This window comes from Winogradskyella sp. HaHa_3_26 (assembly GCF_019278425.1).
Lineage (GTDB): Bacteria > Bacteroidota > Bacteroidia > Flavobacteriales > Flavobacteriaceae > Winogradskyella > Winogradskyella undariae.
This window is the reverse complement of sequence record NZ_CP058981.1, coordinates 3,497,573-3,555,243: the sequence shown is the minus strand read 5'-3', so window position 1 is coordinate 3,555,243 and position 57,671 is coordinate 3,497,573. Positions and strand designations below refer to the sequence as shown.

Genomic DNA, 57,671 nt, shown 5'->3' with positions numbered 1-57,671 from the left:
CAATGAACTTCAAATCTGGTGGCGTGAAAATTGGTGCTTGGGAACAAACTACGGCTGTAACAAAAGATGCTAAAGCATTAACCTTTAAAGGCAACTTTACTAAAGGAGAAACCGATATGAGTGCTTGGTTTACAACTGAGAAAGGTGAAGATTGGGGCGCTTTTTATATGAGAGTGACTCGAGTATCAAAAGAATTCTCTATGATAGACTAACCATTTTAGAAATTGTAATACTTATAAAGTATTACACATCGTTTTATAGCATAAAAAAAAGGGAAAGTTGACTTTCCCTTTTTTTTGTTATATATAACAAAAGCTTTATAATTTTTCAGTCGTTAACATACTTGGTGTAGCCACTGTTCTAAAGCCCATATGATCGGATCCAGAATCTACAGAAACACCCATTTTTGCTGAAATCCTATAACTTGAACAATAAGAAGCATTACATAAAAAAGACCCACCTTTCATCACATGTTCTACTTGATATGGATTATTAGGGTTAAAATGCGTATCCGCTCCTTTTGGGTTTACAATAGGTTTAGAAGTGTCTAATTCACTATAATATTTTACACTAAAGAAATCACTCGTTATTTCCCAAACATTTCCTGCCATATCATATAACCCAATACTATTTGGAGGATATGATTTTACAGGTGAAATAAATTCAAAACCGTCCTGAGAGTCATTACTTGTAGGAAATACACCTTGCCAAGTATTAGCATTAGCATCTAATTTCGCTGCATCATTTCCCCATGTAAATATGGTATTTGTGTTTTTTCCTTGAGCAGCAGACTCCCACTCTGCTTCAGTTGGTAAACGGCGATTCGCCCATTCACAATACGCTAAAGCATCTTGATAAGCTATATGGACTACAGGATAATCATCTTTACCTTCAATAGTAGATTCTGGACCATCAGGATGTTTCCAATCGGCTCCTGTTTTCCATGTCCACCATTGTCCGTAATTTTCCATGTTTACAACCGCATTGACATCTTTATTAAAAATTAAACTGCCTGGTTGCAGAATAGAATCGTGAGGCTTTGATGTGTTAGGAGGCAATTCTTTTTTCATTTCTTCCCAATCAATCGCGCGTTCTGCAATAGTCAAATAGTTTGTAGCGGCAACAAATGTTTTAAACTGCTTGTTGGTAACTTCAGTAACATCTATAAAAAAACCATCTACAGTAACCCAATGCGCGGGCTTTTCTCTTGGCATAGCATAATTGTCAGATTCTTTTGCGCCTTGTAAAAAGGTTTTTGTTTCCACCCAAACCATCCCATCAGGTGCTTCAATTTTAGAGATTTGTTCAGCTTCAACTTCAGGTTCACTGACTTGTTTCTGGTCTTGATTTTTACAGCTACTCACTGATAAAAATAGTAATACAACGAAAGCTAAATAAGCCCATTGTTTTGTTAAGTGTTGATGATACATGTTGTTTTAATATTTATTTAGAGTATTGTTTTTAACAGTGTTTAAATTAGTAGTTAATCTGTTATAGTATTCCTCTTGTAAATAAACTAATTTAAAGCCATACTATTACAAGTTTTTTATTAATGTTTAGGATAAAAAAACGCAATATTTAAAAAATATAACGGTTTTTCTACTATTAATCAATTTAGAATAATGAACTTTATAAAATAGAACAATGTTCTATACTTTAATTAATCATAATTTTTTGAGTTCTTTTTTGAGCTTCACTTTTTAATTCAACAATATAAACACCTGTTTTTAAAGCACTAACATTAAAAACGTTAGTCGTATTAGCCGTATTTAAAGCCTTCTGTAATACCAATCTACCTTGCATATCATAAATTACAGCTGTTGTATCCGCATTTAATAGACCTTCAACAACCACTGTTTTTGATGCTTGCTCTGTATAGATATTTATACCGTTAAACATATTATCATCTATCGATAATGCCATAGAAGAGAAATGAACATAGAAACGTCCCGTTCCATTTAATGTTGTAGATGGTGTAAATACATAATTATTAGTGTTTAATAATGTCCATGTATTGGTTACATTATCTTCTAAATAAATATTAACCGTTGAAGGAATAGTAGTAATTGTTGCATTTAAACCTATAGTTAATTGTGTAGCTGCATCACTAACAACACCTAGAGGCACAACCTCATCGTTAAAATCGTTATATGGTAAAGCTTGTATTGCTAACTCAATGCCTACATTGTTTTCTACAAGGTTAGTATAAATTCCATTAGCAGAACCTGCATAAGCACCTGCATCATAACCTGGATCTAAACCTCTAGTTTGATTCTCTACAAAGTAAATTCTTGTAGTATAAGTAGAAGAGTCATTAGCTAAAAATAATTCAGATAGCACATGATTAGGTGTTGATGATCTACCTGCAATAAAATCATCTGAACTGCCAATTGTTCGCATTTCTGGTGTAAAAGTTACAGTTCCACCACCTGTTTTACTTCTAACAAAGAAACCTTGACCTGGAGTTAATTTTTCTCCATTTAAATTATTCCATACTATCCAACCATCAGAAGCATCACCGTCATAACCATATATGGCTTGAAAAGCTCCTGTATCAAACTGAGATGAGTTCGCCGTAAAAAAAGTATTAAATTCTAAATAAGAAGGAAAAGGATTTCCTATTAAGTTCCATCTTTCGTAATTACCCGTACTTGTAGCACTCGCATCTGTAATAGCTATAGTTACATTCGCTTCGTGTGAAAATGGTTCTGCTTGAAATAAAATGGTACCATCAGCAACATCTCTTGCTGCTCTATACCCTTTTCCTGGCTCTAAAACAGTAGTGCCATTATTTGTAGTATCCCAATTTACGTATAAACCTGTTACATTATCAAAAGGGCCAAATGCTCTTTGGGTAGCATCACTAGGGTTAGCAAGAAGGCTAGATTCAATATCTCCAAAATTTTCAGATACAGGAGAAGAAATTAGGTCGTTAACTGGAGTTTTATGCACCCATCTATTATAACCAATTTCGCCAGTTTCAGTGCCATTAAAAATTAAACTACTAAAACTAGTAGCATTAGACTCGGCAAAAAGGTTATCATTTGTAGCGGCATTTCCATTTACCGTAAGAGATTTTCCAGGATCGACAGTTACTGCACCACCAGATAAAATGCTAAAATTGTTTACAGTAACGTCTGAATTAATAATTAAACTTCCTTGTATAAAAACATTATCAGTGGCTGTAGTAGGAGCAATATTTTCTAGCCAAGAGGTGTTATCCTCCCAATTAATCCCAGTATCTGTTGTTGACGTATATGCGGGAATTATAATAGAACCATCGGTGTCTTGTACAATTGTACCATTAGCAGGTTCTACACCGTCAATAAGCCAAGTGTCTAATATAGCTTGAGTCACCGTTGTAGCTGTTGTCCCTATTTTAAGCACTCCTGAGGTATAATTTTTTAAATTAATAACACCTGTCATTGTACCGATGCCAGAAAACTGCACTAGCGTTACTGTTGGGTCAAAATCTAAAGCTAATGATGTTTCTACTGAAAGATCATCCATACTGTCTTGATTAACGTTGAATAAGACTTCAGCTGTCCCATTTGTATCACTCACAATTGAGCCTTCAATAGTATTTTGGCCGTTTACAATTAATAATGCATTGCTATTACCAGTGAATTTGAAAGTTCCTGTAAAGCCTGTAAAATCAGAATTACTTCCTAAAACTATTATTCCTTTTAATCCAATAGTACCACTACCTGTTAGTATTCCTTGAAATTCTATAGGATTCGTATTGGACAAATTATTTAAATTTATGTCATTTGTTCCGAAGGTGACGGTCTTTCCAGCAGCAAAAGTAATTGTACCTGAGTCAGAATTTCTAATTCGCTTACCCGAATCGAAAATTACATCACAATCAAAAATCGTGGTTGCATTGTTAGCATTGTTACCAATAGCATTAGGGTTAGTACTTGAGGCAGTCGTACCTTCTATTGTTAAAGTACCATTAGAAATGGTTACTGCTGTACCGTCAATTATGATTTCACCAACATTAAAAGAACCAACACCTAAGTCAGCATTAGTTGTAATGGTTGCTATACCTGTTGCAGGTGCTAATGATGTAACAGGATCCATGACCCAGTTTTCAATATTAGCCCAAAGGCTATTTGTAGCTATTGTGCCTGAGTTTTCAGTAAAAGTTCCGTTTTGTGCATGTAATTGCAAACTACTAAAGCTAAAAAAAGCTAAAAGTATAAGGAATCGGAATTGTTTCTTCATAAGATAAGGAGATTTAGGTTAAGGGGTAAAAGTGGGTAAGGAATAAAATAGATTAAGGGGTTAAGGGGCTAAGGGGCTAAGGGGCTAAGGGGCTAAGGGGCTAAGGGGCTAAGGGGCTAAGTAATAAATGGTTAAAGCGGCAAAAATAAAGTAATTAGTAACAAATTTAAGGATATAAAATGATTTTATCTTCCTTAATTCGCTCAAAAGCATACTTTACTGTGTAAAAGTGGAGTAACTAAGTTTAAAATAACATACAAGTCATAACAAAAAACTATAAACGACTTGTGGTATCGGAGAGAATCTAACCTTTTAAGTCTTAATTATTACAATTATAAATCTTTTACAACTTTTAATCGTTATTACTATAGAGTCTGTATTCACGATTTTAAATTTACTAAAAAAAGGGGCTTAGAACAATATGAAACAAAGGGATTTCTTATTCTTAAAAAAAAATAATAGAGCATAAACTTTAATATATCTTAAACCCAAACAATAAGAACCATCGTTTAACTGATAATAATGAAATTATTGCTAAGAACTTGTATAAAAAAAGTACAGAAAGAAATATTATTTTAAAAAAAAGAATTAAATCATCCATCTTAAAATAGTTTTAAAATTAATCATGAGATAATTTTACTCTATTATCTTTTGCATAAAAACCCGTTATAATTATAAATTAGAACGGGTTTTACTTTTTAAATGACAAAAACTCCACTATTCCGGATACTCAATCCTTAAGTGGTAAATATTTGCTAACTTAGATTTCAGTACCTTTTTAATTGACTGAATCTCTTTAAAAGTGATATCTGCATTTAAAAACTGTCCACTTTCCATTTGCTTATTTATTATATTCTCAACAAACTCATTAAGCTTTGTCGTTGTAGGTTCTTTTAAACTTTTAGACGCTGCTTCTAAGCTATCACACATCATTAGTATTGCTGTTTCTTTACTAAAAGGTGTTGGACCAGGATACATAAAATCATTTATATCTACATTTTCATTTACCGCTTTCTCTTTCATGTAAAAATAATAGACAACACTAGTTCCATGATGCGTTCTAATAAAATCAATAACACGATCTGGTAAATTATATTTCTTAGCAATTTCAATACCATTTATAGTATGATCAATAATTATTTGCGCACTTTCTCTACTCGATAATTCATCGTGTGGATTAATTCCGTTACTCTGATTTTCTGTAAAATAAGTTGGATTATTCATTTTTCCAATATCATGGTAAAGTGCCCCTACTCTAATCAGCATGGCATTTGCACCAATTTCGTTTGCTGATGCTTCTGCCAAATTAGCTACATTAAGTGAATGGTGAAATGTACCAGGAGCTCTGTTAGATAATTCTTTTAATAATTTTGTATTGGTATCCGAAAGCTCTAAAAGTGACACATCGGACACTAATCCAAATATTTTTTCATATATATATATCAATGGTTGAACAAATAATGTTGCCAAACCGCATAATATAAACAACCCAAAAGTTTCTAGTTTAAGCCCTGTAAGTTGTCCTTCGTGAATTACAAAAAACGCGAAATAAGCAATAATATAAATAAATGTTATCTGTCCTACAGAAATAAATAAATTTGCTCTTTTATATAATTCAGACACAGTTAATATAGTTACCATACCAGCTATAATTTGAAGAAACATATACTCATAACTATTTGGTACTACAAATCCTAAAAGTAATACGGTAAGAACATGTGTAAACAAACCTAATCTTGCATCGAAAAACGCTTTTAAAAGCAGTGGTAAAATACACAAAGGAACCACATAAATAAATTGAGAATTCACATTAACTACTAACGAAGTAATTAAAATCATTAAAGCAATATTGAAAAAGATAAACGTGACTTTAGTATTATTTAAAAACACTTCCTTTCTATACTTACTTAAAAATAACAACAACATTAAAAGTGTTAATGCAACCAATAGTGTATATGCTATAAGTACCCAATTATAGTTTGCAGTATTCCAAACTTGAGACTCATATTCAGATTTTAAAGAGCTTAAAATATCATATTGAGCCTCTTCAATCACTTGCCCTTTTGAAATAATTAGCTGATCTTTTTCAACACGTCCTCTAGTTAAAGACAGCTTAGAGAGTTCTTCTTCTAATGCTTTTTTAGTTAAAATTTCATTAAGCTTAATATTGGGTTTTATAACATCAAAAAACACAGATATCATTCGTTTCTTAGCATTTATAGGAATCGAATTTCCCATATCTGCTTCTACGCGAAGTCTTAAATTACTAAGCTCAAATAAAGTTCCATATTGAACCTCTTTTTCAACCTTGTTAGCTGTCGCTAACTTTACAGCTCTGTCATCTTCATAATCATAATCAGAATCTAATATACCTTTGCTATAAAGGTTTTTAATTATCGATTGTCCTTTTTTATATAATTCTAAATTTTCAATATTAAAATCAGTAGAGTCTTTAAACACCTGATTAAACCTTGTCAGATATTCAGATAGCACTTCATCTTCAACCTCTTTATTTAATTCAAAATAAACAAGACTTCCGCTTTTAATTTCTATCTCCTCTTTTTCAATCTCTTTTTTAGATTTTTTAATCGCAAAATTAAAAGGAGAATATAGATTTTCCGATTGCCACGGTTTTCCTTTTTCAAAAGAATATCTAAATTTTCCTGTTTTAGGAAACAGGTACACAATAAACAATGTTGTTACAATAAACAACAAAACCTTATAGACCAGAGCATGGTTTTTATACCACTTATTATAGAATACATTCATATACAATCAAATGTAATAAATATTAAAATTTTAGAAGGCTAATATCAATAATACATTCTCAAATCTCTCAAAAAATGTTTAATTTCGCAACAAACAACAATCAAACATATTATATTTATGAACAAAGATGTCGTTATCGTTTCAGCAGTAAGAACTCCAATTGGAAGTTTTTTGGGAAGCTTATCTACAGTACCAGCAACAAAATTAGGAGCTGCTGCTATTAAAGGAGCTTTAGACAAAATTAACCTAAAACCAGAATTGGTTGATGAAGTTATTATGGGAAATGTTGTACAAGCCGGTAACGGACAAGCACCAGCTAGACAAGCTGCAATTTATGCTGGAATACCAAATTCAGTACCTTGTTCTACTGTAAATAAAGTATGTGCATCGGGAATGAAAGCCGTAATGCAAGCTGCACAGGCTATTCAATTAGGAGATGCAGAAATTGTTGTTGCCGGTGGTATGGAAAACATGAGTTTGATTCCGCATTATTACCATGCAAGATCAGCTACTAAATTTGGACCTGCTACATTAGAAGATGGTATGCAAAAAGATGGTTTAGTAGATGCTTATGATAACAATGCCATGGGTGTAAGTGCAGATGCTTGTGCTACTAAATATGAATTTTCTAGAGAAGATCAAGATGCTTTTGCTGTTCAATCTTATGAACGTTCTAAAGCCGCTTGGGAAGCTGGTAAATTTAAAGATGAAGTGATTGCAGTTGAAGTACCACAACGTCGTGGAGAACCTGTAATTGTGGATACAGATGAAGAATACACCAATGTAAAAATGGATAAAATTCCGGCTTTACGTCCTGCTTTTACTAAAGACGGAACAGTTACTGCCGCTAACGCATCTACAATTAATGATGGTGCTGCTGCATTAGTCATTATGATCAGAGAAAAAGCTGAAGAATTAGGATTAACACCTTTAGCAACAATAAAAGGATATGCCGATGCTGCACAAGAACCTAATTGGTTTACTACAGCACCTGCAAAGGCTTTACCTAAAGCATTAGCAAAAGCTAATCTGGATATAAACGCTATTGATTTCTTTGAATTTAACGAAGCATTTTCTATCGTAGGTTTAGCCAATATGAAAATTTTAGGATTGAATGATAATAACGTTAATGTAAACGGAGGAGCGGTTTCTTTGGGTCATCCCTTAGGTTGTTCTGGGGCTAGAATCTTAGTGACTTTAATTAACGTATTACATCAAAATAATGCAAAACTAGGAGCAGCTGCTATTTGTAATGGTGGTGGAGGTGCTTCTGCAATGATTTTAGAACGCGCTTAACAAACCCCTATGCAATACGGCATTTGCAATCTTGGAATTGTACCTATTAGAATTGAACCTAGCGATACCAGTGAAATGGTAACGCAGGCTTTGTATGGCGATTATTTTAAAGTGTTAGAACAACGCAAAAAATGGAGCCGTATTCGTTTTGCGTACGATAAATACGAAGGGTGGATTGATAATAAGCAATATTTAGAAATTGAAGAAGCTCATTATAATGATTTGTCTAAATCTGAAATTAACCTTTCTAAAGATTTAATCGAGTTTGTATCTGATGATACTGATAACCTCTACCCTATTCCTGTTGGATCTGAGTTAAACGGTATAGATATATTGAATCATCATTTCGACGGCATTGCTTTAACCTCTAAAAGTGCTAAAGAAAACATTGTAAAATCATCATTTTTATATTTGAATGCTCCTTATCTATGGGGAGGTAAAACACCTTTTGGTATTGACTGCTCTGGGTTTACCCAAATGGTTTATAAATTGAATGGTTACAAAATTCTAAGAGATGCTTCAGAACAAGCTAAACAAGGTGAAGCTTTAAGTTTTATTGAAGAAAGTGAGCCTGGAGATTTAGCCTTTTTTGATAATGCAGAAGGAGATATTACACATGTTGGCATTATAATGGAAGACAATTATATTATTCATGCACACGGAAAAGTAAGAATTGATCGTTTAGACCACAGTGGTATTTATAATATTGACAAAAATGCACATACACACAAACTAAGAGTTATTAAAAAGATTATTTAAAAATAATAGCTAAAAAACGCGACTATAATTGTCTTTACTTTAATTCTTTTTATTTACAATTTTCAACTTTAAATAACGTAATTACTACACTAAAAAATAACACTTTACCTCAAAAAAAGCACCTACTCTAACTTCAACGATATAGATAAGGTAACACTTTTGAATAAAACCTTACAACTTTAAACTTTTCCCTTACCTTTGCACGTTCTTTTTTTACAAATAAAAAACTGTAAATAAAGACTAAACAAGAATACTTATTATGAGATTACATAGAAATTTATGCTTTGCAGTGATTGACGGATTACACCTTATTTTTAATGAAGGTGAATATGCTGATAAAGTAATACAACAATTACTAAGACGCGATAAACGTTGGGGAAGCAGAGACAGAGGTTTTGTTGCAGAAACGGTTTACACTATCGTTCGCTACCAAAGATTATATGCAGAAATAGCTGATGTTAAAGGGCCATATGATAGAGATAACCTTTGGAGAATTTTTGCGGTTTGGGCAACACTAAAAGGAATAAAATTACCTGATTGGAAATACTTTGCAGATACACCTTCAAGAAAAATCAAAGGTCGTTTTGATGAATTATCTAAAACAAGAAAATTCAAAGAATCTATTCCGGATTGGATTGATGAATTAGGAGTTTCAGAATTAGGTGAAGCAGAATGGACAAAAGAAATTGCTAAACAAAACGAACAAGCAGAGGTGATTCTTAGAGTTAACACTTTAAAGACTAACAAGCAAGATTTACAATTAAAGTTAGAATCTGAGAGTATTGAAACTGATTTGTTACCAGATCATCCTTCAGCATTAAAACTTAAAGAGCGTGCTAACGTTTTTGTTACTGAAGCTTTTAAAGACGGATGGTTTGAAGTACAAGATGCTTCTTCTCAACTTGTTGCAGAATATTTAGACGTAAAACCAGGGATGAAGGTTGTAGATGTTTGTGCTGGTGCAGGTGGTAAAACTTTACACTTAGCCTCACTTATGGAAAACAAAGGGCAATTAATAGCAATGGATATTTACGAAAGTAAATTGAAAAAACTAAAAATTAGAGCTCGTAGAAATGGTGTTCATAATATTGAAATGAAGGTTATTGACTCTACTAAACCAATTAAAAAACTTCATGGCAAAGCTGATCGTTTGTTAATTGATGCGCCATGTTCTGGATTAGGTGTTTTAAGAAGAAACCCTGATGCTAAATGGAAATTACAACCCGAATTTATTGAAAATATCAAAAAAATACAACAAGAGGTTTTAGAACAATATTCTAAAATGGTAAAATCTGGTGGTAAAATGGTTTACGCAACATGTTCTGTTTTACCTTCTGAAAATCAGAAACAAGTTGATAAATTCTTAAAATCTGAAGCAGGACAAGATTTTACTTTTGTAAAAGACAAAAAAGTTTTAGCCTATAAGTCTGGATATGATGGATTTTACATGGCTTTGTTAGAAAGAAAATAACCAAATCATTTTTAAACAAAAATCTCGAATGAAAAACTTTTACTTACTAAGCATAACTTTACTAATCTCCTACATTGGGTTTGCTCAAATTCCATCTAACTATTATGATGATGCAGAAGGTTTAACAGGTTATGATCTAAAAACAGCATTGAAAACCATTGTTACTGATGGTCATTCTGATCAAGGATATGGATCATTATATTTTGGATATGAAACGACTCATGTAGATAATGTACAAGATGGTGGCTATGAAAATGACGGATCTGTTTTATTATTTTATACTGAAAATCCTAACGGAACTGACGCGTATGGATATCAACAAGGTTCTAATCAATGTGGTAATTACACACAAGAAGGCTCTTGTTACAATCGTGAGCATTTAGTACCGCAATCTGCTTTTGGAAGTGCTTCTCCAATGAAAAATGACATACATCACGTTATTCCTAGTGATGGCTATGCTAACGGAAAACGAGGAAATCTTCCTTTCGGAACAGTAGGATCTGCTGATTGGACCTCTTTAAACGGGTCGAAACAAGGATCTAGTAATGTTTCTGGATATTCAGGAACTGTTTTTGAACCTATAGACGAATTTAAAGGAGATATCGCTAGAGCAATACTTTATTTTGCCACACGTTACGAAGATAATATGGATAACTATGGTGGTTTTGCTATGTTTAATGGAACTGAAAACCAAGCACTTTCTGATTGGGCTATTACCATGTTATTAGATTGGCATTATAATGTAGATCCTGTAGATCAAGTAGAAATAGAACGAAATAATGCTGCTTATAATTACCAAGGTAATGCTAATCCGTTTGTAGATCATCCAGAATATGTTAACCTTATATGGAATCCAACGACAGATACAGAAGCTCCTACTAATCCATTAAATTTAGTCGCTTCTAACTCTACAGATTATAGTATTACTCTAACTTGGACAGCATCTACAGACAATATCGCTGTAACATCTTATGATGTTTATATTGATGGGACTTATAGTTTTAACTCCGCTAGTACAACTGCTACAGCATCAGGATTAACGCCTGATACTAATTACTGTTTTACTGTTAAAGCTAAAGATGCAGCAAATAATATATCTGGTTTTAGCAATGAAGATTGCGAAACTACAACTAATAATGGAAGTGTTAGTGGTGAAGATTGTTTAGCTGAAACTTTTGAAAACTTAGATACTTCAATTAGTTCTTATTCAAATATAGACTGGACAGGTGACAATGGAGGAAGTTGGAGTGCTACAGATGCCAGATCAGATCAACAAATTATTAATCCTTCTGCTGCAATTACTGTAAGAAATGGAGTTTTAACCCTTCCTTCAACTACAGGTGGAATTGGTTCTTTAACCGTAACAACTAAACGTGTATTTTCTGGATCTGATGGAACTTTTAATGTAAACGTTAATGGAAATTCAGTAGGAACTATTTCTTACACGGATACAGAACAAACGGTTACAATTTCAAATATTAATATTGAAGGTAATGTATCTGTAATTATTAACAATAATAGTGGTACTGGAAATAGAGTTGCTTTTGATGATTTATCATACACATGCTATTCTGCATTAGGTGTTGAACAAAACACCTTAGAAATAGTAAATCTGTACCCTAACCCGGTAAAAGATAACTTAACGGTAAATTTAAAATCTGAAGTTAATACCAATATTGAAATTTTTAATATTCTTGGAAAACGTGTTTTTAATAACATGATTACTAAGACGAGTACATTAAATGTTCAAAGTTTAAAAACAGGTATTTATATTGTGAAAATCACACAAGGCAATTCTACTATAACGAAGAAACTTGTAAAGAACTAAAAAAAGCAGATTTATAGATATAAAAAATGGTCGGAAGAAATTCTGACCATTTTTTATATCTATACTTTTCTATATGCATCTCACAAAAGAAACTAGTTAGCTTCTTTGGGTACTCTAAAAAGCAAAAGGATTCCGGCTATGAAGAAGACAACCAAAAACAAAATTGCATTTCTCATGCTTCCTGTAATCTGATCTATTGTTGCAAATATGACCATTCCGATAACGATTCCTATTTTTTCAGCAACATCATAAAAACTAAAATATGAAGTTGTATCTTCTGTTTCAGGTAAGAATTTAGAATATGTAGATCTTGCCAAAGACTGCACACCTCCCATTACTAAACCAACAAGTGAAGCTGCAAAATAAAACTCCATAGCACTTTTCATAAAATAGGCATAAAAACATAAGCCCATCCAAAAGAAATTAATAACAATTAATGTTTTTATATTTCCAAATCTAGCAGATGCTCTAGACGTTAAAAACGCACCTAAAATAGCAACAACTTGTATGATTAAAATACTTGATATTAGTCCAAATGTTTTAGCATCAGCACCACCCCAAGCAATCTCTTCTTCTCCAAAGTAAACTGCAACTAACATAATAGTTTGTACAGCCATACTAAACACAAAAAAGGCGACTAAATAACGTTTAAGTCGTAGATTCTGCTTCAACTGTAACCAAACTTGTCTTAATTCTTTAAGACCATTAAAAACAACATCTTTAGTTACTTTACCACCTTTAGAAATTCCTTTTGGTAAAATGTAAAATGTATATTGACTAAAAATAATCCACCATAAACCAACGGTTATAAAAGAAATACGCATGGCTTCAAATGAAGCACTATTTTTAGCTTCTTTTAAAGCTTCTGCAATTTCTTTTTCTGTTCCTGTTTCTAATAACGTTTTAGAAATACTAATATCAAAACCAAAAAAGTTAGGAAACATTACCATAGCTAAATTTAGTACCAGAAGTAAAACACTCCCCAAGTATCCCATGCTAAAACCTTTTGCACTAATGCTATCTTGTTGTTCTGGAAAAGCAATATCTGGCAAATATGAATTGTAAAAAACTAAACTTCCCCAATAGCCTATTAATCCCATAAAATAAAACAACAGACTGATATGAATACTATCTAAACTAAACCAATATAAACCTATACAACCAAGTGCACCGACATAGCAAAAGAATTTCATGAAAGTCTTTTTATTCCCAACATAATCGGCAATACCGGAAAGAATTGGAGAAAAAATAGCGACAATTAAAAACGTAAATGCTGTAACGTAAGTAATTAGTGCAGTACTTTTAAAAACCATTCCAAAAGCAGAAACATTCTTCTCTACTTGTGAAACAAATAAAGCCGAGTAAAATATTGGGAATATGGAAGAAGCAATTGTTAAGGTATAAACCGAATTTGCCCAATCGTAAAAAGCCCAAGCATTAAGAAGTTTTTTACTCCCTTTTTGAAGTTGATCCATAAGAATTATATCGTTAATTGTTTACTTGATAAAGTGAAACTTTATACTGAGTTTACATCACTTCATCAAAAAAAATCAAAAAAAAAAGCCACTCAAATTGAGCAGCTTCGAAAGTAATCAAATATTATTAAAATTTTAATTTATAGCTCTAAATGATGTTACACCAAATTTAGCAGCCTCTTCTTTTGCTTTTGGAGCTAAAGCTTTTAAATTTTCTATTCTAGAGTCATTACTAGGGTGTGTACTCAAAAATTCTGGAGTAGAAGAGTCGCCACTATTTGCTTTCATACGCACCCAAAGTTCTGCTGCTTCATCTGGGTTATAACCTGCAATAGCCATAAGATAAACTCCTATTTTATCTGCTTCTGTCTCATTACTTCTACTAAAAGGTAACATACCTCCAACATTAGAAGCGATACCAAAAGCTTGGTTATAAATACCTAAGTTTTTATCATCTGCCAAAGCCACATTACCAGCAAGAGATATACCTTGTTGAATATAAGCAGCACTCATTCTCTGTTGTCCATGATTAGCAAGTGCGTGGGCAACTTCATGCCCCATAATTGCTGCAACACCTGTTTCATTAGCTGCAATAGGTAAAATCCCTGTGTAAAAAGCTATTTTTCCTCCTGGCATACACCAAGCATTAACTTCATCTGATTCTATAAGTGAATATTCCCATTTATAATCTTCTAAATACCCTTCAAAACCATTCGCTGTTAAATAACGCTCGGCTGCAACTGCTATTCTTTGTCCTACTCGAGTAATCATCTCTGCATCTGATGTTCCTGTAATAACTTTATTTTCTGTAAGAACCTGGCTGTATTGTGCAAAAGCTGATGGAAACAATTCATCATTACCAACAAATGCCATTGTTTTTTTCCCTGTAAAAGGGTTTGTAGCGCATGAAACTGCCACAATGACTATCACAAAACTCAATATTATTTTATTTAGCTTCATATTTAATTCTTTTGTAAATATTATTATTTTCAACGATACTATTAGGACACAAAATTAGGCAATAAGTCACTATGATTTTACCTTTAATCCTTTAATATGTAACTGAGAAAAATTCTTATCGACTATAATATATTCAATATTGTCAATTTTTTGACTCTTATAATCTACTTTTTCATTATCTAAATATACTTCATAAATATCAAAAGGTAACCCATGAAGTTGAATTTTAAACGTCTCATAAGGTGTCACAAATTTGCCTTCCTTATATTGATTAATAATTAATTCATTTGATTTCCCTGTTAGATTAAAGTTTCTTAAGCTGTAACGCCCTTTAGTATAATCGAACCCATCATTTGCATCACTAAAAAGTTCACTTTCTTCTTTCCCTTTTTTATAATAAACATCTAGGGTAATTTCTGTAATTTCTTTCTCTCCAACGTATTGTTGAATAGGATATTTTGGAATTATAGCTCCTGCTTTAATATAAATAGGCATACTATCTATATCTGCATCAACCCACATTTCTTTTCCTCCTTTTACAACATTGTCTGTCCAGAAATCATACCATTGTCCTTTAGGAATATACATTCTACGTCCTTTAGCATTAGGCTCTAAAATAGGACAAGCTAAAATTTGTTCTCCAAAAATAAATTCGTCAGTTCTATAATGTGTTTGCACGTCTTCTTGATCGTATAAAACTAAAGACTTTAATAACGGTGTTCCGTGATCTACATAATTCCAAAATGCAGTATATAAATAAGGTAATAATTGATATCTAATTTCAATAAACTTTCTTACAATATCTGTAACATCTTCATCAAAAGCCCAAGGTTCTTGATCACCATGATCACCAGAAGAATGTACTCTAAAAAAGGGATGAAAAATACCTAATTGAATCCATCTTGTAAATAATTCTCCTTGTGGTTGTTCTGCAAACCCTCCAATATCACTACCTGCAAATGAGAAACCAGACATTGCCATACGTTGTGCTTGGATATTTGCAATCCATAGATGCTCCCAAGTTGCTACGTTATCTCCTGTCCATGTTGAAGTATAACGTTGTGTACCAGAATAGGCAGAACGCGTAATAACGAATGGACGTTTTGGAAATGAGTATTTTTTTAAACCTTGATACGTTGCTCTGGCCATCTGCATCCCATAAATATTATGAGCTTTTCTATGGCTACAAGGGTTTCCGTCGTAATCGTGACGTACATCATTAGGGAATGTTTTATTAGGAACTTCCATTACGGCTGGCTCATTCATATCATTCCAAACCCCTTTAACTCCTATATCTTCAATTAATTCTTGAAACAGTCCTGACCACCAATCTCTAACTTCAGGATTTGTAAAATCAGGAAAATAACATTCTCCTGGCCATACTTTACCTTTCATATAATCGCCATCGGCACGTTTACAGAAATAATCTTTCTCTAAAGCTTCATTAAAAACAGAATACTCTTTGTCTATTTTAATTCCTGGATCAATAATAGCAACGGTTTTAAATCCATCATCTAATAATTCTTTAACCATTCGTTTTGGATCCGGGAAATATTCTTTGTTCCAAGTGAAACATCTAAAACCTTCCATATAATCGATGTCTAAATAAATAGCATCACAAGGAATTTTAAGTTTTCTAAAGGTTGATGTAATTTCTTTTACTTTACTTTCAGGGTAATAACTCCATTTACATTGGTGAAATCCTAATGCCCAAAGTGGTGGTAAATGATGTGGTTTTCCGGTTAAATCTGTATAACTTTCTACGACGTCATTCATTTTAGGTCCATAGAAAAAGTAATAATTCATCTCCCCTCCTTGTGCCCAAAAGCTTGTTACATTTCTACGTTCGTGTGCAAAATCGAAAGACGATTCAAAAGTATTATCAAAAAATATTCCGTAAGCTTTTCCTTTGTGCAAACCTGTGTAAAAAGGAATGGCCTTATAAATAGGATCTGTATCTTTTCCGAAGGCATAAGAATCTGAAACCCAATTGCTATAACGCTTTCCTTTTAAATTAAGATGATTTGGCTTATCTCCTAGCCCGTAATAACTTTCTCCATCATTAGAGACTTTACTCATTTTTACAACATTCCCTCCATGCTCGTAACTTTCTTCCCAATGGAATCCACTTTCATCTTGACTTATTAAAACACCATCAACAGCATCGTAAATAGAAGTACGCATATCGTCTTTAGAAATTTCGCACCTTAATTTTGATGTTGTAACGACATAGCACGTTTCTTTCTCTTCAATTTCTAGTTTATTATAACCAATACTTGCATATTTAGTGATAGCATATGAAAAGTCATTATTAAAATTACCGACTGTTGTATACCTAAATCTTAGCAAACTATCTCTTACAACAGTTAATTCTAAAATAACATCATTATTTGCAGTGAAGTATAACTTATCAACGTCTTTTTTAAAGTCTATGATTTTTGAAGGAAATAGGTTTCCTTTATTTTCTAATTCTGTATTTATAATCATAAGTCAATTTTTTAAGCAAAAATTACTAACAAAAAAACGGAAAAAAACCAACATTAAAAAGGGTTCTGTTTGGTTATTAAATATTATTATCAACTATAACGTTTTCGAATTAATTATTGATAAAAAATCAATACTTATATTATTAATAACAAATACGCAATCAATAATTTATACCTAAAAAAGGTATAAATAGATACTTACAAAAACTTAATTGTTATACTTTCTATTTTTTAATTTCCAGAAAAAAGGGAATTATTTATTCCTTTTAATGAAATCCAAATTTTGTAACTACTAATGTAATACAACCAACTACCATTAACACATATAATAATCTCAATTTTAAGTTATGGCATAAAAGCAGTCCACAAATTGACAATAACGCCATAAAACCTGTTTCTAATCTTGTACATAATACACCTAAAATCATCATAACAAAAAGTAAGTGAGTCCAAGTATTTTTAGGTTTAACAAGTATGAATAAAGCTACCAAAAATTCAACAAAAATAGTTACCCAAGCAAATACCAAACTAACACTAGCTTGATGTGGAATAATAGTCTTCAATTCTATTTTTTTATATAAATTTGGATTTGTATTATTTAAGTCTAAAAAACTTTGATAATTACTTTTTATCAACTCGAATTTTTCAGGAAAAAATCTAAAAAAAACGCGGAATAAACCTCCTTTATTCATCATATCGTAATAAAAATCTCCATTAATAAACTGACTTGACATCAATTTCTGAACAACAGAGGTTATTACTACTACAACTAATAGCATTTGGATATTTTTTTGTAAAATTTCAGTACGTTTATGGTAAAAGTAAAGCAATACCGAAAGTACCATGTATAAAAGCATAAAATGGTGATTAGCAACACCAAAATACAAATTACATAAATCAACAATAAGGATCATAAAAAGCATAATCCAAATAATAGGATATTTGGTTTTATTACCGAAAAAAAACCAACTTAATAAACCAATAATAAGCAAAGGAATTTTCCAAATACGGAATTCTTCGGCCATGATTATAATATAAACACCAACAAGTAATAGCAACAACTGTAATGCCAACGCAATGTTGTTTTTTAGCCTTTCTTCTATCGTCATCCAATATTTCACAATTCAGAGTTTTTTAAGTAAATTTCATCTATTAAAACTCTTGTATATGTGTTATCTACCCTGCTAATAGCGGGCTTCCATATCTGTATATGAACACTATCTTTATCTCTTGTTTTTAAAACTAATATTGCTGCTTTTTTTAGGTTCGTTTTATTAGGCATTAATTTTAAGCGATCAAATATGCTTTTCATTTCACCTTTCTTACCAATTAAAGAATCTACAGACATTCCTGGTATATATATTTGATTGTATTGATAATGAATACCTGTATACATACCGTATCCTCCACCTTTCCATGCATTTAGATTTTGAGTATTAACAAAAAAGAAGTGAATAGCAATAACCAAAACAGCAAGGCTTGGAATGCTATATTTTAAAATATACTCTTTTGTTTTTTCAGTCATAAATTATGATTAAACTACAATATTAACATTATTTAGATGCTCTACTGGCTAAAATAATAAGACCTTTAAGATTAGGAAACCTTAAAAGCCTTTTTATTTATTACAGTAAAACCCTCTTAGATTGAGAAACTAACAGGGCTATGGTTTTATTATTTAGAATACTTAAATACCACCATTCCTAAAGGAGGAATAGTTATCTCTATAGATTGATCTCTATAATTCCAAGAAATAGCTTTTGTTGTTTTTAATTTATTTTTATACTGACCTGTACCAAAGTATTTCTCAAGATCGCTATTAAAAACTTCTTTCAACTTACCTTTTCTTGGTACTCCTAATTTATAGTTTTCTTTAGGATTTGGCGTCATATTACAAGCTATAATTAAATCTTCTGCTTTATCATTTCCTTTTCTTATATAAGTGAAAACTGAATTTTTAGAATCGCCATAATCAATCCACTCAAAGCCGTCTATTGAAAATTGCTTTTCATATAATGCAGGTTGTTTCTTGTATAATGTATTTAAATCTTTTATTAATTGTTGTACCCCCTGATGAGGACTAAATTCTAATAAGTGCCAATCGAGACTATTTTGAAAATCCCATTCGTTACTTTGTCCAAATTCTGAGCCTTGAAACAATAAATTAGTTCCTGGATGTGTAAACATATAACTGTATAAAAGTCTCAAGTTTCCAAAGCGTTGCCACTCATCTCCTGGCATTCTTCCTAAAATAGATTTTTTACCATAAACCACTTCATCATGACTTAACGGCAACATAAAATTCTCTGTAAACGCATACGTCATAGAGAATGTTAAATCATTTTGATGATATTCTCTGTAAATCGGTTCTTTTGCAAAATACTGAAGCGTATCGTGCATCCAGCCCATCATCCATTTCATTCCAAAACCTAAACCTCCCATAAACGTTGGTTTAGATACCATAGGAAATGCGGTAGATTCTTCTGCTATAGTTTGTACATCTGGAAAAGAAGCATAGACAGCTTCATTCATTTCTCTTAAAAATGACATGGCTTCTAAATTTTCGTTTCCACCATATATATTTGGTTCCCATTCGCCATCTTCTCTACTGTAATCTAAAAACAGCATAGAGGCAACAGCATCGACTCTTAAGCCATCGGCATGGTATTGATCTAACCAAAATAAAGCATTACTGATAAGAAAAGACTTTACCTCATTACGTCCGTAATTAAATATTAAACTTTTCCAATCCTGGTGATAGCCTTTTCTTTTATCTGGATGTTCGTAAAGTGCAGAACCATCAAAGAATCCTAGACCATGAGCATCTTCTGGAAAATGAGAAGGTACCCAATCTAAAATAATTCCGATATCGTTTTGATGTAATTTATCGACTAAAAGTTTAAATTCTTCAGGATAACCAAATCGAGAAGTTGGTGCAAAATACCCTGTAACTTGATAGCCCCAAGATGGATCGTATGGAAACTCCATAATAGGCATTAATTCTACATGTGTAAAATTCATTTCTTTTACATAGTTGACCAATTCATCTGCCAATTCTACATAAGAGAGAAATCGATTCTCTTCAATTTGCTTTTTCCAAGAGCCTAAATGAACTTCATATACAGAATATGGTGCATCTAAAGCGTTATGCTTAGTTCTCTTTTTTAACCATGTTTTATCTTTCCATTTATAATCATCTTCCCAAACAATAGATCCTGTGCTAGGATTATGTTCGCAGCGTCTTGCATAAGGATCTGCTTTTTCGGTAACAATACCATTATTATTGCTATGGATTTTGTATTTATAGATACTTCCTTTATTGACATTAGGAATAAAACCTTCCCAAATTCCACTAGAATCCCAGCGGACGTTTAAAAGGTATTCTCCATCCTTCCAAAAATTGAAATCTCCTACCACAGAAACCTGATTAGCACTAGGTGCCCAAACAGCAAAATAAGTGCCTTCTACGCCATCTACAGTTGTTAAATGTGATCCAAAATTCTCATATAAACGATAATGTTTACCGGATTTAAAAAGGTTGATATCAAAATCTGTAAAACGACTGTGTGCGATTACTTTTCCCATAAATTAAAGTACAAAACCTTTAGGAATAACAACTCCTTTTTTAATGACTACAATACCTTCTTTTATGACATAAGTATCTGTTTCTGTATCTTCAAGATGTGCTCCACCATTAATTCTTACATCATCACCAATACGCACATTTTTATCTATAATTGTATTTTTAATATAACAACGCTCCCCTATTCCTATTAAAATTTCGGTATGATTTTTATTAATTCCAGCTAAAGATTCATAATCATCATTCCCCATCATATACGTATTAATTATGGTAGAATCTTGACCAATACGCGAGCGAATACCAATTACTGATTTTTCAATTTTAGCTGCACCTATAATACAACCTTCTGCAATAACAGCTCTATCTAAACTTGTTCCTGATATTTTAGATGTAGGAAGTATACGAGCATTAGTATAAACACGTTGTTTAGAGTCATAGAGATTAAACTGAGGCATGGCATCTGTTAAACCAATATTAGCTTCAAAAAACGAATCTATATTTCCGATATCTGTCCAGTATCCTTCAAACGGATAACTTACTGTTTTATATTTTTCTATAGATTGTGGAATGATTTCTTTACCAAAATCCACAGTACTTTCATCTGCCATAAGCTCAATAAGCAACTCTCTATTAAACACATAAATCCCCATAGAACCTAAGTATTCACGACCTTGACTTTTCATTTCTTCTCCAACATCAGATTTCCAATCGACTAATAAATCTGAAGAAGGTTTTTCTATAAATGAAGTAATTAAATTGTCTTCATTAGATTTTAAAATTCCAAAAGAAGTTGCATCTTTTGCATTTACAGGATAAGTTGCTACAGAAATATCAGCATTACTTTCAATATGTTTTTCAATAATATCATTGTAATCCATTTGATACAGTTGATCACCAGAAAGTATTAGAGCATACTCAAAATCATGTTGTAAAAAATGATCCATGCTTTGTCTAACAGCATCTGCTGTACCTTGAAACCACTTATCACTTTTTATCGTTTGCTCAGCTGCAAGTACATCTACAAATGCCGAACTAAAAAAACTAAAGTTATATGTGTTTTTAATATGCCTATTTAGAGAGGCAGAATTAAACTGCGTTAAGACATACATACGTTTCATCCCTGAGTTAATACAATTAGAAATAGGAATATCTACCAACCTGTATTTACCCGCAATTGGTACTGCTGGTTTAGATCTTTTTTCAGTTAATGGGTAAAGCCGAGATCCCTGACCTCCTCCTAAGATAATTGATAATACTCTGTTGTTAATCATATTGTTTATTAGTTTATTGAGTTGTATAAGTTTATGTAGGCATTAGCTGAGGCTTTCCATGAGTGATCTAAACTCATGATGAATTTTCTATTGGAGTTAAATTGGGTTTTATTCTTATAAAAATCTAATGCGCGATTAATCGCATTATTAATATCGGTAATTGTAACTTCGTTATGACATATTCCGAAACCATTATTATTTATATCTACAACGGTATCTTTAAGTCCGCCAATACTTCTCACTACAGGAACTGTTCCATATCTCAAGCAATACATTTGATTTAGTCCACAAGGTTCTACGCGAGATGGCATAATTAAAAAATCTGCACCAGCATAAATAATATGAGACAGTTTTTCGTCATAACCAATGTAAACATTGTAATTTCCTTTGTATTCATTTTTAAGAGCATTAAGCTGCTCTTCTGTTTCTTTAAGACCAGAACCAAGAAGTAAAATATTTGCTTCCTTATCTTGCAATATGCTTCGAAATACTTCAGGTAATAACTCCGCTCCTTTTTCTCCTACCAAACGACCTATAAATGCTACTAAAGGTTTATTTTCATCTAAATTAAAGGTATCGCAAAGCCATCTTTTATTTCCATGCTTACCTGAAGCTACTGAGGCTTGATTATAATTATCTATAATAAAAGCATCGGTTTCAGTATTCCAAACATCTGTATCAATTCCGTTTAAAATCCCAAAAGACTTAGCACTTTCATTCGCTAACAAATGCTCTAATCCGTTAGCATTTTTTTTCAATTCTTCCATATAACTTGGAGAAACTGTAGTTACTCTCCAAGCACATTTTATAGCTGCCGCTAGTGGATTTATACTATTATCCCAATCTAATAATCCTATATTTTTCATATTGAATTCTGGAATTTTATATAAATGTTCATAAGACATCCAACCTTGGTATTGTGCATTGTGAATGGTTGTTATAACAGGTATTTTATTTAATAATTGGTATTTAAAGGATTCTTGAGCCATAAAAGGAATTAATCCTGTATGGTGATCGTGACAATGAAGAATATCTGGTTTATTTTCTAAAGTTAAAATCCAATCTAATGCCGCAATTTGAAACGCTAAGAATCTATCGATATCGTTTTCGGAATACACATAGTCTTTATAGAGTAAATCCTCTACATGCACAAAAAACACATCAAAATCTAAACTATCATCTGCTATTTTTAAGATACTGTAAGGATACTTTACATTCCCCAGATCAATTTCATCATTAAAAACAGTTATAAATTTATGAGCCTTTGTAAAGTTATTATTATAAAATGGCATTATTACAGCACTGTCTTCACCAACTTCATTTTGGTACTTAGGCAAAGCCCCTACAACATCTGCTAAACCTCCAATTTTAGCAATAGGATAACATTCTGCACTTAAATGGAATATCTTCATTTATACAAACAATTTTGTCTATAAATTTAACATTTTTTTTTCATAAAAAGTCAAGCTTTTAGTAAATAAATTAAGAGACTATCGTAATTATCAAAAGACTATTACGACTTAAATAGCAAACTGTATAAATAAACTTATAAAATGAAAAAATACTTCATAATTGCCTTAATTACATTATTTTTTAGTTGCAATAGTTCTGCTCAGAAAAGCAATCAAAAAGAAAACGAAAAAGTAACTTTTAATGTTACCAAAACAGAAGCTGAGTGGAAAGCTCAACTGACCAAGGAGCAATATTTTATATTAAGAGAAGCTGGTACTGAACGTCCTTACTCTAGTCCTTTTAATAATAACCACAAAAAAGGTGTTTATCATTGTGCTGCTTGTAATGTCCCTTTATTTAAAAGCGAACATAAATTTGAATCTGGTTCTGGTTGGCCAAGTTTTGATCGCGTTATAGAAGGTAATGTTGCTTTTGGTACAGATACCAAAATTGGATATACTAGAGATGAAGAACATTGTGCTAATTGTGGCGGACATTTAGGACACGTTTTTAATGATGGACCAAAAGAAACGACAGGAAAGCGCCACTGTATTAATGGTGATGCACTAACCTTTGTAGCTGCCAAGGAATAATTTGCTATAAAAAAGCTTTCCCAGAAGCATTTAGAACTACGCTTCTATCCTTTTTAATTAAAAACATTCTAAATATTAAATTATACTAATTTAGTATAATTTAAACACTCTAGATTGTGGGGTTATGTTTTTGGAATTTCTTACTTTTGTAATTAGAAAAATTCAATAATTCAATAAATAAAACTTACCCATGAGTAAATACGATATTATAGTATTAGGAAGTGGTCCTGGTGGCTACGTAACAGCAATTAGAGCATCACAATTAGGATTTAAAACTGCAGTTGTAGAAAAAGAAAGTCTTGGTGGTGTGTGTTTAAATTGGGGTTGTATCCCTACAAAAGCTCTTTTAAAATCTGCTCAAGTATTTGAATATTTAAAACATGCTGGAGATTACGGATTAAAAGTTAAAGATGCAGAACATGATTTTGATGCTATTGTAAAGCGTAGTCGTGGAGTTGCTGAAGGCATGAGTGGCGGTGTTAAATTCTTAATGAAAAAGAATAAAATAGACGTTATTGAAGGTTATGGAACTCTTAAACCAGGGAAAAAAGTTGAAGTTGACGGAAAAGAATATTCTGCTGACCATATTATTATCGCTACAGGTGCACGCTCTCGTGAACTTCCTAGCTTACCACAAGATGGTAAAAAAGTAATTGGTTACAGACAAGCCATGACTTTAGAAAAACAACCTAAGAAAATGATTGTTGTTGGTTCTGGAGCTATTGGTGTTGAATTTGCATATTTCTACAATTCAATAGGAACTGAAGTAACTATTGTTGAGTATTTAGATAAAATTGTACCTGTTGAAGATGATGACGTTTCTAAACAATTAGAGCGTAGCTTTAAAAAAGCAGGAATTAACATTATGACTTCTGCAGAAGTAACTTCGGTTGATACTTCTGGATCTGGTGTTAAAGCAACTATAAAAACTAAAAAAGGAGAAGAAGTACTAGAAGCTGATATTGTATTATCTGCTGTTGGTATTAAATCTAATATTGAAAACATCGGTTTAGAAGATGTTGGTATCGCTGTTGATAGAGATAAAATCTTAGTTAACGATTTCTACCAAACAAATATGCCTGGTTATTACGCTATTGGAGATGTAACTCCTGGTCAAGCTTTAGCACACGTTGCTTCTGCTGAAGGGATTCTTTGTGTAGAAAAAATTGCTGGACAACATGTTGAAGCTTTAGACTACGGAAATATTCCTGGTTGTACGTATTGTTCCCCAGAGATTGCTAGTGTTGGTATAACAGAAGCACAAGCTAAGGAACAAGGCTTAGATGTTAAGATTGGTAAATTCCCTTTCTCTGCATCAGGAAAAGCTAGTGCAGGTGGTAACAAAGAAGGTTTTGTAAAAGTAATCTTTGATGCTAAATATGGCGAATGGTTAGGATGCCATATGATTGGTGCTGGTGTTACAGATATGATTGCTGAAGCTGTTTTAGGTCGTAAATTAGAAACAACAGGACACGAAGTATTAAAAACAGTTCACCCTCACCCTACTATGAGTGAAGCGGTAATGGAAGCTGTTGCTGCTGCTTATGATGAAGTAATTCACCTATAAGCTAGAAGCTAGAAGCTAGAAGCTAGAAGCTAGAAGCTAGAAGCTAGAAGCTAGAAAAATAAAAAAGTTCCAGAATTATATTCTGGAACTTTTTTTATGCAATTAAATGAATTGGATATAATTTAAAACATAAATCCAAGACCTAATTGTAATACTTCATTTTTACCATCTACATTTTCGAAAAGCGTATCGTCTTTAAAAACACTTGATAATCCCATAGTATAACGGGCACTAACAAAAAAACCTCCATCAAACTTATAAGATGTTCCAAATGCTAAACTTGTATCAAAATCCTTCACATAAGAATCGTCTTCATTGATTTCAAAATCACCACCATCAGAGTTAGGTTCAGAATCAAATTCTTCATGAATCTTAAATCCAAATTGTGGTCCTGCTTCTACACTTAAACCTTTAATTAAATAAACTTTAAGCAACAAAGGAACCTGAATATAGTCTAACTGATATTCTATATCTTCACTGGTATTAAAAAATCGATCTTCGGCTTGTACAACATTGAAACCTTGACCTGAGTAAAACACTTCTGGTTGAAATGAAATTCTTTCCGACAATGGAATTTCAGCAACTAATCCTGCATTAAAACTTGTTCTTGAATCTACATCTTCAAAATCATCTCCTGTAATTTTAGAGAAGTTAACACCTCCCTTTGCTCCTAATTGCACAGCTTTAGAATCTGATTGCGAATACGAATAACTAGATGATAATGTGAATATAAATACGGTTGCAAATACAATTAAATTTCTCATAATTATTATTGATTTATTTTGGTTAATACCACAAAACTAAAGAGCTAAACACCAATAAAACAAGGCTTAACAGCAGTTTAACAACTTTCGTTTTTTAGTCAAAAAACAATCGGAAATCAATTACAATAGGTTAAACTCTATGAAGAAAAAGGTTAACTCATTTGTAAAAAAAGACAAGAATTTATAATTTATATCCTAATCCTAAAAACAATACGTTGGGTGAAATTTCTTCAAAACCGATGGTGTATTTCATATGAAGATCTAATTTTGAAGTTAAATTATACGCAAAAGCTAAATCTGCTCTAATTTTTAATTTCGTATAAAAAAAATTAAGAAAATAATTTATACTAGGACCAACAAGAATATTAAAATCCTCATCAAAATTATATTTGAGATAAATAGGAGCATTTAAAAACTTAAAATCTCCAAGACCTATAAAAAGTAATTCGGTTTGTAAATTAAAACCATTTTCAATTTCAAAATCAACAAAGCAGCCTGCATAATATCCGAGTTCTACTTCTTGGTTAGATCCAAAAGAACCTTCTTCAACATTAAAAAAAGTTAAATTACCCCCTCCTTTAATTCCAAATTCTGATTGCGCTTTCAAACCATTAAAACAACCTAGGGTTATTAAAATTAAGACTGTAAAAATAAAGCGCTTCATATATAAAAATTTAAATATTCTTAATAAATCACATACACCAAAAGATTAAAATCAGCTTAAAAAGCTCTCAATAGCCAATTCATAGCTTTGCAAACCAAAACCTAAAATGACTCCTTTTGCATTAGGTGATATGTAAGATTGGTGTCTAAATTCTTCTCTAGAGAACGTATTAGAAATATGAACTTCTACAACAGGTGTTGTCACTCCTTTAACAGTATCTCCGATACCTATAGATGTATGCGTATAGGCAGCTGCATTTAAAATAATACCATCATAAGTAAAACCTACTTCTTGAATTTTATCAATAAGCTCTCCTTCTATATTAGATTGAAAATATGCTAAGTCTATATTGGGATATTTTTTAACTACAGAATCAAAAAACTCCGTAAAAGTCATACTTCCATAAATATTAGTTTCTCTTTTACCTAACAAGTTAAGGTTTGGTCCATTTATAATGATTAGCTTTTTCATCTATATATTATATATATTTAATTGTAATATGTTTTTTTGTTATAAAACATATAATTTGAAGCGGAACTTTTAACATGTGAGCTTCATAAAGTAAAGATATTAAAATATACGCATAAAAAAACCGAAGCTGATTGCTTCGGTTTTAATTTATTATGTAATTATTTCTTTTAGTTAAAGAAATATCCTACTGATACTTGAAATACATTGTTTTGAACACTATAGTCATCATCAGCATCTTTAGCTATATTTGCTAAACCTAAGTTATAACGAACAGCGAAGTTTAAACCATTATCCATTTTGTAACCAGCACCAAAGTTTAATCCAAAATCAATTGAGTTAAAATCATCTTTAACATCTACACCATCTTCTGATTCAGTGTAACTTACTTCTCCGTCAAAAGATTCTGTATAATCAGAATCAGCTTTAGCAGAAACTAAGAAACCTATTTGAGGTCCTGCTTCAATACTAAAACCTTCAGCTACATAATATTTAGCCATAACAGGAACACTAATGTAAGATAATTTTACTTCATACTCTGAAGCATAAGCATATCCAGAAAAAGATTCAGAATACTCATTACTAGCACCTTGCATAGAATATAATAATTCTGGCTGTACAGAAAATTTCTCAGAAAAAGAAATTTCAGCGACACCACCAACATGAAAAGATGTTAAACCATCAGTATCTTCAACATCACCAACAAATGTAGCAAAGTTAACACCTGCTTTAGCACCAAAAGTAACTTCTTGTGCATTTACGTTTGAAAATCCAAGAACTGCAACTGCAGCTGTAAATAATAATTTTTTCATAATTTTAAATTTATTTTTGATTAAATTGATGGTCAAAAATAGCCTTTGAAAATTGTAAAAAAAACCTTTAAATGTTAAATTTTAACGCATTTTATCGATGATTCTAGCTGGTTAATCTAAAAACACACTAACTAATTGATTTGTAAATAATTAATGAAAATCTACTTTTTTCAATAGACAAAAAAAAATAATAGACCTTATATTAAGTTTATTTTTTTATTAAATGAATAGACTAAAGGATTTTAATTTTGAAAAAAAATGTAGCTATTATAAAATTTAATAAACTACAAATTGTTATTTTTAACTATGAAATGGGAACAAGCAATCATAGACTACAAACATTATTTACAAATTGAACGTGGTTTATCTAAAAACTCTATTGAAAATTACAGCTATGACATTAAAAAATTGATTTCATATCTTGAAAGTCATGATATAAAAGAATCTCCTATCACAATAGATACAAATGTTGTTAAGGAATTTATTTATTCTGTTTCAAAAGATATCAATCCTAGGTCTCAAGCGCGCTTAATTTCTGGACTTCGTAATTTTTTCGATTATCTTATTTTTGAAAATTATAGAACCTCAAATCCATTAGACTTAATAGAAACCCCTAGAATAGGAAGAAAATTACCCGATACATTATCTGTAAAAGAAATAGATACTTTAATTTCTAGTATAGACTTAAGCACTCCCCAAGGCGAACGTAACCGAGCCATTATAGAAACCTTATATAGTTGTGGATTAAGAGTTAGTGAATTGACAAACCTTAAACTTTCAGATTTATTTTTTGATGAAGGTTTTATAAAAGTGACCGGTAAAGGAGACAAACAACGCTTTGTACCCATAAGTGATTTAACTAAAAAATTTATTAGCATTTATGTAAAAGAAATTCGGCCTCATGAACCAGTTATTGAGGAATATAGAGATGTTTTATTTTTAAATAGAAGAGGAAAACAACTTACAAGGGCTATGATTTTTACCATTATTAAAACACTTGTAAAAGAAACAGGCTTAAATAAAACCGTATCGCCTCACACTTTTAGACATTCATTTGCAACCCATTTATTAGAAAATGGAGCTGATCTTAGAGCGATACAAATGATGCTTGGTCATGAGAGTATAACAACTACAGAAATTTATATGCATGTAGATCGTTCTCATTTAAGTGAGGTTTTAAATAAATTTCATCCTAGAAAATAAAGTGTTAAGTTGATTGTTTTATATTAAATAATCAATAAAAAATAAGTTATACTTAGAATTATGAACTATTTTTATGAGATAAAGGTTTAATTGTCAGCACACATGTGACAAAATCAAAATATTATGCTCTAAATAATAAAGAAAAAGACCATGAAATTCCCCAATCTCAACCTAATAAAACAGATCCATAATCTTTATAGTAATAAGTATTCTTCAAATTCTCATAAAGACAAAAAGTATAAAATTGCAATAGAGCTATCTAATATAGGACTATGGGAATGGAATATAAACACAAATAAAGTATTCTACTCTAAAGAATCTATACAAATCATTGGTTATTCTGAAAGCGATATAAAAAACACCTCAAAGTTCTGGGATGATAAAGTACACGCAGACGATAAAGATGAATATTTTAAAGATTTTAATAGGTTTTTAGAAGGTTATATTGATTTCTATGAAAACGAATACCGAATTCGCTGTAAAGATGGGAGTTACAAGTGGATATTAAATAAAGCTAAGGTTGTAGAAAAAGACAAAAACAATAAATCTACATGTATAATTGGTACACATACAGATATTACAAGTTCTAAAGTTAGCGAAGAACTTTTAGAAAAGAATCTTCAATTAATTACTTGTCAAAATAAAAGACTTTATAGTTTTACACATATTGTTTCTCACAACTTAAAAACTCATATTGGTAATTTTAAAAATATTTTAGAGTTTTATGATGAAGCTGAGTCTGAAAATGAAAAAGAAGAATTAATAGGACATCTACAAACTATTTCAAAGTCTTTAACCACTACTATTGTCGATCTAGATGATATTGTAAGTATAAAATCTAAGAGTGACTCTCAAGATCTTAATGAGCACATTAATCTTTATGATTTTACTAATAAAATAATAGAAAGCCTAAAAATAGATATAGAGAACAAAGAAATCACCGTACATAATGCGATAAAAAAAGGAGATACTCTTTTTACAAACAAACCTTATTTAGAAAGTATATTTTATAATTTAATTTCTAATGGTATAAAATATTCTGACCCTAAAAAGGATAGTCAAATAATTATTGAAGCCATACACATAAACAATACCATTAAAATTTTAATTTCAGATAATGGTATTGGTATTGATATGGATAAATATAAAAATCACATTTTTGAAATGTACAAGACGTTTCACGGTACTAAAAGAGCAGACTCTAGAGGTGTTGGTTTATATATTACAAAAACACAAGTTGAAGCCATACACGGAGAAATACAAGTAGAAAGCACTTTAAATCATGGTACTTCTTTCTCCATAACGCTTAAAAAATAAAAAAGCACTCTAATTTAGAGTGCTTTTTACTTTATATTAAAATACTATTTACTTCGCAATATTAACAGCTCTAGTTTCTCTAATCACTGTTACTTTTACTTGTCCTGGATATGTCATATCTGTTTGTATTTTCTGAGAAATCTCAAACGATAAACTAGCTGCCTTTTCATCTGTAACTTTTTCACTTTCTACAATAACACGTAATTCTCTACCTGCTTGTATAGCATAAGCTTTCTTTACTCCTGTAAATCCAAAGGCTACATCTTCTAAATCTTTAAGACGTTGTATATAAGAATCTAATACTTGACGTCTTGCTCCTGGTCTTGCTCCTGAAATAGCATCACAAACCTGAATTATTGGCGCTAGTAATGTTGTCATCTCAATCTCGTCGTGGTGAGCCCCAATAGCATTACATACTTCTGGTTTCTCTCCATGTTTCTCAGCCCATTGCATACCTAAAATGGCGTGTGGCGTTTCAACATCTGTTTCTGATGACGGTACTTTACCTATATCATGTAATAAACCTGCACGTTTAGCTAATTTAGGATTTAACCCTAACTCAGCAGCCATAACACCACAAAGCTTAGCAACTTCACGCGAGTGTTGTAACAAGTTTTGTCCGTAAGAAGAACGATATTTCATACGACCTACCATTTTTATTAATTCAGGATGTAAACCATGAATTCCTAAATCGATAACCGTACGCTTACCTACTTCTATAATTTCTTGTTCAATCTGCTTTTCTGTCTTTCTTACAATTTCTTCAATTCTAGCAGGGTGTATTCTTCCGTCCGTAACTAACTTGTGTAATGATAAACGTGCAATTTCACGTCTTACAGAATCGAAACAAGATAAGATAATTGCTTCTGGTGTATCATCTACAATAATCTCTACACCTGTTGCAGCTTCAATTGCTCTAATGTTTCTACCTTCTCTACCAATAATACGACCTTTAACGTCATCAGATTCAATATTAAATACAGACACACAGTTATCAACTGCTTCTTCTGTACCAATACGTTGAATGGTATTGATAATAATCTTTTTAGCTTCTTGCTGTGCTGTTAATTTAGCTTCTTCAACATGATTTTGAATGAAAGCCATGGCATCTGTCTTAGCTTCCTCTTTTAAAGACTCTACTAATTGTGCTTTTGCTTCTTCAGCAGACAATGAAGAAATCACTTCTAATTGTTTGATTTGATTTTGATGAGATTTATCAATTTCTTCTTGTTTCTTATCAAGAAACTCTAATCTAAAATCGTAATCTTTAATCTTACTTTCTAAAGATTGATTAGATTTTTTAGATTTATTTAATTCACTAGAAAGCTGAGATTCTTTGTCTCTTATGCGTTTCTCTGCTTCAGACATTTTTTTATCTCTAGAAAAAATCACCTTTTCGTGCTCTGATTTTAACTCAATAAATTTCTCTTTAGCTTGTAATATTTTTTCTTTTTTTATTGATTCCCCCTCTGATTTAGCTTCTTTCAAAATTGATTTAGACTCAATTTCTGCACTAGCAATTAATTTTGAAGCTTTCCCTTTTTCTAAAGCTTTAGCTATAAAGAACCCTATTATTATTCCTCCTATTATTCCTCCAACAATAAATATTATTGCGTAATTATCCATCTTTCTTATTTAGTTTTAGTGTATAAAAAAGCCTACATCAGTTTTGGTTTTGTATAAACTCCTTAAAACAAGTTTAGGGCTAACAAGCTGATCAAAAATCTGTCTAAGATACCGAAACGAGTTCAGTACTAACAGCACGATTTTACAACTTAAACTCACCCTTTTTAAAGAATTGATCGTTGAGTTTATCAAAAATGTAACTAATGTAGGCAGTAACCTTATTTTATTTTAAAGAACGTACGAGTTAAAGATGTTGATTTAAAAGTTCATTTAAAGCTTCTAACTTTTCCTGTACTTCTTCATTTACATACTCTTTATCTATAGACTTTTGCTCTACTTGAGAAGCAAATTGTAAGGCACACATTGCCAAAACATCTTGCTTATCTCTTACAGAGTAATTCTGCTCAAATTGCCCAATCATCGCCTCTATATTTTTTGAAGCTTTGCGTAAACCTTCTTCTTGCCCAGGGTTTATCGTTAACGGATAAACTCTATTAGCTATAGAAAGTTTAATTTTTAATTGTTCAGGCATTATAATTTAAATTTACAACTTTATTCAGAGAGTTGACCAATACAATGGTCAATATCTCTAATCAGTGCATTTATTTTGAGTTTTGTTTCTCGTTTATTTTCGTCACTACCAAGCATTGAATTTGCAATTTTGAGTGTGTCATGTTTTTCTACCCAAGCAGAAATCTCTTCTTGTTGTTCTAAAAGTTTTTGCTGTTGCTCTTTTAATTGACTTTCGAGTTTCTCATTAGTCTGTTTTAAAATCGCTTGCTTATCTAAAATCTTACTGATTTTATGTTCTAATGCATCAACAATGTCTTCTATTTTACTCATTAAAGTAATTCAATACTATCGAAACAAAGTTAACATACCTAATCAACAATCACAATTGTTTTACAATTATTTTTTATTAAAGCAGATAAGTTTAAAATTCTATAATAATAAAATTGGATTTTATTTAACTTATATCCTTCTATAATATACAAGGATACTAATAGTTATAAATGTATACGCTTATAAAAAACAACTAAATAGAAAAAACAATATTCGTATTTTTAATTTTTATTTGGTATTATTAGAGGTTCAATATAATTTATAAAATGCTAAAATTATACCGTTTTAGTGTTTGCAAAATGTAAACAAAGTAATATTTTCGCTGTCAGAGCTAATCCTATGAAACAATTTTTAATCCTCTTTTTATTAACTAGTTCATTATATGGACAATCGGAATATCCTCAAGATTATTTTCGCGCTCCTTTAGATATTCCTATTGTACTTTCAGGTACTTTTGGCGAATTACGTTCTACACATTTTCATGCTGGATTAGATATTAAAACACAACAACGAGAAGGTTTAAAAGTCTATGCGGCGGCACTAGGTTACATAAGTAGAATTAAAATCTCTCATTTTGGCTACGGAAAAGCCATCTACATTACACATCCTAATGGCTATACAACTGTTTATGGGCATCTTCAAAAATTTTCTAAACGATTAGAAGATTATATTAAACAATGTCAATATGATAAAGAGAGTTATGAAGTTGAAGTTTTTCCTCATTCTGAAGAACTTTTAATAGAGCCTGATGAAGTTATTGCATATTCAGGAAATACGGGTGGTTCTGGAGGTCCTCACTTACATTTCGAAATTAGAGACAACTTAGAACGTACAATGAATCCATTACTCTTTGGTATAGAAGTAGAAGATTCTACAGCACCCTACGTCACTGCGGTATTTGCCTATCCTAAAGACGAAAACGCAATTATTAATGGAAAAAATGAAAGAGTGCCCTTACGCTTAATTCCACAGAAAACAGGTGATTATGCTGTTGAAAAGATTAAAGCTTACGGAAATATTGGATTTGGTGTTACCTCTAACGACAAACAAGATTTAGCACCGAATAATAACGGTGTAAGTAATATTCAAACTTTTTTTAATGGAAATAAAAGTTTAGAAATAGATTTTAAACGTATTAGCTTCGATGAAAGTAAACATATTAAACGTCTTGTCGATTATGAATACTACGTTCGTAAACGCTCTAAAATTCAGAAACTTTTTATTGAAAAAAATAATCCTCTAAGTATTTATAAAGACGCTTACGATAAGGGCTACGTTAAAATTGAAGACAGTACAGCTTCAGTTTATAAGATGAGAATTAGAGATTATAACGGAAATGAATCTTGGGTTGTAATCCCTGTAGATGGAGAATTTGAAACTATAAAAAAAGATTCGACCACCATAGATCGCTCTAAACAATCACTGGTTTATAGCAATAAAATGTCGACATTAACTTCAGGTAATTATACAGTAAACTTTTATGAAAACACATTGTATGATGACACTTATGTAGATTTTAAGGTGAGTTCTGACACTATTTTTTTAGGAAATGATAACGTTGCGATGCAAAAGAATTTCTATATTAATTACGACTTAAGTAATTATAAAAAAGAACATCAAGACAAACTTTATATCGCCAGATTTTATGGTAATTATAAAAAGCCTTACTATGTATCTACCTCACGCAAAGGAGATGTCTTAACCGCAAAAACTAAAGCATTAGGCACCTATGCTTTATCAATGGATACTGTACCTCCAACCATAACACCCACCAATTTTACAGATAAAAAATGGATAAGTAACTATCGTTACCTTAAACTTAAGATTGATGATGAGTTAACAGGTATAAGTAAATACAGAGCTACAGTAAATGGAAAGTGGATTTTAATGGAATATGATTATAAAAAAAATACGCTTATACACGATTTTAGTGATAATATCGTTAAAGATACTAAGAACGAATTAAAAATAATTGTCACTGATAATGTTGGAAATAGTTCTACATTTGAAGCAACATTTTTTAGAAAGTAGAAATTTAGACCTTAGACTGTTACATTTTAAACGCTAAATTATAGAATCATTATGATTGTTAATCTATATTCTAAACCGCTATTCAACCTAACTAAGATTAAAAACAAAATATTTGAAACGCTTAATTTTCACCGTCCTCTTAGGCTTATTTTTTAGTCTACTTTCGTTTTCACAAAATGCAATTATTAGAGGTGTCATTTTAGATGAAGGCAACACTCCTATTGAAGGAGTTAATATAAAAACCAACACTGGAGAAGGCACAGCAACCAATAGCAACGGTTTTTACGAGCTTAGAATTCCTTACGGCATTGAAGTTACCGTTATTTTCACTCACGTTTCACATAAATTAGTTGAGCAAAAATTCAATTTAAAAAACGGACAAGAAATTGAATACAACCCTGTGATGCTTATTGAAGTTGAACAAATTGCTACCGTTGTTATTAATACAAATACAAGACAATCTGTAGATGGTGTTACTTCTATTTCACCACAAATGATAAGAACCATCAAAGGTGCGCAGCCTGGTGTAGAAAATATTCTTAAAACCTTACCTGGAGTAAATATTTCTAATGAATTAAGTACACAATATTCTGTACGTGGTGGTAATTTTGACGAAAACTTAGTTTATGTAAATGATATAGAAATTTATAGACCTTTTTTAATTCGTTCTGGAAATCAAGAAGGATTAAGTTTTGTAAATACCGATTTGGTTCAAGATGTAGATTTCTCTGCTGGTGGTTTTCAAGCTAAATATGGTGATAAATTATCTTCTGTATTAGATATTACGTATCGTAATCCTGTTGATTTTGGAATAAGAGCAGATTTAAGTTTACTTGGTGGAAGTATTGCTGCTGAAGGTGTTTCTAAAGACGGAAAATTCTCTGGTATTGCAGGTGTACGTTATAGAGACAATAGTTTATTATTAAATAGTTTAGAAACAGAAGGTAATGTAGAACCTATTTTTGCAGATGCACAAACATTTTTAACCTATCGTTTTTCGAGTAAGTTTCATTTAAATTTCCTTGGAAATATTTCTTCAAATAAATACAACTTTCAACCCGAAAATAGACAAACTAACTTCGGAACTATTGATGATCCTGTTGCGTTATTAGTATTTTACGATGGACAAGAAAAAGATCAATACCAAACCTATTTTGGGGCATTTAAAGCTAATTACTTTGTAAATGACGATTTAACGCTTAAACTTATTGCCTCTGCTTACCATACTACAGAACAAGAATATTTTGACATTTTAGCAGAATATCGTTTAGGTGAAGTAAACACAAGTATTGGTGATGAAAATTTAGGTGAAGTTGAATTTAGCGAAGGTATTGGATCTCAACTTACACATGCCCGAAATGATTTAGATGCTTTTATAGTTAACGCTGAACATAAAGGAGATTATAAAATTGATGACGAAAGTACATTAGAATGGTCTGCAAAATACACACACGAAGATATTAGAGACCGTTTAGTTGAATATGAAATTATTGATTCTGCTGGTTTTTCAATTAGACCACCTTCAATAAGTCAGCCTAACGATCAACCTTACAATTCTTTTTCTGGCCCTTTAACTGCTTATGAAGATATTAGAGCGACTAACCGAATTCAAATTAATAGATTTCAAGCTTTTATACAATATAGTAAAAAAACAGATTGGAACGGTCATGAAATTTTTTATAATGCTGGTGTAAGATCTCATAGTTGGGTTGTAAGCGGTGATGATATTGAAACAAGTGATACACAAACCGTAATTAGCCCAAGAGGACAATTTGCTATTAAACCCAATTGGGATAAAGATATGCTTTTTAGAGTAGCTGCTGGTCTCTACTACCAACCTCCATTTTACAGAGAATTAAGAGATTCTTCAGCAACGGTCCAACCTAATGTAAAAGCTCAAAAATCATTTCATGTTGTTTTAGGAAACGAGTATAGTTTTGAAATTTGGGACAGACCATTCAAGTTAGTAACTGAAGCTTATTACAAAGGAATGACAGATGTTAATCCTTACACGTTAGAAAACGTTAGAATTCGTTATAGTGCAGATAATAATGCTGTTGCTTATGCTTATGGCTTAGATTTAAGAATTAATGGAGAGTTTGTTCCTGGTACAGAGTCTTGGTTTAGTTTTGGATATTTAAAGACTGAAGAAAACATTGATGATCGTGGTTATATTGCTAGACCAACGGATCAACGTTTAAAATTTGGTGCTTTATTTCAAGATTACGTCCCTAACATGCCAGACCTTAAAATGTATTTAAATTTAGTATATAATACAGGTGTTCCTGGAGGTTCTCCAAGCTATGCAGATCCATACAATTACCAGATAAGATTACGTGATTATAGACGTGCGGATTTAGGAATTTCTTACGAATTAGTGAATCCTGAAAAAACTTATAATTCTAAATGGAAAGCCGCTTTTAAGGAACTCTCAATTGGTTTTGAAATCTATAATATGTTTAATAACCAAAACTCAATTACAAATACTTGGGTTAGAGACGTTTACAGTAAACAACAATATGCAATTCCTAATTACTTAACACCACGTGTTTTTAATATAAGAATGTCTGCAAGGTTTTAAGAATTAACTAAAGCTTTTAAAACACCAACTACATAATCTAATTCTTCTTTAGTATTATATATACTGAATGAAAAACGAATAGAAGGTTTTGCTAATTCATCATTAGGTAAAATAGCTTTTAATACATGAGACTGTTGACTGCTTCCACTTTGGCAAGCACTACCTCTAGAACTCGCAATCCCTTTTAAATCGAGTTGAAACTGTAACATTGATGCTTTTCCAGGAGCCATTGGTAAACGAACGCTTACTAATGTGTATGTGCTTTCTTCAGACTTTGAACAACCGTTAAAACTTACATTAGGAATATTATTTTGAAGTTCCGTGATAAAATAGTTCTTCAAATCTAAAACATAAGCATGTTCTTCTTCAAGATTTGCGTAAGCTATTTTTAAAGCCGCATCCATCCCAGCAATATTATGAAGAGACTCCGTCCCTGCTCTATGGCCTCGTTCTTGCTCTCCACCAAAAATCAATGGTTTTAATCCAGACTCTTTTCGTACAAAACAAAACCCAACACCTTTAGGTCCATGAAATTTATGTGCACTTGCGGCTGTAAAATCTATAGGTATTTCCTTTAAATCTATTTTATAATGTCCGACAGATTGTACAGTATCAGAATGAAATAAGGCTCCATAAGATTTTACAATCTTAGCTATGCTTTTCAAATTTAACACATTACCAATCTCATTGTTAACATGCATTAAAGTCACTAATTTTTTTCCATCAGAATGACCTAAAACAGATTCAAGATCTTCTTCATCTATACTTCCATCAGCTTTCAGTTTTACATAAGTGACTTTTACACCATATTCTTTCTGCAATTGATCTAAAGTATGTAAAACAGCATGATGTTCAATCTGAGATGTAATAATTTCTGTAACACCTAGATCTCTAACGGCACTTCTTAAAGCTAAATTATCGGATTCTGTTCCGCCAGCAGTAAAAACAATTTCTGATGCCGACACATTAAAATAGCTTGCTATATTTTTTCTACATTGTTCTAAAAGTGCTTTAGACGCACGACCAAAACTATGACTAGAAGATGCATTTCCATAAGTTTCATTTAACACTTGCGTCATACGCGTTACAACTTCGGGTCTTAAAGCTGTAGTGGCTGCGTTATCTAAATAGATTGAATTCATGTTATTTATAGTATTTTTATGGTCATACTTCTTCTAAGCTCAGTACAGTAGTGCAATTGATTAGTCATCATTTCTTTGAATGATACAATTTTGTAGATGATCAATTCATCCTACAAAAATATTGTAAATAAAATTATTTAGATAATGCAACGTTATAATTTTACAAATCCTTTATTTTTGCTAAAAATAGAATCTATGATACGTCGTTTTTTTATACTCTTATGTTTTGCTTTTTTAACTACTTGTGATGATGGTGACATTTTAACTGTAGATTTAGAATTTGATGAAGAATTAGCACAATGTACTAATTTTGAAGACTATCACCTTGTATATGATACACGAGAAGATCCTAACGAAGCGCTTATTTTAATTTTTGAAAAAGGAGATGATACCAATGACGCATTATTTACACATGCAACAACTGAAGGTTCTCCCACAGAATTAACAATCGACGCTAGTACAACTCGTTTTATTTATAGAACATACAATAGAGAATTAACTTCTAGTGACATTTGTGCTGTTGTACCACCTTCAGATTTAACAATAAGAGAAGATTATGAAGCAGGCTCTGGTGATGTATATGTAACTTCTACAATTGTAGATGATGATAATGATGGTGTTCCTAGTATTTATGAATATGGTCCTGGAGGTATAGATAACCCTCAAGATACAGATGAGGATGATATACCAGATTATTTAGATATTGATGATGATGGTGATAATGTTTTAACTGAAAATGAACTAGACGAATTGGATGAAGACGGAGATGGAGATCCTTTAACTAACCCTTTAAATACTGATGCAAATCATCCGACGAATAGTGATGATCTTCCTAATTACCTAGATGATGATGATGATGGAGACCTAATTCCTACCCGTTTAGAAGATGCGAATGGAGAGAATGGCCCTGGAGATGACAGAATTGCTGTGAATGATGTTTTAGTAGAATTATATCTAAATGCTGCCGAAAATACCTCTTACGTTTTTGATGATTATAATGCTTTTGAAAATTCTTACACCAGAACTGTTGAAACAGTATTTGTAATTAATAATACAGATTTAACAATCTTTAGAACTACCGAAATTACACTTGGTACACTAACAACAATTATAGAAGACTTTGATCCTGATGATTATGATTACGATTTCTAAGATTAAGGCGCTACATTTTGAAGTATACTAACTTCTGTTGCTCCTAAACCGTAGGTTTTATAATCGGCATCGTAAAATCTTACATTATTATAACGACTAAAAAGTGTTTCTAATTCTTGGCGTAGCACACCTTCGCCAACACCGTGTATAAAAACTACTTTTGGGATACGCTTACGCATGGCAAATTCTAATTGACCTCTTGCTGTATCTAGTTGTAGATTAAGCATTTCATAATTAGACATTCTTTTTGAAGATTTGGTTAAATGATGAATATGTAGATCTACTTCAAATTTAGGTGCATTTCTTTCTTTAGGTTTTATTGTTGGAGCAGATTTTCGTTTTAAAGATTCTTTTTCTTTTTTTACGGCTTCAAAATCCGTATTATAAACAGCACTTTCAAGCGAATTACCTGAAGACATTAACATAAGTTCACGAGCTTCAAATTGTAAATCAAAGCCATCAATATCTTCAACTGTAATTATATCTCCAGAAATCTTTGTTATTATTCCTGAAATATCATCGTCAATTGTTTCAACCTTATCACTTATTTTAAATTTCATCTTCTTTTTCTGTTTTTACAAATGATTCTTCTGATTCTTCATGTTTGCTCGGAATATTTCTAGAGGTTCTATAAACACCGACCATTAATAATGCAATACCTCCTATTAATAAGTACGTATTTTGTTCTTGCTGTGCTTGAGCATAAAATGCAATCATTCCTCCAACTAGAATACACATAAAATTTAAGCTTCTCGAAATATCCATAATTCATTAATTAAAACAGGTCGTAAAAGTACAATTTAGAAAAATATTTCTCGCAATTATAAAAGTAATAAATCAAATTGTTAATTTAGCGCCATGTTAATACTCGCAAAAGGACTTGAAGAATATATGTTACCATGCATGTGGAAACAAACGTTTAATGTTGATTGTATGGGATGTGGCATGCAAAGGGCTATTAACTTCATTTTTAAAGGAGAATTTGTTGCTGCTTTTTTTATGTATCCTGCAATTTACACACTTATTGCAATGTTTGCCTTTTTACTATTGCATCTAAAATTTCAATTTAAAAATGGTCATCGCATTATTTTAGGCTTTTTTATATTAAATATTAGTATTATTGTGGTAAGCTTTATTATTAAAACTTTTTTAATCAACTAAAAATCAATTTATATAATGGAAAAACAACAAATACCAAATGGAACTTTAGTCCTAATTATGGGAATTTTATCAATCGTCGGCTGTTGCTGTTATGGTCTTCCTGGATTAATTTTCGGAATCGTAGCAATAGTATTAGCTGGTAAAGCCACTAAAACTTATATGCTAGCACCTGAAACTTATTCTGGTTTTGGAAATGTAAAAGCGGGTAAAATAATGGGGATTATCGGTGTAGTATTAAGTATTGCAATGGTTTTATTTTACGTTTGGATATACACAACAATTGGATTAGAAGCAATGCAAGACCCTCAATTAATGGAGCTTAAAATGCAAGAATTATTAGGACAATAGTAGTTTCCTAATTCTTAATAAATATAAAAGCGATTTTCAATTAAGAAAATCGCTTTTTTTTGCTCTTATTTCAAATGCTTATTAAGCTTCAAATTCTTTTAAAGTCTTTGTAATAATAGATACACAATCTAATAACTGTGCTTCTGTCATTACTAAAGGTGGTGCAAAACGAATAATGTTTCCATGCGTTGGTTTTGCTAATAAGCCGTTATCTCTTAATTTTAGACAAATATTCCAAGCAGTTTCGCTGTCTTCGTCATCATTTATTAAAATAGCATTTAATAATCCTTTTCCTCTTACAGAATTAACAATAGGACTAGTTTCTATAAACTTAGAAATTTCACTTCTAAATAATTGCCCTAATTTTTCTGCATTGTTTGCTAAATCTTCATTTTTAACAACTTCTAAAGCCGCAATAGCTACAGCTGCTGCAATAGGATTTCCACCAAAGGTACTTCCATGATTTCCTGGTCCAATAACATTCATAATAGCATCATCAGCTAAAACTGCAGATACAGGATAAGCACCACCACTTAAGGCTTTACCTAAAATTAAAACATCTGGTTTTACGTTTTCATGATCTACTGCTAACATTTTTCCTGTTCTTGCAATACCGGTTTGTACTTCATCTGCAATAAATAAAACATTATATTTTTCACACAATGCTTTGGCTTTAGATAAGTAACCTTCAGTAGGTACATAAACACCAGCTTCACCTTGAATTGGCTCTACTAAGAAACCTGCAACATTAGCATTGCTTTTCAATGTGTCTTCTAAAGCTTCAAGATTATCATATGCAATCTTAATAAAACCATTAGTATAAGGTCCAAAGTTTTTACGCGCTACAGGATCGTTACTAAAAGAGATAATCGTTGTTGTTCTTCCGTGAAAGTTATTCTCACATACAATGATTTCAGCTTCATTTTCTGCAATTCCTTTAACTTCGTAAGCCCATTTTCTACAGATTTTTAAAGCTGTTTCTACAGCTTCAGCTCCCGTATTCATTGGTAAAAGTTTATCAAAATTAAATGTTTCAGAAGCATATTTCTCATACTTCCCTAACATGTCATTATAAAAAGCTCTTGACGTTAACGTTAGCGTTTGCGCCTGTTCTGTCATTGCTTTTACAATTTCAGGATGACAATGCCCTTGGTTTACGGCAGAATAAGCAGAAAGAAAATCGTAATATTTCTTACCTTCTACATCCCAAACAAACACACCTTCTCCCCTGTTTAATACTACAGGTAACGGATGGTAATTGTGCGCACCATACTTGTTTTCTAAATCTATCGCTTGTTGCGAATTTAATTGGTCTAAAACAGCCATTTTAAAAAGTTTAAAAGTTAATATCCAAAAAAAATGGATACCTAAAATAACCATTCCTTATCTACCTTTATCCTTTCGAAGTATCCGAAAATTCAGCGTGGGAAAGAAATCATCCCTGAATGTTGCAAATTACAAAAAATAATAGAAATTTATTGCTAGCGCCTACATCAATTAACGTTATGCTATTTGTAAAATTGCAACTATCTTTGCACCCTAATTTATATAAGAAATGCCAAAAAGAGAACGTAACAAATTTGTAAGACGCGGAGAAATCATAGAAATCCTAATTGAAGGTTATGCCTATGGAGGAAAAGGTATTGGTCGTATCCGTAACGAGCATGGCGAATTTGTAGTCTTTGTTCCTAATACTTTACCTGGTCAATTAGTAAAAGCTCAGATTAAAAAAACGAGCAAAAAGTATGCAGAAGGTAAACTTTTTGAAGTTTTAAAAGCATCTGAAGATGAAATTGACATGCCTTACCAAAGTATTCCTGGCGCACCTTATATCAATTTACCTATTGAAAAACAACACGAATACAAGAAGCAAAGTACTTTAGAGTTATTTAAACGTATTGGTAAAGTTGCTGATATTGAAGATAAGTTTGATGAATTTGTTACGTCTCCAAATACCTTTCATTATAGAAATAAAATGGAATATGGCTTTTCTGCTATTGGTTATGATCACGAATTAAAAACGGATGTAGATGAATTTACGCTAGGGTTTAAAAAACGTGGTACTTGGTGGTGTGGAGATAATTTAAATAAAGAATCTGGTTTATTTGATGCCGAATTTGAAAACCTAGTTAAAGATATTAGAACCTATTGTATTGAAACAGGTCTAGATCCTTGGCATGCTCCTAAAAGAGAAGGTTTCTTTAGATATTTTGTAGTTAGAAAATCTTACAAAACCAATCAACTTTTATTTAACTTGGTAACAACATCTTACGACTTACCTAAGTTCGATTTAGATAAATTTGCAAATTACCTCGTAGAATTACTTGGTGATCGTGTTGCTGGTTTATTACATACTATTAATGATGAAACAGGAGATAGAACAATCGCTACAACAGGAAGTATTTCTCTTATCTATGGTGATGATAAGATTGTTGAAGAATTATTAGGTCTTAACTTTGAAATTAGCATGAAAAGCTTTTTTCAAACCAACCCAAAATGTGCTGAAAAACTTTACACTAAAGTTGTTGATTATGCTTTAGAAAATAAAGAAGCTATTGATAATACTGTTGTTTTAGATTTATTTTGTGGTACAGGGACTATTGGTCAAATCATTGCTAATAAATCTGAAAACACTAAAATTGTTGGTGTAGATATTGTAGCTGCTGCAATTGAAGACGCTAAAGAGAATGCTAAACGTAATAATATTGAAGGTTTAAAATTCTTTGCTGCTGATGTTGGTAAATTCTTAACTGAACACCCAGAATACACCAATAAAATAAGAACTATTATTTTAGATCCTGCTAGAGCTGGTATTGCGCCTAAAACCCTAAAAAAAATAATAAACCTAAATGCAGAACGTTTGGTTTATGTATCTTGTAATCCTGCTACGCAAGCTAGAGACACAGAACTATTAATGGAATCTGGCTATATCATCAAAAAAATGAGCTTAGTAGATCAGTTTCCACATACAGCGCATATAGAAACAGTTGTGCTATTTGAAAAACAATAAATGAAAAACGTAAAATTCTTAATTCTTTTAATAGCCATTGCTCTTATCAACTGTGAGCGCGATGATATTTGTGCTTCTACAACGCAAACTACGCCTCGGCTAATTGTTGAGTTCTATGATGCTACAGATACAGATGAATTACTAAACGTATCTAGAATTACCGTTTATGGTGAAGGTTTAGTAACCGATGATGACGGTAATATTATTGAACCATTAGAAGAGTCAGATGCTACACTACTCTTTAATGAAAATGCAAATACCATAGAATTACCACTTATTATAGGTGCAGAAGGAGTCGAAGCCACGATAACCACACGCTATGTGCTAGAAAAAGACACCGATTTAAGAATTGAAGATGAAGATGATACAACCAACTCAAATATAGACATCATAGAAATCACCTATAACACAGAGTTTGTTTATGTTTCTAGAGCCTGTGGTTATAAAAGTAATTTTAATAGTTTAGGTGTTTCAAGAGAGACAGAGACAAACGGTGATAATTGGATTTCTAATATTGAGATTGAAGAAACAACACAACAAAGTATAGAAGATGAAAACACAACACATGTACGTATCTATCATTAGAAGCGTAATCTTAATGCTGTTGTTTTCTACAATAGCTTTTGCCCAACAAGAAAAGACTAAAACTATTAAAGATACCGTAGTTTTTAAACAAAAGTATGGACTTAGAATTGGTGCAGATATAAGTAAATTCGCACTTACTTTTTTTGATGATGATTATTCTGGATTTGAAATCATGGGAGATTACCGCCTTACTAAACGTATTTATATCGCAGGAGAAATTGGAAATGAAGAACGAACACTTGAAACCGATTATATAAATAACACCACAACGGGTAGTTATTTTAAAGCCGGAATTGATATGAATTTCTATCAAAACTGGTTAGACATGGAAAACATGATTTATACAGGTTTTCGTATCGGAGCAGCAACGTTTAGCCAAAAGTTAAATAATTATACAGTTTACGATGTTTACAACCAGTATTGGGATAACCAATATTCCGTTGAAGAAGGTCAAGAATTCAATGGACTAACTGCGTTTTGGGTAGAAATGCAAATAGGATTAAAAGCCGAATTATTTAATAATTTCTACGCAGGACTTAATGTACAATTAAAAGTACTTGTATCTGACAAAGAAATTGATAATTACGAAAATCTATATATCCCTGGTTATAATAGAACTTACGATAGTAGCCGTTTTGGTGGTGGTTTTGGTTTTAATCTCTCTTATTTAGTCCCAATTTTTAAGAAAGATAAAATTATAATTCAAGATAAAGAAGTTGAGGAATAAAAGGTCTTAAAACTTAACCTTTTCAACTTTTAAAAACACGCTATTTCTCTCTTTTTTATTAAAATATTAGTTGATTTTAATCTAATAAATACGTACATTCCTTTATCAAATTCCCCTTTATGGATAAAGAAGATATTGCCAATTTAATAGAATTAAAACACTTAGAATTAATTAGTTGGCTAGAGCAACAGCCTGACGAATCTTGGACACATGGCCCAGACGGAAAATGGACAACAGGACAACAAACATTACATCTACTTCAAAGTATAGTTCCACTAAACAACGCTTTAAGTTTACCTAAGTTTTTACTCCGATTAAAATATGGAAGAGCAAATAGACCTGTTAGGTCTTATGACGCTATTGTAAAACGTTCTCAAGAGCGCTTAAAAAACACTAAAGGTAAAACTTTTAAAGGATCTAGAAACATGAAAGTTCCTACACTTCAAGACAAGCAATACCTCTTAAACAGATTGCAAACTGAAGAAAAGAAACTACAGTATAAAACGAGACGTATCAGTGACGAAAATCTAGATACTGTTGTATTACCACATCCTTTAATGGGAAAAATGCCCGTTCGAGAAATTATTATGTGGACAGCACATCATGTTGAACATCATACAGAAATATTAAAGGCTAATTATTAAGAAATTGACCTAAAAAATAAACCTGACATTAATATGTCAGGTTTAAATCAATTTTGAAAACTATAATTCCTAATAAATTGAATTACTTTAAATACACCAATACATTATCTTCTATCCTTTTCTGGATATCTGAAAGATCAGCTTTTACAAAAGTATCTCCTGTAATATTTTCATAAAGTTCAATATAACGCTCGCTAACCGATGTAATATATTCGTCACTCATAAAAGGAACCGTTTGTCCTTCTAAACCTTGAAAATCGTTAGAAATTAACCATTGTCTTACAAATTCTTTAGACAATTGCTTTTGAGCTTCTCCTTTATCTTGACGTTCTTGGTAACCTTCAGTATAGAAATAACGTGAAGAATCTGGGGTATGAATTTCATCAATTAATACAATTTTACCCTCTTTTGTTTTACCAAATTCATATTTAGTATCCACTAAAATTAATCCACGGTTAGCAGCAATTTCTGTTCCTCGTTGAAATAATTTTCTTGTGTAATCTTCTAAAACAATATAATCATCTTCAGAAACAATACCACGTTTTAAAATATCTTCTCTAGAAATATCTTCGTCATGGTCCCCCATTTCTGCTTTTGTAGCCGGTGTAATTATTGCTTCAGGAAATTTATCATTTTCCTTCATTCCTTCTGGCATAGCAATACCACAAAGTATACGCTTTCCTGCTTTATACTCTCTAGCTGCATGTCCAGACATGTAACCACGTATCACCATTTCAACCTTAAACGGTTCACATAAATGACCTATAGCAACATTAGGATCTGGAGTAGCTACCAACCAATTTGGCACTATATCTTCTGTTTCCTTCATCATTTTAGTTGCAATCTGATTTAAGATTTGCCCTTTATACGGAATCCCTTTAGGCATCACCACATCAAAAGCACTTAAACGATCTGTAGCGACCATTACTAATTGCTTATCGTCTATATTGTAAACTTCTCTTACTTTTCCTTTATAAACGCTTTTCTGATTTGGAAAATTGAAATTGGTATCTATTATGGTGTTCATCTAGTCTTCATTTAATTATGTACTACAAATGTAATTTCTTTACTTATTCCACACAATAAACTGCATAAAAAAAGGAGAAATAAAATTTCTCCCTCTTTAATTTAAATAATCTTATGATTATTTATTTAAACCTAATATTATAAGTTGCTCCAATACCTACAGATTGTATATCTATATCGTTCTCTGCAAAGGTGTTTTGGTAATATGCATAAATATTCCAATCACGATTATGGTAACCAATTTGTGGGTTAACATAAAGACCACCTTCGTTCTCATCTACACCTGTTAAAAAACCATAACCTACATCAGAACCTATAAATAGGCCACTAGGTGTAAAATAATAACGTATAAACCCTGCTACTGGAATAATACCAAAATCATCATTTCCATCTTTCCCAAAATAATTGGTATAACCTGAAGCCAAACCAATACCTAAGTTAGGATTAAACAAGTATTGTCCTCTCAAATCCAAACCTAAAGCAAAAGATGACGCATCACCTGCATCATTTACTGGTACTCCAGCTGTTAAACCTGCTTTAAGCCATGAGTTGTCTGAATTAAAATCTATTTCATCATCCTGAGCAAATAATGGGCTTAATCCTAATGATAATCCTATAATCAAAAATACTTTTTTCATCTTTCCTTTTTTATAAATTTTTAATGTAACAGCAAATTTATATAAGATTACACTTAAGAATTTATATAATTTCTCTTTTAAATTATATAATTAAAAGACAAAATACTTAAAGATATAACTAATAAACACTTAAATGTTATTCTATATTTTCAATACTTTTATAAGCCGCAATCACTTTCTTCACAAGCTTGTGACGAATGACATCTTTATCATCTAAATAAATAATGCCAATCCCTTCTATATTTTGCAATACTAAAAGTGCTTCCTTTAACCCCGATACGCTACGACGCGGTAAATCGACTTGTCCAGGATCTCCCGTTAATAAAAATTTAGCATTTTTTCCCATTCTAGTTAAAAACATTTTCATCTGAGCATGCGTTGTATTTTGACCTTCATCTAAGATTACAAAAGCATTATCTAATGTTCGTCCACGCATAAAAGCTAATGGTGCAATTTGAATGACTCCTTTTTCTATATAACTTTCTAATTTCTCATGAGGAATCATATCGCGTAATGCATCATACAAAGGCTGCATATATGGATCTAATTTCTCCTTTAAATCACCGGGAAGAAATCCTAAATTCTCACCTGCCTCAACAGCAGGACGTGTTAATATTATACGTTTAACTTCTTTATTTTTCAAAGCTTGTACCGCCAAAGCAACACCAACATAGGTCTTACCTGTACCTGCCGGCCCGATAGCAAAAACCATATCGTTTTTAGACATGCTATCAACTAACTTTCTTTGATTAGCCGTTTGTGCCTTAATTAACTTGCCACCAACACCATGAACTAAAATCTCACCGCTTTTTGCTGTTGATTCATAATCGTTTTTACTTTGGCTGGTTAAAACACGCTCTATAACATTCTCATCAATCTTGTTATACTTCCCAAAATGTTGCATAAGCATGGTCATTCTACGATCAAATTCTTCAAGAAGATCTTCATCACCGTATGCTTTCAATGTATTGCCTCTAGCAACAATTTTAAGCTTGGGATAATATTTTTTTAAAAGTTCAATATTAGCATTTTGGGCTCCGAAAAATTCTTTAGGAGATATTTCTTCGAGTTCTAGGATAAGTTCATTCAAAAGCGAGCTTTATTTAGTGCGTTAATATATTTTCTTTTCTTAATTTTGTAATTCTATTGTACACACACAAATTTAACAATTTTACAATCATAATTCTCAAAAAAATATCAACAATAAATCTATGGCAATAATCACTTTAACGACTGATTTTGGACAAAAAGATCACTCTACTGGTGCCATAAAAGGCGCTATTTATAGTGAGCTTGATCAGATTAACATTGTAGATATTTCGCATTCTATATCTCCTTTTAATACTTGTGAAGCCGCTTATATTATACAAAATGCTTATAGCTCTTTTCCAAAAGGAACTATTCATTTAATAGGAATAGATTCTGAGTTAAGTCCTGAAAACAAACACATTGCTGTATTTTTAGATGATCATTACTTTATATGTGCTAATAATGGTATAATGAGTATGATTTGCTCAGATATTACGCCAGATAAGATTGTTGAGATTAATATTCATGACAGAGTAGAAACAAGTTTTCCTGTTTTAGATATTTTTGTAAAGGTGGCATGCCACATAGCTAGAGGTGGAACTTTAGAAGTCATAGGAAAAGTTATTAACACAATTAAGCCAATTAAAAACTTAAATCCTTTCGTTAATGACGAACAAAATCAAATTATTGGAAATGTAATTTATATTGACAATTATGGTAATGTAGTAACCAATATTAAACGTAAGCTATTTGAAAATATTCAGAAAGGAAGAGCTTATGAAGTTTCTGCTCGTAACCATAAGTTTAAAACAATATTAAATAAGTACAGTGATATTTTAAATCATGATAGTGAAGATTCTATACGTAATGCTGAAGGCAAGGCAATGGCGGTATTTAACTCTTCTCAATATCTAGAAATTGCAGTCTATAAAAGTAATAATAGCACTGTTGGTAGTGCAACCACTTTAATGGGCTTAAAAACTAAGGATACTGTAACCGTTAACTTTTTAAATAAATAAATAAGCTTTGTTAGTAAGAATTGTAAAAATGAGTTTTGAACCTTCTAAAATTGAAGAATTCTTAGCTAATTTTGAAACAGTAAAAGAAAAAATTAGAAATTTTGAAGGTTGTAACTTTCTAGAGCTATATCGAGATAAAAACGATACCAATATTTTTTTTACATATAGCTATTGGAACTCTGATGATGACTTAAATACTTATAGGCATTCTGATTTATTTAAAGGCGTTTGGAGCAAAATAAAACCAATGTTTAATGCAAAACCAGAAGCTTGGAGTGTAGATAAAATTGCATCACTCAAATAGCCTATCACAGAACTTAATTAAAAATATAATTGAGTCTAAATACAATAATTAAGATCGAATACTAATTTATGTTAGCAATACTAAAAAAAGAAATAAATACCTTCTTCGCTTCACCTATTGGCTATTTGGTTATTGGGGTGTTTTTATTACTCAACGGCTTATTTTTATGGGTTTTTAAAGGAGAATTCAACATTTTAGATAATGGACAAGCCAGTTTAGGTTCTTTCTTTTTACTGGCACCTTGGATTCTTATTTTTTTAGTACCAGCAGTTACAATGCGTAGCTTTAGTGATGAAAAAAAACAAGGTACTTTAGAGTTATTAGTAACCAAACCTATTTCTCATTTTCAGATTGTTTTAGGTAAATATTTTGGTGCTTTCACTCTAATAATAATGGCTTTAATTCCTACGTTTTTATATGTCTATACAATTTCATTATTAGGAAATCCTGAAGGAAATTTAGATATGGGAAGTACTATCGGTTCTTACTTTGGACTTTTATTTTTAGTTGGAGCATACACTGCAATTGGTGTATTTGCTTCGACACTTTCAGATAATCAGATTGTTGCATTTATTATTGCCGTTTTTATATGTTTCTTCTTTTATTTTGGGTTTGAAGGTCTTTCTAATTACAATATTTTAAACGACTTTGTTTATATGGAAAATATCGGTATGTCTGCGCACTACAACAGTATGAGTCGCGGTGTTATTGATACTAGAGATTTAATCTATTTTATAAGTATTTCAATCGCATTTTTATTATTCACAAAACTTAGAATTCAAAAACAATAAAATGATCATCACACCCCTATTAGTCACATTTTTAATCGTCGTTTTTATACTGCTTTTTTTATTCTTAAACACAGTAGATAATCGTAAATGGTTAACTGCACTTATTAGTTTAGTGCTTACACCTTTTGCTTTTTATTTTATGTTTTACCCTCTTCTAAACATCGTAAGTAATTATCACCATCAAAAATATTTTAATAGTGAAGCTTGGATAGAAAATCCAAACTTACGCTACGAAATGATTGATTATACTATTGAATCTGATACGTTAGTTGGTATTTCAAAAGAGAAAATAAAAACATTATTAGGTCCTGAAGAATGGCTGACTTGGGATGATGCAAAAAAAGCACACGATACTAATAAATGGAATTATGGATTAGGCATAGAACCAGGAGCTTTTACAGAACATAGAGAATGTGTAGAAATCATTTTTGAAAATAATAAGCTTATTTCTTTAAAACCTTATCGTGAAGCCATAACTTTTGAAAAGACTGAAGATGAAAAAGAATAAATCTATACTATATATCGTTGCTATTCTTATTGGACTCATCATTGTAAATGCAATATCTAGCTCAATATATCAACGGTTTGACTTAACGAAAGACCATCGCTATACACTTTCTGATAATTCTAAATCTTTAATTACCGATTTAGATTCCCCTTTAGTTATAGATGTCTTTTTGGAAGGCGATTTTTCATCTGAATTTAGATTACTTCAAACTGAAGTACGTCAGATAATAGAAGAATTTCAACTTGAAACTGATCAAATTTTCATCAATTATATCAACCCTATTGAAGATGAAACAACACGAGAACGCAATATAGAAGAGTTAACAAAATCCGGATTAGAACCTTATATCAATACAGATAATAGTACAGGAAAAGTAACACAAGATATTATATTTCCATGGGCATTTGCTAGTTACAAAGGAGCAACAGTAAAAATTCCTTTATTAAAAAGAAGCATTACTCAAGGTTTACAAGAACAAATTAATAATTCTGTTCAAGCTTTAGAATATGCTTTTGCAGACGGATTTAACAAACTTGTAAATGCTAAATCTAAGAAAATAGCCATTTTAAAAGGAAATGGTGAGTTAGAAGATATTTACATGGCTGATTTTCTAACAACCGTAAAACCTTATTACAATTTAGCTCCATTTACTTTAGATAGTGTTGCCAGTAATCCGCAAGGCACTTTAGATAAATTACAAGATTACGACTTAATTATCGCTGCCAAACCTAGCATCCCTTTTTCTGAAAATGAAAAACTAGTCTTAGACCAATACACAATGAATGGTGGTAAAAGTTTATGGTTAACAGAAGCTGTTGCCATGGATAAAGATAGTCTTTACAATGCTGCAGGACGCGGTGTTTCTATTATGAAAGATTTACTCCTCAATGATTTTTTCTTTCAATATGGTATAAGAGTTAACCCTACATTAGTAAAAGACCTCTATTCTGCTCCAATTATGTTATCTATTGGCGAAGGCAGTCAAGCACAAATGCAACCTTTACAATGGCAATATTCGCCATTAGCAGCATCTAACCCTAACCATTCTATTACTAAGAATTTAAATTTAGTGAAATTTGATTTTGCAAGTCCAATTGATACTTTAAAGAATAGTATTAAAAAATCGATCTTATTACAAAGTTCACCAAAATCTAAATTAGAAGGCGCACCAACCACAATTTCATTAGACGCCGTAACACAATCGCCAGACGAAGAAAGCTATAACCAAGGTTCTCAAAATTTAGCGGTACTCTTAGAAGGTGAGTTTTCTTCTGTTTACGACCAACGTGTTTTACCTTTTAAAGTAAAGAATTTTAAGTCTAAAAGTACAGCAACTAAAATGGTTGTTATTTCTGATGGAGATGTTATAAAAAATGAAGTTTTAAGAAATAAACCTCAACAATTGGGTTTTGATCAACTGACAGGAAAATCATTTGGTAACAAAGAGTTTTTACTAAATACAGTCAATTACCTTTTAGACGATTCTGGACTTATAAACATAAGATCTAAAGAAATTAATATCGCTTTTTTAGATGCCGATAAAATAAAAGAGAGGAAATCAAAATGGCAATTTATTAATATTGCTTTGCCACTCATACTTTTAGCGTTGTTTGGTTTCATCTTCAACTATTTAAGAAAACGCAAATACACCTCTTAAAACTTTATAATTAATTCTATATAAAACAACATTTATTCAATTAATTTGTTAATAAGTTTGTTTTATAAAACCCTTCTATTAAGATATATTTGTAAGAAGAATTAAAAGTATTAAACACATATATTCAGTATGAAATTTATTGTTTCAAGTACCTATTTATTAAAACAGCTTCAAGTATTAGGAGGTGTTATTAATAACAGCAATACATTACCTATTTTAGATAATTTCTTATTTGAACTAAGCCAATCTAAATTAACCATTTCGGCTAGTGATTTAGAAACTACAATGTCTGCAACAATTGATGTTGAAAGTGACTCTGAAGGTAGCATTGCTTTACCTGCAAGATTACTTTTAGATACCTTAAAGACATTCCCAGAGCAACCATTAACCTTTGTTATTGAAGAAAATAATACGGTTGAAATTAGCTCTAATCATGGTAAATATGCTTTAGCGTATGCTGATGGTGCAGAATTTCCTAATGCGGTTTCTATTGAAGATGCAAGTACTACAACTATAAAAGGAGATATTTTAGCAACGGCTATTAGCAAAACTATTTTTGCTGCTGGTAACGATGATTTAAGACCTGTAATGAGTGGAGTGTTTTTTCAATTCTCTCAAGACAGCTTAACATTTGTTGCTACTGATGCTCACAAATTAGTTAAATATACAAGAGCAGATGTTACTGCAACTGAATCTGCAGAATTCATTATGCCTAAAAAACCTTTAAATCTATTAAAAGGTATTTTATCTGGTAGTGATGATGATGTTTTAGTTGAATACAATGACTCTAACGCAAAATTTACTTTTGAAAACTCTATATTAATTTGTCGTTTAATAGATGGTAAATATCCAAACTATGAAGCGGTAATCCCTAAAGAAAATCCAAATAAATTAGTAATTGACAGAACACAATTTTTAAATTCAGTAAAGCGTGTAAGTATTTTCTCTAACAAAACAACACACCAAATTCGTTTAAAAATTGCTGGTGCTGAATTAAATATTTCTGCAGAAGATATCGATTACTCAAACAAAGCAGAAGAGCGTTTAACTTGTGATTACCAAGGTGACGACATGCAAATTGGTTTTAACTCTCGTTTCTTAACTGAGATGATTAATAACCTTAATGCAGATAATGTACAATTAGAGATGAGCTTACCAAACAGAGCCGGAATCTTAACACCTATTGATGGTTTAGATGAAGGAGAACACGTTACAATGCTTGTGATGCCAGTTATGCTAAACAGCTAACAAATTCCTTAAAAAAAAGGAATCTCTTTAATAATATTTTAAACACTCATTTTATATGAGTGTTTTTTTTTGCTATAAACTGAAACGAGAATTAAAAAATATAATAATTATATAAATTAAAAAAGGCCCACTAAATAGCGAGCCTTTTTACTTCCATTATGTAAATTCCTAACTAACAAAAATAAAAGACAATGGATAATATGGTAATTCGCCTTTACTGGCTTTTATAGCGTTCACTATTGGCATAATAAATGCCAAAATTGCAACAAGTATTAAAGTTATAATCCCTAACCCAAATAGAAAGATTAAAGGGATACTGATTATAGAGTAAATGAAAATACTAATCTGAAAATTTAAAATAGATTTCCCATGCACATCCATACCTTCTACTTGTTCTTTTTGTGTTGCCCAAAGAATTAATGGTGCAATAAAACCTCCAAATACAGTTGCATAAGTTAGTAGTTGAGATAAGTGTGTTAAAACTAATAATTGATTGTCTGTTCGTTTTAAGGTGTGATAATTTGATTCCATGATTGATGATTTTACAACTATAAGACGCACATATATTTATTATGTTACAGAATACTTTAAGAATAATCTAAAATATTAAAATATTAATTTAACATTAGCTTATTAGTTTAACATCAAAGACATACATATATAACACTTAGATAAAATAATTATACCGCCTTACATTATAACTTGCGACAAAAGTTATAATAGATATGAATAAGAATTTTAGCCGAAGAAATTTTATAAAAAATGCAGCCTTAGCAACTGGAGGAATTTTATTAGTTCCAAATTTCATTAGCTGTAGTAGTGATGATGATTTTACCAGTGGAGATATAGATTTCACAGGGTATACAAATCAAAACTTCAATGAAGGTGTCGCTAGTTTCGATCCCACACAATCACAAGTAATTATTTGGACACGTTATACGACCAATTTACCGTCTATCACATTGATTTGGCAAATTGCTACAGATGCAGATTTTACAACTATAATAAGAGATGGTGAAGTAATAACAGACAGCTCTAGAGATTTTACTGCTGCCGTTGAAATTCAAAATTTAGATGCCGATTTAAAATTATATTATCGTTTTATAAACACAGAAGATGAAAGTACGTCTCCTATTGGTGAGACTATAACTTTGCCAACCGGTAATGTTAATCAAATTAAATTAGGAGTAACTTCTTGTGCTAATTATGCTGCTGGTTTATTTACCGTTTATAATTCTATGGCAAATTCTGACTTAGATATTGTGATCCACCTAGGAGATTATATTTATGAATATGGCGAAAACGAATACGGTACAAATGAATATACAGCAACCTTAGGAAGAACGCATAGTCCAACTCATGAAACAATTTCATTAGACGATTACAGAACGAGATACAAACAATACAGAAGTGATGAAAATCTTATGTTACTTCACCAGAAGAAACCATTTATCTGTGTTTGGGATGATCATGAAATATCAAACGATACTTATAAAGATGGTGCTGAAAATCACCAAAGTGATGAAGGATCTTTTGAAGCTAGAAAACAAAGTGCATTACAAGCTTATAGCGAATACCTTCCTGCTAAAACCAATGATATTAGCATTATCTATCGTAGTTTCCAAATAGGAGATTTAGTTAATTTAGTCATGTTAGATACACGATTAGTTGGTAGAGATAAACAATTAGTAATTACCGATTATTTTGATGCTACGGGTGGTTTTGATGCTGCTACATTTCAGCAAGAATGGTTAGATACAAGTAGAACCATTTTAGGAACCACTCAGAAAAACTGGCTTTTAAATGAAGTAAGCGGTAACAGTGCAGAATGGCAAGTATTAGGACAACAAGTTTTAATGGGGAAAATGATGGTCCCTGCTGAATTATTAATGGCTTTAACAACTATTATAGCTGAAATAACAGCAACAGGATCTGCTTCTGCAACATCAATGGCTAGTTTTCAACAACAATTAGAAGAGCTTGTAACATTAAAACTAAGAGTTCTTGCCAATGACCCTTCACTTACAGAAATAGAATTAGCACGAATAAATACTGTTTTACCTTATAATTTAGATGCTTGGGACGGTTATCCTGCCGAACGCGAAATTATATTAGAAGCTTTTGCTGATAAAAAAGTAGTTGTTTTAGCTGGAGACACACACAATGCATGGTCTAATGAAGTAACATCTAATAGCGGAAACTCTACAATAACCGAATTTGCGACCTCATCAGTATCGTCTCCTGGTTTTGACACCTATTTAGGTTCTGAAGCGAGTTTTGTTGCCGGTTTTCAACAAGCCATTACGATACTTATTGATGACTTAAATTATTTTGATTCTGCAAGACGTGGTTATATGGAAGTAACTTTCAGCCCAGGTTCTGCAACATCTAATTGGATATTTGTTGATACTGTTTTTTCTGAAACATATAGTACACAAAGTGGACACTCAGTTACTGTATAATAAATTATAAAGAAGCCCCAAATCTATCTTTATAAACCAAAGAAGGCAACCGTTGTTAGCAAGACTTACAACTACCGCCTTCTTTTTTTATGCCCAATTTTACCAGAATGGTTTCTAATAAACACCATTTGGTAAAAGCTGACTGAATTAAATTTACGCCAATAAATACGGTGA

The 57,671-nt window shown here is 31.5% G+C and carries 52 protein-coding genes and 1 other RNA gene (2 of these 53 running past the window's edge); 25 read left to right on the top strand and 28 right to left on the bottom strand.

Going from position 1 to position 57,671, the window contains the following annotated elements; translation table 11 throughout:
* Positions 1-212: the 3' end of an arylsulfatase gene (locus H0I32_RS15440; protein ID WP_218747084.1), read on the top strand. Its footprint begins 1,627 nt before the window's first position; 212 of the gene's 1,839 nt are visible here — the last part of the coding sequence; its start codon lies off the left edge, out of view; its stop codon occupies positions 210-212.
* 105 nt (positions 213-317) lie between these two features.
* On the opposite strand, the gene H0I32_RS15435 is transcribed toward H0I32_RS15440, so the two are convergent.
* The 3 genes from H0I32_RS15435 to H0I32_RS15425 all read right to left on the bottom strand — a co-directional run bounded on the left by H0I32_RS15435 (position 318) and on the right by H0I32_RS15425 (position 6,996).
* The gene (locus H0I32_RS15435; protein ID WP_179314461.1) at positions 318-1,430 is read right to left on the bottom strand and encodes a formylglycine-generating enzyme family protein; all 1,113 of its coding nucleotides are present in this window, start codon (positions 1,428-1,430) and stop codon (positions 318-320) included.
* Positions 1,431-1,656: 226 nt separating this feature from the next.
* Positions 1,657-4,227 (bottom strand): T9SS type A sorting domain-containing protein, encoded by a 2,571-nt coding sequence (locus H0I32_RS15430; protein WP_179314460.1) that lies wholly within the window; start codon positions 4,225-4,227, stop codon positions 1,657-1,659.
* 717 nt (positions 4,228-4,944) lie between these two features.
* Positions 4,945-6,996: an HD family phosphohydrolase gene (locus tag H0I32_RS15425; protein WP_179314459.1), complete on the bottom strand. Its 2,052-nt coding sequence runs from the start codon at positions 6,994-6,996 to the stop codon at positions 4,945-4,947.
* A gap of 117 nt (positions 6,997-7,113) precedes the next feature.
* Here H0I32_RS15425 and H0I32_RS15420 point away from each other — a divergent pair, with 117 nt between their 5' ends.
* The 4 genes from H0I32_RS15420 to H0I32_RS15405 all read left to right on the top strand — a co-directional run bounded on the left by H0I32_RS15420 (position 7,114) and on the right by H0I32_RS15405 (position 12,350).
* Positions 7,114-8,292: an acetyl-CoA C-acyltransferase gene (locus tag H0I32_RS15420; protein WP_179314458.1), complete on the top strand. Its 1,179-nt coding sequence runs from the start codon at positions 7,114-7,116 to the stop codon at positions 8,290-8,292.
* A gap of 9 nt (positions 8,293-8,301) precedes the next feature.
* Positions 8,302-9,051 (top strand): C40 family peptidase, encoded by a 750-nt coding sequence (locus H0I32_RS15415; RefSeq protein ID WP_179314457.1) that lies wholly within the window; start codon positions 8,302-8,304, stop codon positions 9,049-9,051.
* Between the two features lie 259 nt (positions 9,052-9,310).
* Entirely contained in the window at positions 9,311-10,522 is a 1,212-nt protein-coding gene (locus H0I32_RS15410) for an RsmB/NOP family class I SAM-dependent RNA methyltransferase (protein WP_179314456.1), read from the top strand.
* A 28-nt stretch (positions 10,523-10,550) separates the two neighbouring features.
* A complete protein-coding gene (locus H0I32_RS15405; RefSeq protein ID WP_179314455.1) occupies positions 10,551-12,350 on the top strand; it encodes an endonuclease in 1,800 nt (599 codons plus the stop codon).
* Positions 12,351-12,442: 92 nt separating this feature from the next.
* Here H0I32_RS15405 and H0I32_RS15400 read toward each other — a convergent pair whose 3' ends face one another.
* The 8 genes from H0I32_RS15400 to H0I32_RS15365 all read right to left on the bottom strand — a co-directional run bounded on the left by H0I32_RS15400 (position 12,443) and on the right by H0I32_RS15365 (position 23,537).
* The gene (locus H0I32_RS15400) at positions 12,443-13,825 is read right to left on the bottom strand and encodes an MFS transporter (RefSeq protein WP_179314454.1); all 1,383 of its coding nucleotides are present in this window, start codon (positions 13,823-13,825) and stop codon (positions 12,443-12,445) included.
* A gap of 135 nt (positions 13,826-13,960) precedes the next feature.
* Positions 13,961-14,785, bottom strand: a complete 825-nt coding sequence (locus tag H0I32_RS15395; protein WP_173588724.1) for a M48 family metallopeptidase — start codon at positions 14,783-14,785, stop codon at positions 13,961-13,963.
* A 69-nt stretch (positions 14,786-14,854) separates the two neighbouring features.
* Positions 14,855-17,272 carry a glycoside hydrolase family 31 protein gene (locus H0I32_RS15390; RefSeq protein WP_179314453.1) on the bottom strand — a complete coding sequence of 806 codons (2,418 nt, stop codon included), beginning with the start codon at positions 17,270-17,272 and terminating at the stop codon, positions 14,855-14,857.
* A gap of 265 nt (positions 17,273-17,537) precedes the next feature.
* A complete protein-coding gene (locus H0I32_RS15385) occupies positions 17,538-18,392 on the bottom strand; it encodes a hypothetical protein (protein WP_179314452.1) in 855 nt (284 codons plus the stop codon).
* Positions 18,389-18,796 (bottom strand): hypothetical protein, encoded by a 408-nt coding sequence (locus H0I32_RS15380; protein WP_179314451.1) that lies wholly within the window; start codon positions 18,794-18,796, stop codon positions 18,389-18,391. The genes H0I32_RS15385 and H0I32_RS15380 overlap by 4 nt, the downstream gene beginning before the upstream one ends.
* Before the next feature lie 149 nt (positions 18,797-18,945).
* The gene (gene glgB / locus H0I32_RS15375; protein WP_179314450.1) at positions 18,946-20,856 is read right to left on the bottom strand and encodes a 1,4-alpha-glucan branching protein GlgB; all 1,911 of its coding nucleotides are present in this window, start codon (positions 20,854-20,856) and stop codon (positions 18,946-18,948) included.
* 3 nt (positions 20,857-20,859) lie between these two features.
* The gene (locus H0I32_RS15370; protein WP_173588719.1) at positions 20,860-22,125 is read right to left on the bottom strand and encodes a glucose-1-phosphate adenylyltransferase; all 1,266 of its coding nucleotides are present in this window, start codon (positions 22,123-22,125) and stop codon (positions 20,860-20,862) included.
* A gap of 8 nt (positions 22,126-22,133) precedes the next feature.
* Positions 22,134-23,537: a glycogen synthase gene (locus tag H0I32_RS15365; RefSeq protein WP_179314449.1), complete on the bottom strand. Its 1,404-nt coding sequence runs from the start codon at positions 23,535-23,537 to the stop codon at positions 22,134-22,136.
* A 141-nt stretch (positions 23,538-23,678) separates the two neighbouring features.
* Between H0I32_RS15365 and msrB the strand changes: the two genes are divergently transcribed.
* Positions 23,679-24,170, top strand: a complete 492-nt coding sequence (gene msrB, locus H0I32_RS15360) for a peptide-methionine (R)-S-oxide reductase MsrB (protein ID WP_179314448.1) — start codon at positions 23,679-23,681, stop codon at positions 24,168-24,170.
* A gap of 190 nt (positions 24,171-24,360) precedes the next feature.
* Entirely contained in the window at positions 24,361-25,737 is a 1,377-nt protein-coding gene (lpdA, locus tag H0I32_RS15355) for a dihydrolipoyl dehydrogenase (protein ID WP_179314447.1), read from the top strand.
* A gap of 122 nt (positions 25,738-25,859) precedes the next feature.
* Here the strand turns inward: lpdA and H0I32_RS15350 are convergent, their stop codons facing one another.
* The 4 genes from H0I32_RS15350 to H0I32_RS15335 all read right to left on the bottom strand — a co-directional run bounded on the left by H0I32_RS15350 (position 25,860) and on the right by H0I32_RS15335 (position 28,445).
* Positions 25,860-26,501, bottom strand: coding sequence for a porin family protein (locus H0I32_RS15350; RefSeq protein WP_173588715.1), 642 nt, complete (start codon positions 26,499-26,501; stop codon positions 25,860-25,862).
* 181 nt (positions 26,502-26,682) lie between these two features.
* Positions 26,683-27,165 (bottom strand): hypothetical protein, encoded by a 483-nt coding sequence (locus tag H0I32_RS15345; RefSeq protein ID WP_179314446.1) that lies wholly within the window; start codon positions 27,163-27,165, stop codon positions 26,683-26,685.
* 51 nt (positions 27,166-27,216) lie between these two features.
* Positions 27,217-27,636, bottom strand: a complete 420-nt coding sequence (gene aroQ / locus H0I32_RS15340) for a type II 3-dehydroquinate dehydratase (RefSeq protein ID WP_179314445.1) — start codon at positions 27,634-27,636, stop codon at positions 27,217-27,219.
* Between the two features lie 167 nt (positions 27,637-27,803).
* Positions 27,804-28,445: a porin family protein gene (locus tag H0I32_RS15335; RefSeq protein ID WP_179314444.1), complete on the bottom strand. Its 642-nt coding sequence runs from the start codon at positions 28,443-28,445 to the stop codon at positions 27,804-27,806.
* 306 nt (positions 28,446-28,751) lie between these two features.
* Here H0I32_RS15335 and xerD point away from each other — a divergent pair, with 306 nt between their 5' ends.
* Both xerD and H0I32_RS15325 read left to right on the top strand, forming a co-directional pair.
* Entirely contained in the window at positions 28,752-29,648 is an 897-nt protein-coding gene (xerD, locus tag H0I32_RS15330) for a site-specific tyrosine recombinase XerD (RefSeq protein ID WP_173588711.1), read from the top strand.
* A gap of 150 nt (positions 29,649-29,798) precedes the next feature.
* Positions 29,799-30,965: a sensor histidine kinase gene (locus tag H0I32_RS15325; protein WP_179314443.1), complete on the top strand. Its 1,167-nt coding sequence runs from the start codon at positions 29,799-29,801 to the stop codon at positions 30,963-30,965.
* A gap of 48 nt (positions 30,966-31,013) precedes the next feature.
* Here the strand turns inward: H0I32_RS15325 and rny are convergent, their stop codons facing one another.
* From rny to H0I32_RS15305, 4 genes are all read right to left on the bottom strand, one after another.
* Entirely contained in the window at positions 31,014-32,591 is a 1,578-nt protein-coding gene (gene rny / locus H0I32_RS15320) for a ribonuclease Y (protein ID WP_179314442.1), read from the bottom strand.
* A 55-nt stretch (positions 32,592-32,646) separates the two neighbouring features.
* Positions 32,647-32,776, bottom strand: a non-coding RNA gene (gene ssrS, locus H0I32_RS15315) — 6S RNA.
* Between the two features lie 59 nt (positions 32,777-32,835).
* Complete coding sequence (locus H0I32_RS15310) at positions 32,836-33,123, bottom strand: cell division protein ZapA (RefSeq protein ID WP_173588708.1); 288 nt, start codon at positions 33,121-33,123, stop codon at positions 32,836-32,838.
* Positions 33,124-33,143: 20 nt separating this feature from the next.
* A complete protein-coding gene (locus H0I32_RS15305) occupies positions 33,144-33,434 on the bottom strand; it encodes a hypothetical protein (RefSeq protein ID WP_179314441.1) in 291 nt (96 codons plus the stop codon).
* Between the two features lie 339 nt (positions 33,435-33,773).
* Here H0I32_RS15305 and H0I32_RS15300 point away from each other — a divergent pair, with 339 nt between their 5' ends.
* The gene (locus H0I32_RS15300) at positions 33,774-35,465 is read left to right on the top strand and encodes a M23 family metallopeptidase (RefSeq protein ID WP_179314440.1); all 1,692 of its coding nucleotides are present in this window, start codon (positions 33,774-33,776) and stop codon (positions 35,463-35,465) included.
* A gap of 112 nt (positions 35,466-35,577) precedes the next feature.
* Entirely contained in the window at positions 35,578-38,046 is a 2,469-nt protein-coding gene (locus H0I32_RS15295) for a TonB-dependent receptor (protein ID WP_179314439.1), read from the top strand.
* On the opposite strand, the gene H0I32_RS15290 is transcribed toward H0I32_RS15295, so the two are convergent.
* Positions 38,043-39,188, bottom strand: coding sequence for a cysteine desulfurase family protein (locus tag H0I32_RS15290; RefSeq protein WP_179314438.1), 1,146 nt, complete (start codon positions 39,186-39,188; stop codon positions 38,043-38,045). The two genes, H0I32_RS15295 and H0I32_RS15290, sit on opposite strands and share 4 nt — an antisense overlap.
* Before the next feature lie 144 nt (positions 39,189-39,332).
* Between H0I32_RS15290 and H0I32_RS15285 the strand changes: the two genes are divergently transcribed.
* Positions 39,333-40,340: a hypothetical protein gene (locus H0I32_RS15285; RefSeq protein WP_179314437.1), complete on the top strand. Its 1,008-nt coding sequence runs from the start codon at positions 39,333-39,335 to the stop codon at positions 40,338-40,340.
* 2 nt (positions 40,341-40,342) lie between these two features.
* Here H0I32_RS15285 and H0I32_RS15280 read toward each other — a convergent pair whose 3' ends face one another.
* Positions 40,343-40,900, bottom strand: coding sequence for a Smr/MutS family protein (locus H0I32_RS15280; protein ID WP_173588702.1), 558 nt, complete (start codon positions 40,898-40,900; stop codon positions 40,343-40,345).
* A complete protein-coding gene (locus H0I32_RS15275) occupies positions 40,890-41,078 on the bottom strand; it encodes a hypothetical protein (RefSeq protein WP_218747083.1) in 189 nt (62 codons plus the stop codon). Before H0I32_RS15275 ends, H0I32_RS15280 begins: the two co-directional genes overlap by 11 nt.
* 120 nt (positions 41,079-41,198) lie before the next feature.
* Between H0I32_RS15275 and H0I32_RS15270 the strand changes: the two genes are divergently transcribed.
* Together H0I32_RS15270 and H0I32_RS15265 are read left to right on the top strand one after the other, a co-directional pair.
* The gene (locus H0I32_RS15270) at positions 41,199-41,501 is read left to right on the top strand and encodes a DUF2752 domain-containing protein (RefSeq protein WP_246293639.1); all 303 of its coding nucleotides are present in this window, start codon (positions 41,199-41,201) and stop codon (positions 41,499-41,501) included.
* Positions 41,502-41,516: 15 nt separating this feature from the next.
* Entirely contained in the window at positions 41,517-41,849 is a 333-nt protein-coding gene (locus H0I32_RS15265) for a CCC motif membrane protein (RefSeq protein WP_179314435.1), read from the top strand.
* Between the two features lie 81 nt (positions 41,850-41,930).
* On the opposite strand, the gene rocD is transcribed toward H0I32_RS15265, so the two are convergent.
* Positions 41,931-43,175: an ornithine--oxo-acid transaminase gene (rocD, locus tag H0I32_RS15260; RefSeq protein ID WP_173588699.1), complete on the bottom strand. Its 1,245-nt coding sequence runs from the start codon at positions 43,173-43,175 to the stop codon at positions 41,931-41,933.
* A 229-nt stretch (positions 43,176-43,404) separates the two neighbouring features.
* Here rocD and rlmD point away from each other — a divergent pair, with 229 nt between their 5' ends.
* The 4 genes from rlmD to H0I32_RS15240 all read left to right on the top strand — a co-directional run bounded on the left by rlmD (position 43,405) and on the right by H0I32_RS15240 (position 46,815).
* A complete protein-coding gene (rlmD, locus tag H0I32_RS15255; protein WP_173588698.1) occupies positions 43,405-44,859 on the top strand; it encodes a 23S rRNA (uracil(1939)-C(5))-methyltransferase RlmD in 1,455 nt (484 codons plus the stop codon).
* Positions 44,860-45,444, top strand: a complete 585-nt coding sequence (locus H0I32_RS15250) for a DUF6452 family protein (protein WP_173588697.1) — start codon at positions 44,860-44,862, stop codon at positions 45,442-45,444.
* Positions 45,410-46,171: a DUF6048 family protein gene (locus tag H0I32_RS15245; protein ID WP_246293638.1), complete on the top strand. Its 762-nt coding sequence runs from the start codon at positions 45,410-45,412 to the stop codon at positions 46,169-46,171. The genes H0I32_RS15250 and H0I32_RS15245 overlap by 35 nt, the downstream gene beginning before the upstream one ends.
* A 119-nt stretch (positions 46,172-46,290) precedes the next feature.
* Positions 46,291-46,815: a DinB family protein gene (locus H0I32_RS15240; RefSeq protein ID WP_173588696.1), complete on the top strand. Its 525-nt coding sequence runs from the start codon at positions 46,291-46,293 to the stop codon at positions 46,813-46,815.
* Between the two features lie 82 nt (positions 46,816-46,897).
* Here the strand turns inward: H0I32_RS15240 and H0I32_RS15235 are convergent, their stop codons facing one another.
* The 3 genes from H0I32_RS15235 to H0I32_RS15225 all read right to left on the bottom strand — a co-directional run bounded on the left by H0I32_RS15235 (position 46,898) and on the right by H0I32_RS15225 (position 49,569).
* Positions 46,898-47,842, bottom strand: a complete 945-nt coding sequence (locus tag H0I32_RS15235; protein WP_173588695.1) for a phosphoribosylaminoimidazolesuccinocarboxamide synthase — start codon at positions 47,840-47,842, stop codon at positions 46,898-46,900.
* Positions 47,843-47,963: 121 nt separating this feature from the next.
* The gene (locus H0I32_RS15230) at positions 47,964-48,479 is read right to left on the bottom strand and encodes a hypothetical protein (protein ID WP_173588694.1); all 516 of its coding nucleotides are present in this window, start codon (positions 48,477-48,479) and stop codon (positions 47,964-47,966) included.
* Positions 48,480-48,615: 136 nt separating this feature from the next.
* Positions 48,616-49,569 (bottom strand): PhoH family protein, encoded by a 954-nt coding sequence (locus H0I32_RS15225; protein WP_173588693.1) that lies wholly within the window; start codon positions 49,567-49,569, stop codon positions 48,616-48,618.
* A gap of 121 nt (positions 49,570-49,690) precedes the next feature.
* On the opposite strand from H0I32_RS15225, the gene H0I32_RS15220 reads away from it, so the two are divergent.
* The 6 genes from H0I32_RS15220 (at position 49,691) to dnaN (ending at position 55,035) form a co-directional block, all read left to right on the top strand.
* Positions 49,691-50,527 (top strand): S-adenosyl-l-methionine hydroxide adenosyltransferase family protein, encoded by an 837-nt coding sequence (locus H0I32_RS15220; protein WP_173588692.1) that lies wholly within the window; start codon positions 49,691-49,693, stop codon positions 50,525-50,527.
* A gap of 7 nt (positions 50,528-50,534) precedes the next feature.
* Positions 50,535-50,831 carry a putative quinol monooxygenase gene (locus H0I32_RS15215; protein WP_173588691.1) on the top strand — a complete coding sequence of 99 codons (297 nt, stop codon included), beginning with the start codon at positions 50,535-50,537 and terminating at the stop codon, positions 50,829-50,831.
* Positions 50,832-50,899: 68 nt separating this feature from the next.
* Positions 50,900-51,622 (top strand): gliding motility-associated ABC transporter permease subunit GldF, encoded by a 723-nt coding sequence (gene gldF, locus H0I32_RS15210; RefSeq protein ID WP_179314434.1) that lies wholly within the window; start codon positions 50,900-50,902, stop codon positions 51,620-51,622.
* A 1-nt stretch (position 51,623) separates the two neighbouring features.
* Entirely contained in the window at positions 51,624-52,130 is a 507-nt protein-coding gene (locus H0I32_RS15205) for a hypothetical protein (RefSeq protein WP_179314433.1), read from the top strand.
* The gene (gldG, locus tag H0I32_RS15200; protein ID WP_179314432.1) at positions 52,117-53,787 is read left to right on the top strand and encodes a gliding motility-associated ABC transporter substrate-binding protein GldG; all 1,671 of its coding nucleotides are present in this window, start codon (positions 52,117-52,119) and stop codon (positions 53,785-53,787) included. The genes H0I32_RS15205 and gldG overlap by 14 nt, the downstream gene beginning before the upstream one ends.
* 129 nt (positions 53,788-53,916) lie before the next feature.
* A complete protein-coding gene (gene dnaN, locus H0I32_RS15195; RefSeq protein ID WP_173588687.1) occupies positions 53,917-55,035 on the top strand; it encodes a DNA polymerase III subunit beta in 1,119 nt (372 codons plus the stop codon).
* A 168-nt stretch (positions 55,036-55,203) separates the two neighbouring features.
* Here dnaN and H0I32_RS15190 read toward each other — a convergent pair whose 3' ends face one another.
* Positions 55,204-55,566, bottom strand: a complete 363-nt coding sequence (locus H0I32_RS15190; RefSeq protein WP_173588686.1) for a DUF4870 domain-containing protein — start codon at positions 55,564-55,566, stop codon at positions 55,204-55,206.
* 194 nt (positions 55,567-55,760) lie between these two features.
* Between H0I32_RS15190 and H0I32_RS15185 the strand changes: the two genes are divergently transcribed.
* Positions 55,761-57,497 (top strand): alkaline phosphatase D family protein, encoded by a 1,737-nt coding sequence (locus H0I32_RS15185; protein WP_179314431.1) that lies wholly within the window; start codon positions 55,761-55,763, stop codon positions 57,495-57,497.
* Positions 57,498-57,552: 55 nt separating this feature from the next.
* Here H0I32_RS15185 and H0I32_RS15180 read toward each other — a convergent pair whose 3' ends face one another.
* Positions 57,553-57,671, bottom strand: partial view of a DUF2892 domain-containing protein gene (locus H0I32_RS15180; RefSeq protein WP_179314430.1) — the 3' portion only. It continues 91 nt past the right edge of the window; 119 of the gene's 210 nt are visible here — the last part of the coding sequence; its start codon lies beyond the right edge, outside the window; it ends in the stop codon at positions 57,553-57,555.

Bases quoted from the DNA above. Each gene is read 5' to 3' on its own strand.
- H0I32_RS15435 (WP_179314461.1), bottom strand. From the start codon at position 1,430: ATGTATCATCAACACTTAACAAAACAATGGGCTTATTTAGCTTTCGTT.
- H0I32_RS15430 (WP_179314460.1), bottom strand. From the start codon at position 4,227: ATGAAGAAACAATTCCGATTCCTTATACTTTTAGCTTTTTTTAGCTTT.
- H0I32_RS15425 (WP_179314459.1), bottom strand. From the start codon at position 6,996: ATGAATGTATTCTATAATAAGTGGTATAAAAACCATGCTCTGGTCTAT.
- H0I32_RS15420 (WP_179314458.1), top strand. From the start codon at position 7,114: ATGAACAAAGATGTCGTTATCGTTTCAGCAGTAAGAACTCCAATTGGA.
- H0I32_RS15415 (WP_179314457.1), top strand. From the start codon at position 8,302: ATGCAATACGGCATTTGCAATCTTGGAATTGTACCTATTAGAATTGAA.
- H0I32_RS15410 (WP_179314456.1), top strand. From the start codon at position 9,311: ATGAGATTACATAGAAATTTATGCTTTGCAGTGATTGACGGATTACAC.
- H0I32_RS15405 (WP_179314455.1), top strand. From the start codon at position 10,551: ATGAAAAACTTTTACTTACTAAGCATAACTTTACTAATCTCCTACATT.
- H0I32_RS15400 (WP_179314454.1), bottom strand. From the start codon at position 13,825: ATGGATCAACTTCAAAAAGGGAGTAAAAAACTTCTTAATGCTTGGGCT.
- H0I32_RS15395 (WP_173588724.1), bottom strand. From the start codon at position 14,785: ATGAAGCTAAATAAAATAATATTGAGTTTTGTGATAGTCATTGTGGCA.
- H0I32_RS15390 (WP_179314453.1), bottom strand. From the start codon at position 17,272: ATGATTATAAATACAGAATTAGAAAATAAAGGAAACCTATTTCCTTCA.
- H0I32_RS15380 (WP_179314451.1), bottom strand. From the start codon at position 18,796: ATGACTGAAAAAACAAAAGAGTATATTTTAAAATATAGCATTCCAAGC.
- glgB (WP_179314450.1), bottom strand. From the start codon at position 20,856: ATGGGAAAAGTAATCGCACACAGTCGTTTTACAGATTTTGATATCAAC.
- H0I32_RS15370 (WP_173588719.1), bottom strand. From the start codon at position 22,125: ATGATTAACAACAGAGTATTATCAATTATCTTAGGAGGAGGTCAGGGA.
- H0I32_RS15365 (WP_179314449.1), bottom strand. From the start codon at position 23,537: ATGAAGATATTCCATTTAAGTGCAGAATGTTATCCTATTGCTAAAATT.
- msrB (WP_179314448.1), top strand. From the start codon at position 23,679: ATGAAAAAATACTTCATAATTGCCTTAATTACATTATTTTTTAGTTGC.
- lpdA (WP_179314447.1), top strand. From the start codon at position 24,361: ATGAGTAAATACGATATTATAGTATTAGGAAGTGGTCCTGGTGGCTAC.
- H0I32_RS15350 (WP_173588715.1), bottom strand. From the start codon at position 26,501: ATGAGAAATTTAATTGTATTTGCAACCGTATTTATATTCACATTATCA.
- H0I32_RS15345 (WP_179314446.1), bottom strand. From the start codon at position 27,165: ATGAAGCGCTTTATTTTTACAGTCTTAATTTTAATAACCCTAGGTTGT.
- aroQ (WP_179314445.1), bottom strand. From the start codon at position 27,636: ATGAAAAAGCTAATCATTATAAATGGACCAAACCTTAACTTGTTAGGT.
- H0I32_RS15335 (WP_179314444.1), bottom strand. From the start codon at position 28,445: ATGAAAAAATTATTATTTACAGCTGCAGTTGCAGTTCTTGGATTTTCA.
- xerD (WP_173588711.1), top strand. From the start codon at position 28,752: ATGAAATGGGAACAAGCAATCATAGACTACAAACATTATTTACAAATT.
- H0I32_RS15325 (WP_179314443.1), top strand. From the start codon at position 29,799: ATGAAATTCCCCAATCTCAACCTAATAAAACAGATCCATAATCTTTAT.
- rny (WP_179314442.1), bottom strand. From the start codon at position 32,591: ATGGATAATTACGCAATAATATTTATTGTTGGAGGAATAATAGGAGGA.
- H0I32_RS15310 (WP_173588708.1), bottom strand. From the start codon at position 33,123: ATGCCTGAACAATTAAAAATTAAACTTTCTATAGCTAATAGAGTTTAT.
- H0I32_RS15305 (WP_179314441.1), bottom strand. From the start codon at position 33,434: ATGAGTAAAATAGAAGACATTGTTGATGCATTAGAACATAAAATCAGT.
- H0I32_RS15300 (WP_179314440.1), top strand. From the start codon at position 33,774: ATGAAACAATTTTTAATCCTCTTTTTATTAACTAGTTCATTATATGGA.
- H0I32_RS15290 (WP_179314438.1), bottom strand. From the start codon at position 39,188: ATGAATTCAATCTATTTAGATAACGCAGCCACTACAGCTTTAAGACCC.
- H0I32_RS15285 (WP_179314437.1), top strand. From the start codon at position 39,333: ATGCAACGTTATAATTTTACAAATCCTTTATTTTTGCTAAAAATAGAA.
- H0I32_RS15280 (WP_173588702.1), bottom strand. From the start codon at position 40,900: ATGAAATTTAAAATAAGTGATAAGGTTGAAACAATTGACGATGATATT.
- H0I32_RS15275 (WP_218747083.1), bottom strand. From the start codon at position 41,078: ATGTGTATTCTAGTTGGAGGAATGATTGCATTTTATGCTCAAGCACAG.
- H0I32_RS15270 (WP_246293639.1), top strand. From the start codon at position 41,199: ATGTTAATACTCGCAAAAGGACTTGAAGAATATATGTTACCATGCATG.
- H0I32_RS15265 (WP_179314435.1), top strand. From the start codon at position 41,517: ATGGAAAAACAACAAATACCAAATGGAACTTTAGTCCTAATTATGGGA.
- rocD (WP_173588699.1), bottom strand. From the start codon at position 43,175: ATGGCTGTTTTAGACCAATTAAATTCGCAACAAGCGATAGATTTAGAA.
- rlmD (WP_173588698.1), top strand. From the start codon at position 43,405: ATGCCAAAAAGAGAACGTAACAAATTTGTAAGACGCGGAGAAATCATA.
- H0I32_RS15250 (WP_173588697.1), top strand. From the start codon at position 44,860: ATGAAAAACGTAAAATTCTTAATTCTTTTAATAGCCATTGCTCTTATC.
- H0I32_RS15245 (WP_246293638.1), top strand. From the start codon at position 45,410: ATGAAAACACAACACATGTACGTATCTATCATTAGAAGCGTAATCTTA.
- H0I32_RS15240 (WP_173588696.1), top strand. From the start codon at position 46,291: ATGGATAAAGAAGATATTGCCAATTTAATAGAATTAAAACACTTAGAA.
- H0I32_RS15235 (WP_173588695.1), bottom strand. From the start codon at position 47,842: ATGAACACCATAATAGATACCAATTTCAATTTTCCAAATCAGAAAAGC.
- H0I32_RS15230 (WP_173588694.1), bottom strand. From the start codon at position 48,479: ATGAAAAAAGTATTTTTGATTATAGGATTATCATTAGGATTAAGCCCA.
- H0I32_RS15220 (WP_173588692.1), top strand. From the start codon at position 49,691: ATGGCAATAATCACTTTAACGACTGATTTTGGACAAAAAGATCACTCT.
- gldF (WP_179314434.1), top strand. From the start codon at position 50,900: ATGTTAGCAATACTAAAAAAAGAAATAAATACCTTCTTCGCTTCACCT.
- H0I32_RS15205 (WP_179314433.1), top strand. From the start codon at position 51,624: ATGATCATCACACCCCTATTAGTCACATTTTTAATCGTCGTTTTTATA.
- gldG (WP_179314432.1), top strand. From the start codon at position 52,117: ATGAAAAAGAATAAATCTATACTATATATCGTTGCTATTCTTATTGGA.
- dnaN (WP_173588687.1), top strand. From the start codon at position 53,917: ATGAAATTTATTGTTTCAAGTACCTATTTATTAAAACAGCTTCAAGTA.
- H0I32_RS15190 (WP_173588686.1), bottom strand. From the start codon at position 55,566: ATGGAATCAAATTATCACACCTTAAAACGAACAGACAATCAATTATTA.
- H0I32_RS15185 (WP_179314431.1), top strand. From the start codon at position 55,761: ATGAATAAGAATTTTAGCCGAAGAAATTTTATAAAAAATGCAGCCTTA.